We start from the raw sequence: 57,671 nt of genomic DNA, 5'->3' as shown, positions 1-57,671 counted from the left end.
AGTACTCGCTTGGCAACATCTTCAGGTGTATCTCCCTCTCCCTCGGTGATGTGTAAATCGGCTTGAGAGTAAAGTGGTGTTCGTTGTTCGAGGAGCGATCGCATTACGCTACGCCATAATCTGTATACTGACGCTTGTATGGAGCTTGCAAACCCAAGACAATATCCTCTCGTGGTACTCCCATTATCAATAATTCCTCTGCCGGATTGCGATCGGTTAAGTTCTGTTGCAGCCAGATTTTGCCATCTTTAATATCAAAATGCATTACGCATCGATAAATACGATTAAATCCTTGCCAACCAACATTCATCCATTGATAATGATTGCGTTCTGTGTCTAAAATGAGTTGGACTTCGACATCATTATCCGAGACATCATCACTGGCATAGTTCGTCAACAATGTTTTAACATACTCTTGATATTTTGTTAGTTTATCCACTGTACAATCACCTCATCTACTGGATTGTAAACAATTAATAGCACCTGATACTGTTTGATCGCAGTTTGAGTAAACTCCAGTTGAAAAAATGTTTGGTACGTATCCAATGGAACTGCTAAGTATAATACTCGCTCTAGTTCATATCCCGCTAATGCTAGACGGTAACTAAGGAATTGTCCCAAAGCGGAGTAAAAATCTGTAATTGCCGAGGGGTTTAAAAAGCTTTTGATTTCAATTGCTATTTTTTCATTTCCCTTTTCTGCGGCAATTATTTTCTCTGCGCCTAAATCAATTTGGAAGTTGACTTCCCCAAATCTAAATTTTAATGGGTCGCTCGTAATTATCCATTGTTCTTTTTGCAAAGCTTTTTTAACTGATTCATGAAAAATATCTTTTGCAGACACAGTTAAATCAATCTTCCCCATTAATGAGAAACAGGTTTTTTCAGCACACTAGGAATTGCCTCAAGTACTTGCTTGGCAACATCTTCAGGTGTATCTCCCTCTCGCTCGGTGATGTGCAAATCGGCTTGAGAGTAAAGTGGTGTTCGTTGTTCGAGGAGCGATCGCAACTTATCTTTAGGATCGGCATCTTGCAGCAGTGGTCTTGTGGTATCCTCAGCTAAACGGCTGTAAATTATCTCCACTGGCGTATTTAGCCACACTATCAAACCGTGGTGCAAGTAACTCCAATTTTCTCGCCGCAATACAATGCCCCCACCAGTTGCTATAGTCAACTTTGTAAAAGCACAAACTTGTGAAAGTACGTCGCTTTCTAACTGACGAAACCCAGCTTCACCAACTTGTGCAAATAACTGATTGATAGATTTACCTGTTGCTCGGGCAATTACATCATCGGTATCTACAAACCTATAACCCAGTTCTTTTGCTAGTAAGCGCCCTACTGTTGTCTTACCAACGCCCATAATACCAATTAAGTACAGGTTGACTCCTTTTAATAAGCTGCTCACCAGTTGCTTCGCTCCAATTATAAGTTTTGAGTGCTGAGTCACAGTTTTAAATTATAAACTCAATGATATTCGTGAAGAACTGCTTTTCATTCTTGGGTTAAAGGCATTACTTAAGGTTTTAGGTAAAAGGTGGGCTGGTAAGTAACAATAAGTTTAGAAAATATGGGCAATGAAATTCGCCCAAAATCTCAAAATAATAATATTACCTCTCCCTAACCCTCACGCCACTTGCTTGGCTGTCGGCAAAGCCGCCCAACGCAGTGGCTCCCATTGGAAAGGGGAGGGAACTGTATTTCTAGTTTCTCCCCAATAAAGGGCTACGGTGTACACACAAGTCAGAAAAACTTCATTCACCAAAGATTTGCGGTGAAGCAGCGCTCTTGGTAGGGTTTCCCGGAGCAGGCGACTGCTGTTAGCGCAGCCTCTTCGACGCAGGAGCGTCACCCGTACCTTTCGGGATATTGGCTACGCGTAGCGTCTTTGATAGGAGAAGGGTGCGTTACGCTGGCGTGACAAAGCTAAATTGTTGCAATCATGGCGGTGCCTGCGGTAAATGCTCGCCAACGCATTTGTTATTTCGGCGGACTCATTTGTTATTTCGGCGGACTCATTTGTTATTTTGGCGAACTCATTTGTTATTTTGGCGAACTCATTTGTTGTTTTGGCGAACTCATTTGTTATTTTGGCGAACTCATTTGTTATTTCGGTGAACTCATTTGTTATTTTGGCGAACTCATTTGTTATTTCGGTGAACTCATTTGTTATTTTGGCGTCTCCATAACGCACCCTACGAAACAACTAGAAGAGTTGAAACCTATGCTGGTCATACTTGTGTGTACACCGTAGCCAATAAAGGGGGGGATTAAGGGGGTAATTCAACTTGTGTGTACACCGTAGCTCCTAAGAGGAGAGAGGCTTTGAATCTTACTCTCTTTCCAGCAACAAAAGTTTTTCCCCTTCCCTCTCCTCGTAGGCTATCCATTACCCAGATCTTTCTCAACATTTGTGAGAGTATTCACTCATGTTTTTTCTAACCCTTATGATTTCGTCGTTAATTCTCAATAAAAACGTAATTTTATCGAGAATAATAAGGGTACATTTGTCAAGGATACCTACTTATCAGTATCCAAGATGCTTATCAAACCAGGGTTTCAAGATTGTTAAGAAAGATGTGACTAATGCATAGCCTCGTAGGAGAGGGTTGGGTATTAGGTCTCTATTGGACTCAACTGATAAATCGCACCTTTAGCACCCTATTCAACTCAGAGATTAAGGTAAAATTATAAATAAAAGTATTAAGAATTTTAAAGAAACTAATCAATGTCCAGCATTTTTCTTGACAAAAGTAATTCTCATGTCGTCGTTATCGGTGCGGGAATAGGTGGCCTGACTGCTGGGGCATTATTAGCTCATAGAGGTTACAGTGTCTTAATTTTGGATCAAGCCCTTGTACCAGGAGGCTGTGCTTCGACCTTTAAACGCCAGGGATTTACCTTTGATGTGGGAGCAACTCAGGTGGCGGGGTTGGAACCAGGGGGAATTCATTACCGCATTTTCTCAGAATTGTCAATAGATTTGCCACAAGCAACGTCTTGCGATCCTGCTTGTGCGGTGTATTTACCAGGGGAAACCACACCCATCAACGTTTGGCGCAACCAAGAGAAATGGCAACAGGAACGACAAAAACAATTTCCTGGTAGCGAACCGTTTTGGCAGTTGATGGCAACTTTATTTAATGCCAGTTGGAAATTTCAAGGAAACGACCCGGTACTACCGCCGCGTAATTTATGGGATTTGTGGCAGCTAACTCAGGCGGTGCGTCCCAGTACATTAATTACCGTACCCTTCACCTTGTTTACGGTAGGAGATGCTTTACGGTTATGTGGATTGGGAAATGACCGACGACTGAGAACTTTTTTAGATTTGCAACTAAAGCTATACTCCCAGGTGGATGCAGAAGAAACAGCATTACTTTACGCAGCAACAGCATTGAGTGTATCCCAACTGCCCCAAGGATTGTTTCACCTCCAGGGAAGTATGCAAGTATTAAGCGATCGCTTGGTACAATCCCTAGAGAAAGATGGCGGCAAACTATTGATGCGCCACACAGTAGAAGAAATCAAAGTAGAAAACGGTAAAGCCAGTGCTGTTGTTATTAGAAATCAGAAAACTGGCAAAGTTTGGACAGAAGCAGCCGACCACATAGTTAGCAACGTCACCGTGCAAAATTTGGTGCAGTTGTTGGGAGAACAAGTGCCATCTGGTTATAAAAACCGGGTGGAAAAACTGCCTCAAGCATCGGGTGCTTTTGTGGTTTATTTGGGTGTAGATGCCAGTGCGATTCCGCCTGGATGCCCTCCCCACCTGCAATTTCTGTACGATGCTGATGGTCCTATTGGCGAGAATAATTCCCTATTTGTTTCCGTCAGTCATCCTGGAGATGGTCGCGCCCCGGAGGGGAAAGCGACAATTATTGCTTCTTCATTTGTCGATCCTGCACCGTGGTGGCAGACTGATGATTATGAAGGACTAAAACAAAAGTTTACCCTGCAAGCGATCGCTCGTCTTGCTGAATACTTTTATCTCAAACCAGAAACTATTATTTATCAAGAAGCGGCAACACCACGCACCTTTGCTCATTTCACAGCCCGCGATCGCGGTATAGTTGGTGGTATTGGTCAAAGAATACCCACTTTTGGCCCCTTTGGGTTCGCCAATCGTACACCAATTCAGAATTTGTGGTTAGTTGGTGACTCTACCCATCCAGGGGAAGGTACCGCTGGAGTGAGTTATTCGGCGCTGACAGTAGTTAGGCAGATTGAAGCCTAAAGATTAGATCAGCTTGTGCTATCCAGGCTTACGTGCTGCGAATATCAAAAACAGAGGAATACGTTTTCGTCGCTCATAGGTTTGCACGTCTTGAAAGTGTTCGCGTTGCGGACACGCTTCACGCAAATTCTCAATGATAAATCCAGCTGCATTGAGGAGATGAAAATAGTCTTCCACCGTGCGGTGATACTTTTGCACCGTGCCGCCGAGCCAATCCGTAACTCGCAGTCCGGTCGTAAAATAGTTATCGACAATCCAATCTTGGCGGAGCGTCCCAGAAGTCCATCCAGCGTCAGAAGAAGTGATTACAGGATGCTCGACCGAAAAAACAAAGAGTCCCGCAGGTGTGAGTGTGTGGAATATTTGGATGCAAATTGGTGCTAAATCAGCGACATAATGCAGGGAGAGTCGCGCAATAACTAGATCAAATGTTGCGTGCGGATACATCCAGTTCTCAATCGTTTGCTCAATGATCTGACCATCCGTGTTAGCAAGTGTCTTGTTTGCGATCGCAGCCATCTTGTGTGATCCTTCGATACCAGTATAGCTCGCTGCGCCGCCATCAAGGAGTTCTCGCCCAACTGCCGCATCGCCACACCCCAAATCGAGGATACGTTTACCAGTAATGGGTCGAATGAGATCCATCATCACTGGCTTTTCAAGGGTATCGTTCGGTGTATCTATACGTTGACGATGGCGTATGTATGTTGCAAAAACTGCCTCATCATCATAGAAATTTGGGCCTGTCTGTTCCATACGTGCTGTTCCTTTGCAGTACGCTGATGACATCATTGGCATATTAGCAGATCAAGAATCAATAGAGATTAGTACGGGGAGCAATTTAACTGTAATTGAAAACTCTACCTTGATTTAAAGGTAAGTCATACTTATAACCGATGCCAAATAGGACGCAAAACTGATGAAATAAAGTTAGTGTTGCAAATTTGGAGTAATGACAGACAGCGTTTTAATTCTTGGAGGACGAGGGCGGATTGGTAGCAGTGTTGCCGAGGATCTAGTTACCCATACGCAAGCTCAAATTACGATTACTGGACGTTCTGCGGAGTATGGGAAGGCTGTGAACTTGTCTTCGGGGGGACAAGTACAGTTTTTGGTATTGGACTTGGCAGAAGTTGACAAGCTGCGAGATGCGATCGCAAACTCTAACTTAGTTATTCATTGTGCCGGACCATTTCACTATCGAGATACTAATGTTCTCGATACCTGTATAGCTGAAGGCGTTAATTATCTAGATGTTAGTGACCACCGTTCTTATACCAGCAAAGCTCTTAAATATCATGAAAAAGCTGTTGCTGCTGGCGTAACAGCTATTATTAATACTGGTATTTTTCCTGGTATTTCTAACAGCATGGTACGCCAGGGAGTTGAACAATTCGAGCAACCAGAAAAGATCCATTTAAGTTATTTGGTTTCGGGTTCTGGTGGTGCTGGGATTACAGTAATGCGGACAACTTTTCTAGGGTTACAGTATCCTTTTGAGGCTTGGGTAGATGGAAAGTGGGAAACAGTCAAGCCTTACAGTGAAAGGGAAGTAGTTGAGTTTCCATCTCCATATAGACGTAGCGGAGTTTACTGGTTTGATATGCCAGAAACCTTTACACTGCCTCATGCATTTCCATCAGTGAAAACTGTAATTACTAAGTTTGGCTCTGTTCCAGATTTTTATAATCATTTAACTTGGATTGCGGCACACGTTTTCCCCAAATGGTTAATGCAGCGTCGTTACATGATTGAATTTCTGTCTCATGTCAGCCATTCGATGACAGATGTCACTAATAATTTTAGTGGAATTGGAGTAGCTGTTCGTTCTGAGGTTACAGGGCAGAAAAATGGTGAAACAGCCGTTTTTTGTTCAACTGTAGTGCATGAAAATACAGCTGTGGCTTCTGGTTGTGGCACAGGTAGTATTGCCCAATTATTGCTAGAAGGTAAACTCAAAAAACCGGGAGTTTTTCCTGTAGAAGAAGCATTACCAACAAATTTATTTGAAGAGGTAATGCAAAGCCGAAAAATTAAAATTAATCATAGTTGGTCATAAATAGCTATTGATAATAAAGTAAAAAAGCTATTAATCGAGAACTGAGTTCTGGACGATATATTTAGTAAGCACGACAATTTGGGACTATAGCGATTCTCATTTTGATCAGGTACACGGGTAAGATTACACAACTTTGTGCTACGACTAAATCATTCGCGAACAACGAGATTTCGACTTCTCTAAGAAGTCGAGGATTTAAGTCTTATGAATAAAATTAATATACCTTGAGGTAGAAGATAGAACTGTACCTAAACACTTAGGATGCCTGTGAGCCTAAGATTTTATCTATCTTAATACCTAAAAAGGCTCATAACAAAAGATGAGGAAATTTTTTTCATGCAAAAAATTCTATTAAGTTTAAAACAAGCATTACGTTCAAGCTTTTTGGTTATTGGTTTAATAATTTTCATTAGCTTGTCAGGTTCTTTCATTTTCGTTCAGCAAGATAGTTATGCGACTACTCTTGAAGAATTAAAGCTAATACCACCAGAATATAAACCAAATTCTCAAGAAAAAATTAATCGTGCTAACGAATATGACCCAGGTGTTGGGGTTCAAGAAGAAGAACGAGAAGAAGCTTATGAGGAAACAGTAAAAGATGCAAAAAACCTTAATACTATGGAGAAGGCTTACGAAAGGAATTTGAAGGCTGAGAGAGAACAAAATCCCCCAGAAAGTTTCGGTGAAAAAGCCAAAGAAGTTATTGAAAAGGTAACAGGTAAATAGAAAATAGAAACTAACCTTTAACTCATTCTCAACAAGGGATGCAAAGAAATATTCAAAGCCTCTCTCCAATTTGAAATCAGGTTTAGAAAATTAAATTGTAGAGTGTGTTATACCAAAGGCTAACGCACTATTAATAATTTAAGGTGAGTTCCGCTAAAGCGATAACGCACTCTACAAAAATTGCTTTTACTCAAATTCGTCTATTGTGGTAGGAGGAGTAGTCTTTTTCTTATTAGCAAAATTGCGCTCATACCACTTCATTAATGGAGTTGCACTAATTCCATGCACAATTACTGAAGCGACAATGGTAGTGTAAGTTATCCAAGCAATTTGTTCGGCTGCTTCACCTTTCAAACCATGACCAAAGGCATAAGCTAGATAATATAAAGAACCAACACCGCGAATACCGAACCATCCAAATAACCACCGAGTTGCTGGGTGGAAGGTTCGGCGGCGTGAATCTAGAGGACGTTTACCTATTGTGCTAATCCAAACTCCTAAAGGTCTGACGATCAAGAATAACAAAATTATAACTAACAAAGATTGCCCAGCATAGTTTAGCATTGGTTTCAATAATAATATTGAACCTAATAGTAAAATCGTCCCAACTTCTAGCAGCTTTTCGATTTGCTCAACAAATTCCAATTCTGCTAATGGTTTTTCAGAATCTCCGTAACTGCGTTGAACAACTAAGCCAGCAACAAATACTGCCAGAAATCCATAGCCGTTAACCATTTCTGTTAAGGAATAAGTTAGTAGAATTGTGCTGATAGCAACAAAGTCTGCCATTAACTCATCGGTAGGACGGCGTCTTTGAACTTTTTTTTCAATCCAAACTATAGATTTGGCAACAACAATTCCCATAATAATGCCAACTGTGATCGCCCAAATTAAATCAACCGCAATCCACTGTTTAAACCAGTTACCCCAGTTGTTATCTTTCAAAGCATGAATGCCAAAATAAACGAAGGGAAAAGCTAAAGCATCATTTAACCCACCTTCAGAAGTTAAACCAAATCTCAACTCATCTTGGTCATTTGTACTGGTGAGTTGTACTTCTGATGCTAATACCGGATCGGTAGGTGCGAGAATTGCTCCTAATAAAATTGCTTCTGCCCAATTCATTCCTAAAAACAATTTACCCACAACAGCCAGAGCAAAAATTGAAATTGGCATCAGAAATGCAATCAATCGCACCGTAATATCCCAAACACCCAACTTTAGAGGCCGAACAATTCTTAAGCCGCAGCTAAACACAGAAATAATTACTACAAGTTCTGTTATTTTCTCCAGCAGTTCGGTGTTAAAAACGTCATCTCGACGTAATTGAATCAGCCCTAAGCCATTAGGACCTAGAAAAATACCAACCACTAGGTAGATGATGGCAAAAGAAAGAGGTAAGCGAGTAATCCAACCTGACCCTAAAGTTACCATCAGCAAAAGTAGACCAATCACAAATAGGTCAATAATATAGATATCTACCATATAGCGATTTACATAAATATAAAGTGTTGCTTTGTAAGCTTAGTTGCAATACCTTTGTATTAGAATTTACCTATGGGCAGATTTTCTGGGATTAGGAATTCAGAGACACCACCCAATTGAAGACCAAATTGAAGAATAAAGGAATAGATAAATTTGGCGTTGGCTTTGCGATAGTAGAAATCGCGCTTTGATTATTTGTTAGAAGTCCTTTAACAATCGGATTTAGCACGGGAATATCGCTAAGACACACCTATACGCTTTTAGGAATGGTTTATAAGCCAATATAGTTCAGTTAAGCATTTTTTTCTTCTCTCTGTTTTGCGCCAGTTGCTTCTCCCAAGGGGAGACGCTCTTGCTAGCTTGCTTCCCCGGAGGGGTACAAGTCGGGGAACCCACCCAATGCACGGCTTTCTTAATTTTGAATTTTGTTAGCGCAGCGTTACCGAGTCCGCGTTCGCTTTTAGCGTCTCGTAGAGAGCGTCATTTTGAATTTTGAATGTGTCCTACCTTAAGCCACTTCGTGTCTATGCGTCCTTTGCGGTTTGTTTTTCTTTCTTATCCTTAAACATGGTTTAGCGCATCTTCATACAGAATTGGTATAAGTCCTATAAATGTGGAACAGCTTAATCGTGTCCGATTAAAGACTTATGATTAATACCGCAGAGGGGAGGGATTGTTGGGCTTTCTGCATAGATTCGGGAATATAGCTAATTAACCGGACATGATATATTTCCTACTTTCTGACTCAGATATCGCCCAATTTAGTACAAATATACTATAATGGGTATAGCGTCCACAAAGCCTAGCCAAACGCATAATGGCTCTGTGAAAACCTTCTGGAAGATGGATTCAAGGGTTAGTTCGATGATGAAGCATTATATTCTCAACCTCAATCCGACTGCCAAGCATGAATGGGATCGGTGTATTTTACGTGACCCGCTGACTGCCAAACGCCCAGACATTGCTAAACTAATTGCCGAAGCAGTTGGTGCTGATACAGGTAGTTATTTGGTCAGCGTGAATATTGAAGTTCAAGTTTTGCAGCAAGCGGCAGTACCTCAAGCCGAACAACTCTCGCTTTCATTTCCAGAAGTGAGTGTGCCCTCACAACCACAACTGCGGGAAGCAGCTTGAGCTACAGTGCAGAATTTAGCAGAAATTAATTAGCCTGCATAATGGGACTTAAACATTTTTGAGGAATAAATAAGCCTCAAACCCTTGCGGGGTAAGGGAAATACACCAAATGCCCGAAAACGCCTGAAACCCAGATATATTAACAAACCAAGCAAAACAATGTCAAAACCCTTTGAGATATACGTTTGAGGTCATTTTATCGGTGTTTTTTGCCTAAGTCCCAATAAGCAGGCTTACTTTGTTAGCCGCAGACTTCAGTCTGACGGCTAAATAAGTCATAGGTATATGGGCAGACTTAATCTTAAAAGATAAAATTAATGGTGTTATTCAAAAGACATCTCCAGAAATTAATGACAATCTAGATTCATTTTTACTCTTATGTCTAAAGCTAATTTGAAAACTTAAAAAATTGGCTGATATAATGATGAATGAGGTTTAGATTTCAAATTTATCGATAGTTTATTTGAACTTGATTATCGTTAAAATTTAGGAAAATGACTGGAAATAATTACAGGACTTACGCAACTGGCACAAGCAGTGGTACCAGTTGCGTAAGTCCTGACTCATTCTCGCCATTTCAATACTTATGTACTAGTGATTGACGATCGCACTGTGCCAGTTGCGTAAGTCCTGATAAAAGTAAAAATGAAATTGTAAAGAACTGTGAGAATATTCTCTATGTAGAGAAATGATGTGTTATCAGGCAGTATTCTTGAGGTGTTGCGTTCTAATAATGTCCTATGTTTTTTCGTTGCTTATGGTTTACTCTGCTTTCTTTGTTTTCTTTTGCTTTAATGAAACAGCAAAGTTTTGCTGAAGTTAATGAATTAGATGAAAATGGTTTTGAAATTAGAAATGGTGTAATAGTTGAAGGTTACAGGGATAATGGAATCAGAAGATCAGCAATTTATTTCTTTTTAAATAATCCGTTGAATGTTAATTCTTCAGTAGATTACAATACTATTGATGGAACAGCTAGAGCAGGAATAGATTACCAGCAAATTTCTGGTAAATTTCAGCTTCCTGCTAGAACTACGATGAGTGAATATATTAAGATTTTAACCATAGATAATAATCAAATTGAATTTGATGATTTTTTGAATCCAAAAAGCTTTACAGTTAAATTTTCCAATCCTGTTGGTTTTGGTTCTATAAATCCTGATACATCTACATTTGAAGTAACAGACTACCTTACTACACCTAAATCTAATACGCTACCAGATGGAGTTGAAGGATTAGTCTTAGAAAATACTGGCAATATTAACGGTAATGGAAATAACGGAAATAACCACATAATTGGTAATAGTCAAAATAATATACTTTCCGGCAAGGAAGGAAACGATTTTTTAGAAGGAAGCCAAGGTCAAGATAAACTTTTTGGTGATGGTGGTAGAGATGGATTGGATGGTGGTGCTGGTGATGATACACTTTACGGAGGAGATGGACCAGATGATTTTCTTATTACCAACGGTTTTGGAACTGATAAAATCCTTGATTTTAAGCCTTTTCAATTGGATCGGATAATTTTATATAAGATACCTAGTGCTAACTTTGAGCAACTAGGAGAATCTAAAAACCTACGTACTATTATTAAATATAAAAATGAAGTCTTGGCTATAGTTTATGGAGTACCAAAAGAATCCGTCATGAGTCTGACAAGGATAGAACCTAATCAAGAGACTTATATTAAGCTTAATTTTGAACTATTCGGTGATGTCCGTACTCGGTGATGCTATTTTCTTTGAATTTTTACTATTTAAGTTTAACATGAACTGAAATGAAAATCTTATAAGCAGTTTTAAAAAAATGTTCAAGAAGTCCGTTGCGTAAGTCCTGAATTAGTGGAAAATAATTGCCATACCTGCACTTCAGATATCACTTTTTCTCGCCTAATTATTTACATTTAGACTATAATATATATATAGCGTCCACCAAGCTGAGTTAAGTGTAAAACTGCTCTGTGACAGCCTTTTGGTAAATGGATTCAAGGGTTGGTCTTATACTTAAACACTACATTATTGACCTTAGAGGAAAATTATTAAATGATGCAACTGAGTCATTATCCAGGTGCGATCGCACAAGCTGCTCAACGGGCTAATGAAATAGACTCTCAGTTGATGGCAGTGCAGCACCAAGTTAACCGATTTGAAGGCAATGCAGACCGCACCGCTGCTTTTGAGATGGATTTGAAAAATGATGCTCAACGCAAGGCTCGCCGCTTTGAGGTGCTGCTTGTAAATCAGGAATATCAGAAGGCAATAGACACTCAGATTCGATTAACTGTCGATAAAGCAAATGCCATCGCTCATTTGGAATATCTGCGTAACCAGTTTAGTGTAGCTAAGTTGGAAGCAAGATTAGCGATCGCTCAACAACTCTCTGATTTTGAATCTCGTGAATTAGTTGGTTTATAGTCACACCCATCAACTTCTAAATTTAACTCCTGATCTTTACGCACATCTGTCAAATCTCTTGCTTGGTAACTATCCTGCCTCGGAATCAACTCCGAGGCTAAGTCAAAGTATTAGGTTGCAGTTATGTATACAGGGGTGTTGTATCAGTATAGAGTCTAACCGAAGTTATTAAGCCTGTTTCGTGGCGATCGGTGATAGCTACCGCCCTAACTGTTATGACCTTTTCATCATTGCGTTTATAATGATTTAAGGCTTCAAGGACAAAAGACGATTCGGTGCCGTAGATATTCAGTAACTCGTGAGTCAAGGTATCGAAAGTAATCCAGTACTCAGAAAGACTCTGTAAAATGGCAGCCTTACCCTGAATAGGAGGATTATTGTTAGATTGCATAACACAATCATTTGCTAGAAATGTGCCGTAAACTTCTATATTTTTAGTATCAATAGCCTGCAAGTAGGTGAGATACCACTTGTAGGTCTTAGGTGATAGCTGGTTAATTGTAAGCCTGTCAGTTTTCATGAGTTACTTATCCTTGCCACCTAACGAATTAATCGGATTATCTCACGAGCAACTCATAACACTTAAACTTTGGAGTTTAGATTACATATTCATGAAGTTCTTAACTAATTACTATTAAATTTACTTACTAATAATTTAGCAATGTAATCATTAATTACTGTCATATCAAAACGCCGACTAGCACTAATTCTGGCATTATTGGCTATAGTTGCAGTTATTTCCGTCTCTTGTAAACAAGTGCTAATTACTTGTGCAAGTTCTTGGGGTTCTCCTGGCGTAACGAGAAAACCATTAAGTCCATGTTCTACTAATTCCATTGCACCTCCAGCTTTTGCTGCAACTACAGGTTTTTCACATAGCATCGCCTCTACAATCACTCTACCAAAGGGTTCTGGTGAAGTAGAGGTATGTGCCACCAAATTACAAACTGCCATTAACTGGGGAATATCAGAACGAAATCCTAAAAATTTGACGCGGTTTTCTAGCCCCAGTTCACTAACTTGTTGGTGTAACTTTTTGACATAATCTTGTTCGCCAAACAGTGCATCACCCACTAAAATTGCTGTCACCTCTGGCGGACATTTAGCAAGGGCATCAATTAAAATATGCTGCCCTTTCCAAGGTGCAAGACGGCTAAAGTGTCCGACAACAAATTTCCCTTCTAATCCTAACTGTTGCTGTAATTTATTAATGTCAGATTCATCAGTTTGATAAATTTTTGGATTAAAGCCGTTATAAACAATTTCGATGATATCTGGGCGTCCTCCTGCTTGTACGAAGGCTGTTTGACTAGCTTGAGAATTAGCAATTACTAATGATGCAAAACGATTAGCTAAGTTAACAGCAACGCGAAGATTAGTTTGACTAAAATGCTCTTTGGAAAGAATATCATGTAAATGATAAACTAAAGGGCGACGACTGAAAAAACTTGCCAATGCTCCGACAACTAATGCTTTTTGGGTATTGGCATAGATTAAATCATATTCACGTGCTTTTTTAACTACCTTATTAATCAAAGGTATAAGCTGACCAAGACTCTTGAATCCTTGTACCAAACTGCTTTCTTTGCGAACTTGAATGACTTGAGTTGTGAAAACTTCTACTGGGATATGATTTTGCTGTAGTAAATGTTTAAATGAGCCATCTGCAAATAAACCTACTAAAGCGCGATCGCCATAAGGTTTAGCAATATCTATTAAACATAATTCCGCACCGCCTGGTTTACCGCTTTGGTCTAGAAAAAAAATTCTCATTAAACCTCTATTTTATCTAATTTGACTTACGTAGCACTCTTACTATCTATTACAATCACTTGTTTAATTTAATAAAACATGCCGTACTTGTTGAGCAATTTGATTCCAGTCATAGTGTGTGCTGGCGTAATAGCGACAGGCCGATCGTGAAGGTATGAGGATATTTCCCAATAATACTTGTTTTAATTTTTCAGCAATGTCTGAGGCTTCTGTTGAAGTCGTAATTAAATCGGGTGAAAATTCTGATAAAATTTCTGGCATTCCCCCAACTGGAGTACATAAAACAGGAGTACCACAGGCTAGAGATTCAACTATTACTAATCCAAATCCTTCAAAGGATTGACTAGGCATAATAGTTAATTCAGCAGCTTGATAAGCTGTAGGTAATTGCTCATCAGGTAGAAAACCTAAAAATTTAACGTTGTCATCTAGTCCTAATTCTGTAGTCTGTTGTTGTAGTGCAGCTTGGATATGACCACGACCTGCGATCGCTAGCCAAACATCTGGTATTCTGGGCTTAATTATAGCTAGAGCTTGCAATAATTTGTCAACTCCCGTTCGATGTACTAGGCGGCGTGATGTAAATATAATCCGGCGATTACTAGGCCAGCCTAGCTTTGCACAAGCCTCCTGGGGTGATAAATTTGGTTGAAACCAATTAATATCAACTCCACCGGGAATAACATTAATTTTACTCCACGGTACTTGGTATTTATCATGCAAAATTTTTCCAAAAGCTTTGCTCAAAACAATGAAGCGATCGCAGCGATTATAAGTGTTTTGTTCTATTAACCAGTGTTTAATTAAAAGACTAAGATTTTTGTTAACAACTTCCTGCTGACTCTCAGAAGCCCAAGGCCCATGAAAATTAAAAGTAACTGGTACTCCCTTTGGTAAAATATCTAAAATCGGAAAGCTGTATAATGCAAAGTGCAAATTAATAGCATCTGGTTTACTCGTTCTTGTTTTCTGAAAATTAGTGCGAATTGCCCATAATCTTTGCCAAATAGCACTATCCACAGAAGCCAAATTAGTTAGTTTAATCGGTGAATTTAGTTCAGTTTCAGGTAAACCGACTCCACATAATTCAATTTGATCTTGATTTGCAGCTAATTTATGAGTTAGTTCATAAATATACCTTTCTAGTCCTCCAGGACTTTTGGGAAACCAACCTAATCCAAGGGTGAGAATAGATGCAGATGATGAAGCAAAATTTTCTGGTTGATTTTCCACTGATGTATCTCCTATAAATATATTAAAACAGGCGCACACTTGTACGCTTTTACATCTGTATCCAAACCTGAATCAATAGAATTTGTAAATACACATTACCAATAAGAATTTTTATATAGAAAACCAATTTATAAACTATTTATATATCAACGTCAATAAGTAATTAAAACTGTGTTTTTATTAACTAGACAACACAGAGATAGATATATATAATACTTTCAAATTCAGAAAGGTGAATGCTATATAGGTAGAGATAAAAGCCACTACAAAGTAATAAATATAGAACGTTTTTGTATTAATGCTTACAATTTTAAGTTAAAACTTAAGTAAATATTGATACTTTCAATAATGTTTTAAATACAGCAGATTGCAACAGGCGTGAGGTACAGATTATCGTAAGTGCATAACATTATTGTGCCCTTACCCGTGTACTTCATTAGACCTCTTGCAAAAATCCTTGAATCACCCCTCCCCAACCCTCCCCTTGTCAAGGGGAGGGGGCAAGATTTCAAGTTTCCCCCAATATATCGGGGGGATAAAGGGGGGTCTATTCGACTTATGCAAGAGGTCTATTTACCTGAAATACGCTCTATACTAACTGAAATTTTAAAGAAGAAGGTGAGCTTTGTAAAGCTTATGTAAAATAGTTTGCTATTTATATATTACTTTTTAATCACTTTATTCAAAGTAAAATCTCAGCCAACTTTGAAAGCAAGAGTAATTGGGGTAATAAATAATGCTAACGCTTAGTACTTGTTTCGTGCGCTGATTGGTAGAGAACTAAGGCGTTTTCACGTAAAATTGCTACAGAAATGGCCTCAGCTTCAGCTACGGTAATGTCAGAATCTGTAATTGCTTGCTCTAGCACTTCCCCTAAAACCTGGCGACCCCACTTTGCACCCAAGTAGTACAATTCTGGAATTGAGTGAGCATCAGAAGAATACATTAACTTAGTAGTGGGAGCTAATTCTAACATCTGCCTGATTGTTTCCCGCATTCCAGATACACTTAAAAATGGTATTGCCAAACCGAAATCTAGATAAACTTGGGGATATACAGAAGCTAAATAACCAGCCTGCTGCATATAAGGATATGAAGCGTGTAGCAATACTATTGGTACACAGCGGTACTGTGGTAACTCTAGTAAATATCGCAGATTTAGGGGATTAGCCAATCGTAAATCCAAGCTGGGATCGCCATAGCCAGTATGAAATTGCACTGGTAAGCGGTATTTTGCTGCTATTAATAATGCCTGTTGTAACAAAAAATCAATCAGCGGTTTATCTGTCAGTCGCAGAGGTTGATTGTGCAGTTGTTGCTTGAGGTTGTTAAAGTGAGCCGCCGCTACCTCGTCAGCTACCGATTGAATATCCAAACCACTCCGGTAACAGGCAATACTTTTAAAAGCTACTACTCCCAGCGGTGGGGGATCAAGCTCACTATTGAATCTGGCTAGGAAAGTAGCAAAATCAGGAGATTGCGGAATTAGCTGTTCTGCTAATAGTTCTAATCTCAGAATTCGTCGCACAGAAATAAACCTTTCATGCCACGACAGAGGTAGGATAGTTCTGGGCTGCAAACCATCATCTAAGTAAATCGCCTCTAGGTTAGCAGCCTGAAAATAAATCTGCGTTAGTTCTTCTAATCCTAGACTTTCCCGCCGTGCCAAAATTGCTGTTTCTTCAGCTTCGCAGTTCAATAAAGCGGCAATATCGCGCAAGCTACGCCGATAAAAGAACGTATGACGGGCATGGTAGTTGATGATTTCAGGATCATAGCCTTCAGTAAAGGCAGCCGCATAAGGAGACTGGGCAGCTACTTCTGGTTTTAAGATGTTGTGGGCATGTTGGTCAATTAAGGGAATATCAGCCAGATTCATCTTTAGTGAGGAGTAAGGAGTAAGGATTGGAGAATGGTGGAAAGACCACTTTCATAACTTGGCAGTCTTGCTAATATTTCTCTAGTAATGTTTTCACTTCTGCGGTTAATTCCCAATCTTTCATTCCTTGCCACTCTGCTTGACGCACTGCTAAGAAAGCTTTGGCTAACTGGGGATTTAAAGCTGTTAACAGGATATCGTCTTGCTGGAGGTGAGCGATCGCTTGCCCCAAATTATTTGGTAATAAGTCTATTTCCTTAGCACTGCGTTCTTCAATTGATAAATATCCGGGGTCCTGATTTACTGGGTTTGGTGGTGTGAGACTACGCTGTACACCATCAAGTCCGGCTGCAATTACTGATCCTATTGCTAAGTAAGGATTAGCTGAAGCATCTACAGTTTTTAATTCCAAGTGGCTGGGACAGCCCAAACCAGGGTCACTAGGGACTCTAACGGCTGCCTCCCGATTATCTAATCCCCAACAACGGAAAGCACCACTCCAACTGTTAGGAAGAATGCGGCGGTAAGAATTAGTACTTGGGGTGGTTAGTGCCATCAGTGCCGGAAGATGACACAGAATACCAGCGATAAATTGTAATGCCACCTCAGAAAGACCATAGATACTCTCAGGATCGGGTAATAGGTTTTTTTCGCTATCCCAAAGGCTCAGATGGATATGACAACCACTACCAGCTGCATCCGGGAAGATTTTGGGTAAAAATGAAGCGGTAAGGTTGTGACGGTAGGCGATCGCTCTGACAGTTTCTCGAAAAGCAATTTGCCAGTCAGCTGCTTGTAAAGCATCGGTATAGCGCATGGAAATTTCCTGCTGACCTGGGCCTGATTCAGGATAATACTGTTCCACAGGTATACCTTGGGCAATAAGTGCATCAGCGATCTCATCAATTACTTCACGGTTGAGATCCATTGCCTGAGTTGAAGCAAAAACTGTAGAGTCAGCCGGAATGATGCCATCAGGTGTTTGCCGCAGTAAGTAAAACTCATTTTCAAAGGCTGCTTGTACTTCCCAACCAGTTGATTTAGCTGCCGCAATCATCCGCTTCAAGAAATTTCGCGGGCATAACCCCCAAGCAGCACCATCTAATAACATATTGCCCATGACACGAGCATGACCAGGACTATAAGGTAAAGGCTTGAGACTAGACCAATCTGGGACTAAGCGAACTTCACCTACTGGCCCTAAATTTGTTTCTGGCACAACTGCATCATACATTACGGGAATTCCCTGCTGCCCTACAGAAATCCCTACTCCATCTTCAAAGTAGTGAGCTAACATTCCCAGATGCACAGCTTTGCCACGGATAATGTTAGCATTATCGCACCAAAGAACTCGTACAAATTTAACACCAGCTTCTTCAAGATATTTTTGTATTTTTTGAAAGTTATTTTTTTTAGTCATTGCTAGTTATTTTTATCTTTACTCGATTTATTTTCTCATAAAAGTTATGGTAGAGCAGTATTTGATGCTGTATCCATACATAGCCCGTATTTTAGCAACTTCAAAATAGTTAGATTTTTTGCGGATTTCAAAAACAGTGACTGTATATAAATAATTAAAAGCTTAAAAAATAATATATGAAAAATAAATTACTGATGCAGTTACTAAAACTCCGTAATTATCTCAATCAGTATATCAAAAAATTATTTAATACTAGATATTTACAAAGAAGTAAAACTTTCCAGTTTTTACTCAGTCTGACTGTTGGAGTCCTCGTTACTACCCTTGGAGTTACAACAGACTGGGCGACAACTGGAACACGCACGCTGCTTACACACAAAATATCATCGATAAGTAATACTATTGGCAGTAAAAATCTGCGAGTACAAAACAATACCGAAATACACAAAATATCATCGATAAGTAATACTATTAGCATTGAAAATCTGCGAGTACAAAACAATATTGAAACACCCACGTTTAACGACAAAACATCGTCGAAAATTAATACTATTGGCAGTAAAAATTTGCTAGTAGAAAACAATACTGAAACACCCACGCCTAACTACAAAACATCGTGGATAGGTAATACTATTGGCAGTGGAAACCTGCGGGTACAAAACAATATTGAGGCAATGTATGTTGCTCCTGATGGCACAGTTTATACCAATAGCCATTGGGATGAGGCAGGAATGGAAGCAGCCATATATAAAGATAGCAAGGTTATTGGTGTCCTTGGGGATAATCACGGCTGGAGTCGCGGTGGTGGCAAAGCTGTAACAGCAAATAGTAAATATGTTTACATTGCCATGACTCAAGGTTCGAGGGATAAGACAAATGAAGATTACCCACCAGAAGGAACAACTTGGTATAGTGTTAGACGCTATGACTTGTCAGGAAAACCTGCACCATTTCCTAATGGGCGTGGCTGGGATAAAAGTATGTTGATTACCAGTACTAAAAGTGAAGTCACTGGATTAGCAACTGTGGGAAGCGAGTTGTATATGAGTGATTCTGCTGCTAACCAGATTCGTGTTTATGATACTGATACAATGAAGGAACTCCGCAGCTTTACCTTTGCTAATCCGGGAGCAATAACTATTGATCCACAAAAAAATCTGTGGATTATTCAAAGCAAAAATGGTAGTAAACCTGCAAAAATTTTACATTATTCCCAAAGTGGAAAGCAATTGTCCCAACAGATTGCAGATATCGTCGAACCAACAGCGATCGCTATTAATCATCAAGGTAAGCTGTTAGTAGCAGAAAATGGCCCACGTCAGCAAATGTTGACTTATGATATCAAAGATCGGCCAGTGCAGGTGGGTAGTTTTGGTTCTAAAGGCGGTATTTATGCAGGAGTTCCTGGTGAAGTTCGAGATTTGAAACTTTACGGACTTACCGGAGTTGGTACAGATGCTTCAGGCAATATTTATATAAATAGTAATGGTTTCAACAAATCAGGAACAGATTTGCGAAAATTTTCGCCATCGGGAAAACTAATGTGGCGATCGCTGGGATTGATATTTGTCGATAATGCAGATGCTGATCCTAAAACTGATGGTGTAGATTTGTTCACCAAACAAGAACACTATCTGATGGATTATAGTCAGGCTGCTGGTAAGCAATGGACTTATAAAGCCTACACCTTAAATGCTTTCAAATATCCTCAAGATCCACGTCTGCATACATCGCCAGATGGAACCTTTGTTCGCCGCATCCAAGGGAAGCCGTTTTTGTTCCTCACAGATATGTATAACAGCTTTCTGCAAATATATCGTTTTAATTCCGCCACAGATGGTAAAGTCGCCATACCCGCCGGAATGTTTGTTGGTACTAATAGCGCAGATAAACCATTTATCACCGGAAATTGGCCACCGCATCAACCAGAAAAAGGGGAATGGATCTGGCGCGATCGCAACGGCAATGGCAAATTTGAAAAGAACGAATACGATCGCAACAAAGATTATCCTTATCTCGGCGGTTGGTGGGTAGACAGCAAAGGAGATGTTTGGAAAGCTTTGCGAACAGAAGATGGTATTCGACATTATCCTTTACAGGGAATAGATTCTAAAGGCAACCCCATCTACAGCTATAGTTCGATGGAAAAGCAAACTACTCCCAAAATATTTAACGACTTGCGGCGGATCGAATATTTTCCTGAAACAGATAGTATGTATTTGTCAGGTTTTACGATAGATCGCCCTGCATTTAGTGACGATGCTGGAGTTGCTGGATCTGAGATTGCTCGTTTTGACAATTGGAGTAAAGGAAATCGTACTCCCAAATGGCGGATTGTAATTCCCTACGACAGCACCGGTAAGCGTGAAGTGTCTACAGCAGCAATCAGTGTGGCGGGAGACTATGTATTTGCCGTCACAGTCAAAACCGCAGAGGTATATGTCTACAATGCCAAGACGGGAGCGCAAGTACAAAAGTTAAAACCAGGCCCAGAAGTTGGCAGCGAAAGTGGCTGGATTGATATACCCTACGGTATTCGTGCTTTTCGGCGTTCCAATGGTGAACATTTGGTATTTGTGGAAGAAAATTGGAAAGGAAAAGTAATTATGTATCGGCTGGCGGGGTGAGTATTTACAGCAATTACGACATAATATCATCTCCACATAATTATACCAATTTGAAAAAAGAATGCGACAAATAGACCACTTGTAGAGACGCGATTCATCGCGTCTTTACCGAAAGATGTGTTGCAATCATTAATTGAATTGGTATTAGTTATGATTCCCCTAATTATTACACCCCTCCCCGCTTGCGGGGCTACGGTGTACACAATCGCACATTTAGTATCAATTACTTTGTTATTTCCTATTTAGCCTTTACCCGCACCTGCTTCACCATTGTAATCAAAGTTTGATGGGCATCTTCCGCATCTACTAAAACATGATCGAATTGAATGCGAACTGGTACAGCTTCCCCATTTACTTGCGCTGTTAAATCCATACCCTGTGCATCAATTGACAGCATTTCGGCTGCTATGGCATCTGTTACACCACCAAAAGCTTTAGCATAAATAACTACAGCATCAGCATGATCGTCATTCATGTGCTTGCAGATGCGCGAACTAATTTCAGCAGAGAAATCATTAGACATTGTGAACTTAAAAGTGATGAATATGGCAAGAGCCTAAATTATCGGCTAAATAGTTCAAATTAGCAGAAAAAGCTAGTCTTACGCCATCATTATTATAAGTTATATCTGAAAAACAATTGTCATTGTATATATTTGATAAGTTAAGTTTATTACTCGTACAATAATTAAATTAAAATAACTATTATCCAGTATTTTTACCTTTCATTGCGGAAAGCAGACAGCGTAAACTGTAGCAGGAGTATTAGCCAAAACTATTGCAGCTAAGAGACAATGAGCGAAACTAGCCCCAGACGAATTGTAATTGGGGATGTGCATGGACACTATGAAGGTTTAATGACATTGTTGGAGGCGATCGCCCCCACCTCAGAAGATCGAGTCTATTTTCTGGGAGACTTAATTGATCGCGGACCTCATAGTGCACAAGTAGTCAATTTTGTCAAGCAAAATAATTACTCATGTTTGTTGGGAAATCATGAGCAGATGTTACTAAGCATTCTCACCAATGAAAGGACTTCCTCCTCGACAATGCAAGCATGGCTGTTTGGTGGAGGGCAAGCTACCGTGGCCAGTTACCAAGAAGCTCCAATTCCTGATGACCATCTGGATTGGTTAAAAGCTTTGCCTACATACATTGACTTGGGGGATATTTGGTTAACTCATGCTGGTGTTGACCCTTGCAAGTCGGTGATAGAACAAACTGCCGATGAACTGTGCTGGATACGAGAGGAATTTCACAGCATTGAAAAACCCTACTTTCCAGATAAACAAATTATCATCGGTCACACCATTACCTTTACCCTGCCGGGTGTTTCTCCTGGGAAACTGGCACAAGGAAAGGGATGGCTAGACATAGATACTGGCGCTTATCATCCTCGGAGTGGCTGGTTGACTGGACTAGATGTCACAAATCAGTTGGTTTATCAAGTTAATATCTTTAAAAATTATATCCGTATACTGCCTTTAGAAGAGGTTGTAAGTACGGTTGATCCAGCCAAAATTAAAGTCGCTCGCCGCAATCAGAATTGAGCAATATTTGAAATGAGGGGGAGTGGGAGAAATTAATTCAAAATTCAAAATTCAAGAACCTTTGCCTCCTGCCTCCTGCCTCTTCTTTCCTCAAGACCTTGCCAATGGTCGAATATTAGCTTTATAACTAGCTTTATCCAAGCCATCTTTTCGATTACTAGGTTGAGAGTTAATTGCCTGTCTGAGGGCTTCAATGCGATCGCTAGTTCCGGGGTGTGTACTCAAAAATGTTGGAGTAGAACCACCCTTTTTCAGCAGCTTTTGCATAAAAGAGACCATTGCTGACTGGGCATAACCAGTACGTGTCAAAGTTCGTAGTCCTCTTTGATCCGCTTCAAATTCGTTTTTACGACTGCGTGGTAAGTCTCGCGCTAACTGTACGCCAATTTGCACTGCGGTACTTCGATCTAAGCCAGCCGCCGTTAATAGACCACTTTCGAGGGCTTTTTGCTGCATCTGCTTGACTACGTGTTTCCCACCAATATGACCAATTTCATGGGCGAGTACACTTGCCAGTTCCGCTTCATTATCTGCGGTTTTCAGCAAACCTGTGTGGACATATACATAGCCGCCCAAGGTGGCAAAAGCGTTAATAGAGTCATCCTGAACTACCTGAAACGTATAGGGGAGATCGGGGCGATCGCTATTCGCTGCTAAACGCCGACCAACTCGTTCTACATAACGATTCACTTCGGGATTGCGGTAAAGTCGGACTTGACTGCCGACCAATTCCTGATTAATCTGCTTACCAAGATCAACTTCTTGATTAGAGGATATATTAGAAAGCTGAAATGCCTGAACTCCTTGGAGTAGAAGAGGCAAGAAATCTAAAGTTCTTCCAGGCAAGGGTGTACTCAGGCACAGACTCAGGGCGACTACCACTGAAATTAGGGGATAAAACCAGCGACGCCGCCATACACGGTAATTTGCAGTAAAACCTTTCCAATTGAACATAATACGCTTTGAAGATTATTTCGGGAAAACATAAAATGAGGGGACAAATTATGAGACGGATTTAGAGTATTCTAAGTTGCATTCTTAACTCAAGACCAAAGGAGTTGTCATACAGATAATCTTGACGCAAATCTACCGAATTGCGGGAGGCTAGGGATTCTCTCCAGAGATAGGCTTAAACACTAGATTTTACTTTCCAGGCGCGTCAGTATTAACAGGTAAAATTTTGAGGGTTATACCAATTTGAAAAAAGAATGTGACAGATACATACGGACATACCTTTGTTCTGTCTGGCTTTCTTAATTTTGAATGCAAGAATTTTGAATTGGTATTAGCTGCCGTTCCTCGGAAATTACGAACTCGTGATAAACTGTCGCATAATTGCAACCCCGAATACTTTGAGTTATTACCAAATAGGGAAAATTGCCGTTACCATCGAAAAATCTCTTGCTACAATCCATTACTTCGCTATTACCTTGGAAAACTTTTTATGGCTATTTTAGATTCAAAAGGTCGCTTGTTTGGCAAAATCAATCTTCTAGATTTAGGTGCGGCGCTGGTAATTCTGCTAGTTATCTTTGGCATCTTTGTCTTTCCTGGCACTTCTGGTTCTGTTGCCCAAGTCGGTGCAAAAACAGTACCCATAGAAGTAGACTTAATAGTTCGTGGTTTGAATGTACGTGATCCAGGAAAACTAATTGATAATGGGTTAAAAAAAGGTGAAAAAACCAATGTGATTATCCGCAATCAACCATACGGACAGATTGAAATTAAATCTATTCAACAGCTACCTAGAACAGTCAATGTTTTCCAACCGGATGGCAGTGTTAAAGAACTGCCAGATCCCAAGAGCAACAATTATAGTACAGATTTTCTTTTGACTTTAGATGGTAAAGCCCAAGTTACTGAAAGCGGGCCAGTTTTGGGTAACAGTAAAGTTAAAATTGGAATGCCATTTGAGTTAGAAGGATTTAACTACGACTTCAATGCAACTGTCATTGATATCAGATTGAAAGACAAGTAGTATTGTCACTTTTGTTGATAATATTTTCTCTAGCAATCTTATTAAACATCTGGTGAAAAGGAATGTAGAGACACGTTAGCACAGCAGGGCAAAGCCCAGTTCAATTTCGCGTCTCTACGACTCATGTTAATTAAGCAAAGGCAAAAATTTGCGAATTAACCCGATTGTTACTGCTGGCAATTCCAACTGTGGTGTTAATCCGACATTTTCCAACTGTTGAAAAAATCGGATTGCTTGAGGATTGATTTCAGCAAGGCGGCGACCAATTGAGGGGCCTGTAAATTCTGATTTTTGTCCCCAAATAATGGCACTGGGAGTGGTTAATTGTTGAATGTAAAGGGATAAATCAAAGCACAAATCGCCACGAACAAAGGATAGTGCTGCATACTCAGCATTAGGCTGTTGGGCGGATTGTAGATAAGCATCTACAATTTCTTCGTAGACTCGATTGGATTGAGCAAATTGCCTTTGTTCTAAGAAGCCGCGAATGCCGCCACTAGTAGCAACTCCAGTGTTGTAAAGTAAACGATCAACAATGGGAGCGCTAACTAACTGAGCAAAAAAACTACGGGAATAGTCTTCGCCAAAATCGGAAAGTCCGGCGGGGGTGGTAAGAATTAAAGACTTGAATAAATCAGGACGATCTGCTGCTACCCGAATTGTAAATCCTGCTGTCAAAGAAGAAGCGATCGCTGTTACTGGCCCAGTACAAGTCTGCTCGAAAAACTCCCGAATCGTGGTCAAATAATCTTCAATCTTGTAACTCCGTGTTGGATGTTCAGACCTACCCCAACCGAGCAAATCTGGCGCAATGACCCGATATTCAGCCGCAAAAGCCGGATAAACTTTCGACCACTCATAAGCTGAAGATCCACCACCAAAGCCGTGCAGGAATACCAAAGTTTCCCGATCGTCTTTGGCAGTTCCATCATCCTGCCAAGGTGCTCCAGTAGCAGTGTAATATACCATCCTACCTAGTGAGGTATCTATAGAACGTTGTTCAAATCCTAGTGGTTGAAACATAAGTATTTTTTTTGTTGACTGTAGTGATTCGTTGGCACAAGTAAGACACGATATCTGGGACGCAAGCACAGGAAAAGAAGATTTGATAATTTATCCGCCTCCGCTTTAGTCACCTTAGATGTTTACCGCACTCAGTGTTGAGTAAATTAAAAAGCACTCAATATCTGTGTACTTAGTAAAAACAACGTCTTTTGTAGGCAGTTTTTTTAACTCAGCACTCTTCATGTGTCTAGTTCAAACTCCCCACTCATTGTTATTATCAGCGAATCAATCATTCCAAGACTTCTCGCTAGCGTCAGATTAAGTAGATATAAAATTACTGGATTACTTGTAAAGATTTGGTGCTTTTTTTCATAATCATCAAGGAAATTAACGTTGAAACTACTGTTTTATAAGGGTTTTTCATGATAGCGAGGATCGCTTTAGCGTCAATCCAACATAAGTTTTTATGGTAGTCTATCAAAAAACCCATAAATAATTTTGAGCGTCAACACGTTAACAATAGTTAAAACGCTTATTTTAATAAGCTGTTAATTCTACTTAATATATGTAGAAAAAATAGCTTTTAATGTATAAATAATCTAATTATATCTAAGTAATGGTAAGGCGGGATGTCATGGTAGAGCAGGCTACTCTTCAATCAAATAAACTACCAACGATTGAAGACGCTAAATTTGCGCTTGACAACTTTAATATAGAAAACGAAATAAAAGCTTCAGCTAGGCGGGGTCAGGTCGAGCCAGTTCTTGATGCTACCAGACTTACTGTACCTACTTGTATTTGTTTAGACTTAGAGGACTTAAAGTGTTTTGAAGCAGTAGAGCGCCAATATGAACGTTGGGGAGTCATTTTTCACAATTCTCTAGCAATACAGCCATCAAATCCAGCATTTCCAACCTATTCAGGGCTAATAGTCTTAATGGGAGCGCCCAAGAGCGGATTTTTAGAAGCTAGTTTCTTGCGTCCAGTTAATTCGGTTAGTGCCTTTGTCACTAGTTCGCAACGGCTAGTACTTTCTGCCTACGATCGCGATCGGCAACTACTCGCTCAAACTGCACTACCAGGCTCTAATCTTGCCAATTCCGACTCGCCAATTTCCCCCAATACCTTATTATCTATAAATGTGAATAACATTTACAGCGTTACTTTTTGTACTTTTGATGGTCAATTCACCCTTGATAACTTTCGTTTTTGTCTTTAACTAAAACTTACGTACAAAATGCCCTTGCTCTGAGCAATTGAAAATGGTATCTTATTTGCGCTGTGCTGTATTAGTCTACTATCCGTCTATAAAACCGGGCATTTTGTGATTTGAGCCTTCATTCTTTCTTCATCCATAATAAAACTTATACAATAGGTAATTTCGTAATCAAGTAGGTAAACACTGTGGCACAGGCTTCGTCTTCTTGGCAGCAATTGATCAACCAAATCCCCAACTGGAACTGGTCGCTTCCAAAATTCAAGACAAAGAGAGCCATAAAGCAGCAAACATTTAAACGTTTCTTTGGCCCTGGGGGCTTTCTTGGGTTCCTGACAATTATCATTGCCATGTTGTTGTGGAACTGGAAACTGCTACTGGCTCTTTTTATCGGCATTGGAGTAATGGTATTGGTTTACTCAATGCAGAAGTGGGACTGGCAATTGCGCTGGTCTAAAATACGTAATTTCTTAAATAGTTCAAATCGTCGGTTAGTTTTAGCAGTCATCAGTGGTGGTATTGCTACTGTCAGCACTTACATGGCAGCGGCAATATGGATTGACTCTCACAGTCACTGGATTGCTGCTGGTGCGATTTTACAAGGTGTGGGAACCTTGTTAACTTTAATTTTATTGGTATGGCAAATTGTCAACTTCTATGAAAATCGAGAAGAAGACCACCTTGATCGCTTGTTGGTGAATTTAACAGAAAAAGATCCATTGAAGCGGTTGATTGCTCTAGGTCAACTAACTAAATTCATCAGCCGTAAGCGAGTTGATTCTTCAATGCAGCAAGATATTGTCCAATGCTTGCAACTCCTACTCAGTCGAGAAGAAGAAGTTGTAGTGCGAGAGGCAGCTTTTAAGAGTTTACAAGCCTGCGATCGCCTACAAGTGTTACCCTCCAAAACAGCAACAATTTTCACACCGATATCAGCAAAAATCAAGCACCACGTTTATTAGTTATTTGTCTTTTGTCCTTTGTCCTTGGTTAAATGATGATTCCTAATTAATGCCCAATGCCCAACACTTATTTTCGAAACAACCTTCCATTACGAACTTGCACTACCGGATGATTCCACCGCTGTACCAATTTTTCATCGTGGGTGGTAACAATTACTGTAGCCCCAAAGGAATTTAACTTCTGGAGAATCTGGATTACTTGCCAGGAATTATCTGGATCGAGATTTCCAGTCGGTTCATCCGCCAACAGTAGGGGTGGTGTACCAACGATCGCACGGGCAATACTCACCCGTTGCTGTTCTCCTCCAGAGAGTTGATCTGGAAAACAGTCAGCTTTACTTAGCAAACCTACCAGCTTTAAAGTTGGTTCTAAACGTCGTTGAATTTCTTTACGGGTATACCCTTGAGCTTGCAGCACAAAAGTGACATTTTCTGCTACTGTTCGTTGGGTAATGAGTTTGTAGTCTTGAAACACAATACCAATTCGTCGCCGCAATAATGACAAGCGATCGCCCCGCAAATCCGCTACATTACATTCATCAACAATTACTTCTCCCTGTGTAGGTAATTCTTGGCCATACAGCAGTTTCAAAAGCGTTGATTTACCAGAACCACTTGGTCCCGTGATAAACAGAAATTCTCCCTTTTTTACCTCAAGGTTTGCATTCAATAAAGCCTGAGTGCCGTTAGCATAAGTCTTGGTTACAGATTGCAATTGTACTTTTGTAGTAGTATTTCTACTGTGCTGTTGAGTTTCATAGTGCTCTCCATGAACGGATTTATCTGTCTTAACTTGAGTTGTTAATACTGGCATTGTTAAATTTTCCTCATACCCACAACCAAACAGTTTGCCTGCTTAAATGTGATATTCTCCCCAAAATAAGGATTCCCAGGTTTTGCCTGGAAATTTAAAATTCAACAAAGAAAATTTAAAATTTTTTTAAGACTTTTATACTAACCAAGTAATAACACTCGAAATTCAGAACTCAGAACTCAGAACGGGCTAAACGCCCCGCTACCGCTAACGGCACTCAGCACTTTTAACTAATTGCACCCCTTGCTGTCAAGCGATAAACAAACGCTTTCACAGCAAACGCTGGCAAAGCCAACATCCGCCGCCAGCGCCAAGGTTCTTGATAAAGGCGATACAACCATTCCAAATTATTATTTCCTAACCAGGCGGGAGCGCGAGTTTTAGTTCCTGACCAAATATCAAAACTGCCACCAACGCCAATCCAAATTGCTTGGGGACACAAATGGCGGTTTTCGGCAATCCATAACTCTTGACGCGGCACTCCTAAACCGACAAAAATCACTTGTGGCTGCAATTGAGCCAGAGTTTGTCGTAATTGTGCTTCTTCTTCTAGGGAATGGTAGCCTGAATGAGTGCCGACTATACTTAAATCTGGAATTTGCTGCTGCCAAAAATCTGCTGCATTTGCAGCTACTCCTGGCGCTCCTCCATAGAAAAATATCTTTGTCTTTGTCTTTGTCTTTTGTTGCGCAAGGGCTTGCAAAAGTTTTTCTGCTAATTCAATTCCTGGAAAACGCTGCACTTTTTGCCATAACAGCCATCGTAAATACAGAACAACCCCAGCTCCATCTGGAATCACGAGTTCAGCATTTTTAATCACTTGAGCTAATAATTGATTTCGCTCTGCCTGCATAGTCATTTCTGCATTGAGCGTTACGACATGAGTTCCTCTGCCTGTGTGCAGGCATTCTAACAACCAGCCTGGATAGTCAGCCATCACATGAACTGGTATTCCCAACACTGAAAATGCTTGATTGCCTTTAGACATAGCCTATTCTTAAGTAATACTCACACCATATTTTGCATGAATGTTAAGTTTATCAAATTTTTTTATATTAGAACTTAGGCAAAAGAAATTCCCCTTTGCCCTGCAACGAGAGAAAGCATAATTAAACTAAATAGACATAAGAGTGAACAAGAATGGATATACGTAGTGCTGCTAGGTATATATAAGTGTTTTAGATGATACATAAGTAAATTGGTGTGAATATTTATCGTTGGGATGAGGCAGGAGGCAGGAGGTAAGAGGGTTTTAGTCTATTTAATTTTTCTTGACATAGTTTTGTTTTTTCACACCGTTCTACTTAACCCTCTTTTGTTACTCTCGGAAAACAATAATCTCAGCCAAATTCTGAGACTTGGATTTAATCGGGGTTTGAGGCTTTACTTTCTAACAGAAACTAAAATTTATAGATAAAAAGTAGAAATTAAAGCTCCGTAACCGTTTGAGCGATTAGATTCTCCCAAAGTGACAAAAGAGGGTTAATTAATTTCACTCCTCTGTCTATTAATTTTGGGCGCTTGTGCTTGGGCTGAACCAGTCAACTTTGATTGTTAAAGTGTAATATTCACTCAGTATAAAACGCTCAAATCGCAACTCTGGTTCCGGGAATAGAAGCCTCCACTATACTGCTTGCAGTTAGTGTGGGAGTATGTCACAAAACTCGACTTTATGGTTATAGTGTAACGGGCTGAAGTTGGCTATGAGTAAAATTCGTATCGCTCTGATTGAAGATCATGATCTAACTCGTGTGGGTATTCGTACAGCACTACAGCAAAAAAATGAAATTGAAGTTGTAGGTGAAGCTGCTAATGCTGTTGAGGGGCTAAAAATGTTAAAAATGCTACAACCAGATATTGCCATTATAGATATTGGTTTACCAGATAAGGATGGCATTGAATTAACACGGGAGGTAAAATCTACTACTATTGCACAGCAGCTACTTACAAAAGTATTAATTTTGACGCTGCGGGATAATAAAGAAGCGGTGTTGGCAGCTTTTGCTGCTGGTGCAGACTCTTACTGTATGAAAGATATCAAATTCGATAATTTGCTGGAAGCGGTGCGAGTAACTTACAATGGCAACGCCTGGATCGATCCAGCGATCGCTCGGATTGTATTACAACAAGCGCAACAAAATCCCCAAAAGTTAGAATCGGCTTTGGTCGATTCCAAGATTATTGCTCCTGACCCAGATTCTTTTGAGAATTTGGAAGAAATTCAACCTTACACCCTGACAGAAAGGGAATTGGAAGTGTTACAGTTGATTGTCGAAGGTTGTAGTAATGCAGTAATTGCGGAAAGACTTTACATCACAGTTGGCACTGTTAAAACTCACGTTCGCAATATTTTGAATAAGCTATGTGCCGATGACCGTACTCAAGCAGCAGTCCGCGCCTTGCGTTCTGGGTTAGTTGGATAAATTTAATTTTGGTGTGGCTCAATTGAGGATAATCAAGGGAAACTCACAACTTTGAGAAAGTTATATTTTCAAAGTGAATGGCTTCTCTGATTTTCTCTTGTTTATTAGGTGGGATAAACATCATACTATCTCGCCATTCAAATATGTGAAAACAAAAGTCAAATATGGCTGAGATCGGGACGGACAAACTCAAGCTCATGGTGGTAGATGATGAGCCAGATAACCTAGATTTACTCTACCGCACTTTTAGGCGAGATTTTCAAGTATATAAAGCCAATCATGCCTTTGGTGCTCTGGAAATCTTAGATCAATTTGGCGAAATGGCGGTAATTATTTCTGACCAAAGAATGCCAGAAATGAATGGGACTGAATTTTTTAGTCGCACTGTAGAACGCTTTCCAGACACAATTCGGATTTTGTTAACTGGTTTTACTGATGTCGAAGATTTGGTAGATGCGATTAACTCCGGTCAGGTATTCAAGTACATTACCAAACCCTGGAATCCAGAACGGCTGAGAAGCTTAGTTGAGCAAGCTACTGATACATATCGCCTAGTTAAGAAGCGCACCCAAGAGTTACGTCGGGCCCTACGGCGAGAATCTTTGTTTAATGCGGTAACAACAGCAATTCGGGAATCTTTAGACTACGGTAGTATGCTGCAAAAAATTGTCGCAACTATTGGAGAAACATTTGAAGCTACCAGTTGCTTGCTCAAACCAGTAGAGGGCGATCGCCTCACACAAGACGAGTTTTTCTACCGCGATCCGAAATCTGATGTATTAGATTGCTTTTTCGACTCCAGTGATTTAATAGAAAAGGTGCTGGAAACCCGTCATTATCAACTTGCTCAAGATATATATAACGGTAATCCTGGTCATCACCTAGTTGTGCCACTTAGCTACCATCAGCATCTATTGGCTGTGCTAACTCTCCACCAATGGGGACGCGATCGCCCTTGGGAAGACGAAGACATCCAACTAATTGCAGGTGTTGCTGAACAAGCAGCCTTAGCCCTCTCCCAAGCAAAACTCTACCAACGCCTCCAAGAAAAGCAACAGCAGATTCACACTGAGTTAGAGGTGGCTCGCCAAATTCAATACAACCTGCTACGCCAAAGTTTACCTGACATCAAAGGTGTGAAGGTACAAGCTTGCTGCTATCCGGCGCGAGAAGTCGGAGGCGATTTTTTTGAAGTTTTTGTCCATCCCAAAGGCGACTTGTGGTTGGCAGTGGGTGATGTTTCTGGCAAGGGCGTCCCAGCAGCTTTATTTATGGCTAGTATTATTTCCGTTTTGCGCCGAGAATTATCTCAAGAGACACCAGCAGAGCCGAATGTGGTCATGCAGAACCTCAACCACGCTCTCAGTGAAGATTTAATTAGCAACAATTATTTTGTCACTCTTGTGTTAGCTTGTTATACCCCTAGCACTAAGGAACTGGTTTACACTAATGCCGGTCATATTTATCCAATATTATGGTCGCGTTGCTCAACTTTAGCTGAAAATCCCAATTACTTGAAAGTTCGTAGCGTTCCTTTAGGGATTTTGCCCAAGTGGCAGGCACAGTCTGGTCGCTTGGTTCTAGCTGCTGGAGACACATTGTTACTCGCTAGCGATGGAATTACAGAAGCAATGGTATCAAATAATCATGATTCAACAGGAAAAATTGAGGCTGGGGTTGAGTCAGTGAACCGTTCGATGCTGAATCAAGATGGTCTTTGTCAACTCTTACAACAAGAGCAACAACCACTTTCTCTTAACCATTTACTAGCTCGCATCCAGGCAGATAATCACGTTCAAGAAGACGATCAAACTATACTTTCACTGGAGATTTTGTAAGTCATGAAAAGTGAGCTTCATGTACCAAGCGACTTGAATTTTCTGAATATTGTTGAAAACTGGTTGTTGGGATGTTTGAAAATTCAGCTAGGAGAATCTGTGGATTGGTCGCGACAATCAAGTCGTTTGAGACTGGCTTTAGTGGAAGCCTACTCTAATGCAGTCCGTCATGCTCACAAGGAGCAACCAAATTTACCAATCTTACTGCGTTTAGAAGTGAAAGACCGGGATTTTGCCCTAGAAATTTGGGACTACGGCGAAGGCTTTGATATGTCTAACTACTACGCTCCAAATCCGATGGAAAAGCAAGAAGGTGGTTATGGTTGGCTGATTATGAATCGTCTCATGGATAAAGTAGATTACAAGTTGCAGGTTAATGGTGCCAACTGTCTGAAGTTAGAAGCTACTTTACCCGAATTAGTCCAATAGATAAAAGTTATACCAATTCAAAATTCAAAATGACGCTCGCGGACTCGCTAACGCTGCGCTAACAAAATTCAAAATTAAGAAAGCCAGACATAACAAAGGTTTGGAACTTTGCCCTTTGTAGTTATTTACTACTTACTTTTCACGACGTAAAGAAAGTAACTCTTTGGGGGAAGCTAAAAGTTTGATTCTAGTATATAGAATTTGCCGTTGTTGGTTGAGAATAAATAGCCACAAGACATTGACACTACACCACGAAGTCTGTGCTTTGCCTGTTACCTGGACTTGGATATCACCATTTTCTAAAGTCTCGGCTATTCCTGTGTTTGGGTAAGCTTTGATGTTTTGACCTTCTTGTTTTAAGTAGGCTGCGATCGCATCTGTCCCCACAATATCAGATTCAAATGGCGGACGCATCACACCATCTATCGCAAATAAGGCAGCAGTTGCCTCAAAATCTCCTGCATTTAAGGTTTCAAAATAATTCAGTACGCTTGCTTCTGTAATTCCCTCAATCTGGAATTCTTCAAACTGCGCTGGCGATATAAATTCAGCAGAGGTCATAAAATTACCTATATTATGCTATCTGAATATAATTTCAATACAAAAAGAGGTAAAAAAAAAGCTGCTGTTGAGATAGATTGCTACATATTAATAAATCTTCCTGACGATAGAAGTTTTGAGATACTAAGCAACTTAATACAGGCTATATATAAGTTAAGTAACAAATCTTAATTAAAGATATTAGCTAGATAATGTATAATTAAAACGCCTTTATTTAGGCAAAATCCAGATAAAAAATGAATCAGTATTCCGTAACGAGCAGCAGTCTGGTGAAAGAAAAAGCCAGCGAGTTAGGCTTTCACAAAGTTGGAATTACTGCTGTAGATCGGGTAAATCCCACAGAAGCGCAGAGGTTGCAAGCATGGATTGAACTAGGTTATCACGCTGATATGAAATGGATGGCTAATCCAAAGCGTCAGGATATCCGCTTAGTGATGCCAGAGGTGCGATCGCTAGTGTGTGTGGCCCTGAATTACTACACACCACATCAACGTCCTGAAAGTGAGGAATACGCCAAAATTTCCCGTTATGGTTGGGGAAGGGATTATCACAAGGTGATGCATAAAAAACTCAAGCAGCTATCTATATGGCTAAAATCACTTGATGCAAGCGTATTAGCTCTTTATTATGCAGACACTGGCCCGGTGCCAGATAAAGTGTTGGCTCAACTTGCCGGAATTGGTTGGATTGCCAAGAATGGTAATGTGATTACACGGGAATATGGCTCTTGGGTATTTTTGGGAGAAGTGTTGACCAATTTAGAATTAGAAAGCGATCGCCCACACACAGAACACTGTGGTAGCTGTACTCGTTGTCTTCAGGCTTGTCCCACAGGTGCAATTACTCAGCCTTTTGTTGTCGATGCTAATCGTTGCATTGCTTATCATACAATTGAAAATCGTGAAAAGGAATTGCCAGAGGCGATCACACCTCATTTGCAAGGTTGGGTTGCTGGTTGTGATATTTGCCAAGATGTTTGTCCTTGGAATCAACGTTTTGCTCAAACAACTGATATTGCAGAGTTTCAGCCTTATCCTGGGAATATTGCTCCCCACCTGTTAGAATTAGCCCAAATCTCAGATCAAGAGTGGGATAAACGTTTTCCAGCATCTGCCTTGCGGCGGATTAAGCCAGAAATGTTACGACGCAATGCCCTAGCTAATCTTGACGCATTCAGGCATAAGAATGATCCAGAAAGTAATTATTTTTGATTTTGATGGCACAATTGCTGATACAGTAGATGCCCTTGTAAGTATTGCTAATCGTTTAGCTGGAGACTTTGGTTATAGACAAATAAGCCCAGAACAATTAGCCTTCCTTAAGAACTTAACATCTAGAGAAATCATTAAGTACTCAGGAGTTTCTTTATTTAAGATACCTTTTCTGGTTAAAAAAGTTAAAGGGGAATTAAAAAACAAAATCCCAGAATTAAAGCCAATTCCGGGAATTAAGGAAGCATTAGCAGAACTCCAAAATCAAGGATATAAACTGGGTATTATCACCTCTAATTCCAAAGAAAATGTTACACAATTCCTGACAATCAATGATTTAAATCACCTATTTGATTTTATCTACTCAGGAATTACAATTTTTGGCAAAACAACTATTATAAATAATGTCTTGAGGCAAAAGCAGCTCAAACCTCAAGAAGTTATTTATGTTGGAGATGAAACTAGAGATATAGAAGCATCAAAAAAAGCAAATATCCAAGTGATTGCAGTCACTTGGGGCTTTAACTCACCGGAAGTACTAGCCAAGCAAAATCCAGATTACTTAATTCAGCAACCTAGCGAACTACTAGAATTGATGAATAGTCGTTAATTAATAAATAGTCAAAAGTCTATTGACAATCTATCAAAACAGTAGAGTGGGCAATGTCTACCAATGTCGATAATTTCAATTATCTTATTTTGTGACATTACCCATTATACAAAATAGTAAGATATCTGGGGAAACTAATTTTGCCGTTCTCCCTTTTCCAAAGCTTCTTCTACTAAATCATCACTGACATCAGTTACAACTTCAGTCTGAGAATTACTAACTTCTTTTGCTGACTCTATAAAATCATTAGGATTGCCAGTTGACTGAGTTTGAGTTTTTGTCTGTTGTGGCTGAGAGGTTTTCTGATTAGGTGCAGTGGCAGTTTCGGCTGCTGTTGCACCTTTACCTGTGCGATCAACTTCACTCACGCTGAATTTTTGTGCAGCTGCATAATCAGAATCATAATCCACCGTTGGCACTTTTTCCTCACCACTAGCTATGCTTTCGGCAGCTAACTGTGCATCCTGACTGGAATCTTCGGCTTCATTTAAATTGGGCTTTACTTCTTTTTCAGCCATAATTAAAACCTTAGGTAAATTTTTTATTGCTTATCTTAAACAATCATAGCAAAGCAATTCGCTACTTTATTGCTTCCTATAGAGAGACTTTTACCTCTATTAAAAGGTAGATTAAAGCTGGAATTTCCAATAAATTTAACTCCTTCTATCGATAGTAGAATCTAATTGTCAAACTCTGGTAGCAATTAGTTTGGCCTATTAAATAATTTTGGAGACAAAAATAATGACTGCAAGTTACGACAAAAATATTTCTCAAGCTCAGAGTAATGAAACTCAAAAATTGGTGGATGCGTTTAACGCCTTAGATACCGATGCTAAATTAGCCTGGTTCTATTTTGCTTATAAAAAAATGGGTGATTCGATCACACCAGCTGCTCCCGCTGCGGCCGAACCAGAGTTAGCACCACTTCTGCTAGGAGATTATTTTAAATTATCCAATGAGGAGCAACTAGAAATTATGCGGGATATTGTTAACCGCAAAGACACAGAATATTCTCATGCTTATGGGGCGATAAAAGAAAATAATCAACTGTTAGTTTGGTATGCTTGGGCAGTAGCTATGGGAGATACAGTGGTTGGAATGCCAGCTAGCTACCAGCCAAGTAAGGCAATTAACGATCTGCTTTCCGAAATTGAAGGACTTGATTTTGAGGAGCAAATGTCAGTGTTTCGGACAATAGCTGGTGAAGTAGGTTACACCGATATTAAGCCGATCGCAACGCAAGCAGAAACAGGGAAAACCTCAAGTTTGTAATCAGCTTTGGTGACTAAAAGTCGCTCCTACACAAATTAAAGTCCGCACAGGCGGACTTTAATAACCTATGAGACAGCTAACTGACTCAAGTCGGCTGGAGTGAGGTTGGAGTGTACTACTTGACCATCACGGAACCAAACGATGCGATGAGTTTGACGAGCGACTTCTGGTTCATGTGTCACCACCACAACTGTGATTCCACTGGCATTGAGTTCGCCAAAAATATCTAAAACTTCTTGGGTTGTGCGCGAATCAAGTGCACCTGTGGGTTCATCGGCGAGAAGTACTACGGGACGATTGACGATTGCGCGTGCGATCGCCACTCTTTGTTGTTGTCCACCAGATAGTTGAGTTGGTTTGTTGTTGAGGCGATTTGCTAAACCTACTCGCGTCAAGGCAACTGTTGCGCGATCGCTTCTTTCTTTCGGATTCACATTAGCATAGACCATTGGTAACATCACATTTTCTAATGCTGTGAGTTGGGGTAATAAATGAAATTGTTGGAAGACAAAACCCAGCTTTTTGTTACGGATGTGTGCCAAGGATTTATCATCCATTTGCGCCACATCAATATTATCTAAGTAATAATGTCCGCCTGTGGGTCGGTCTAGACAGCCGATAATGTTCATAGCGGTGGATTTACCTGAACCAGACGGCCCCATAATTGAACAATATTCGCCCTCGTGGATAGTCAAATTCACATCGTTAAGTGCTTTAACTTCAGTTTCGCCACTGCCATATATTTTAAAGATATTCTCCAAACGAATAATTGTTGATTTAGGAACGGGATTAGGAAGTAGAGAATCGGTAATTGAAATAGTGTTTGCCATAAAGCAATACCTTTGCCAAAATAAGAGCCTAGAAAAATTTTGGCTTGCACTGGCAAAATTACCTATACATAAGCGTTTCGCCTAAAAGGTAGTTTGTCATCTCAAACCCTTATACTGTGCTCAATACGTTAAAAAACCTTGTGGTCAACCTTAAAGGAATTTTTGGAACTTATTGTTTTTGCCAAACCTCACAGAACAGCAAGTTAATAGTGAAAGCGTCATCAACTCACCCTCGTAAATTGGCGAAGGTATTGTTAATGCGGAGGTATATAGATGAGTATAACTGCTGAGGAGTTGTTGCAGCGATATGCTGCTGGGGAGAGAGATTTTGCTGGAGTCAGTCTGAGGAAAATTGTATTGGTTAATGCTAATTTGAGAGGAATCAACCTGTCCAATGCTGACTTGAGTTTTGCTAATTTGATTGCTATCAAGTTGACTGATGCCAATCTGAGCCAAGCCGATTTCACCGGAGCCAATCTTACTGGAGCCAGATTGGACAGAAGTAATTTGCAAGGGGTTTCCTTTGAATGTGATGCTGTAGGGGCTATTTTCGACCAAGCTGATTTGCGAAGAGCTGGAATGTATAGAGCCCTTTAATTCTGTTTTTCATCTCCTCAAATGAACATGGTAGGGTTCATGGATTCTTTCTTGACGAGATTTTTTACATTGTTTGGCTAGACCCAAATCATCTGCTATACGCCGTAAAAAATTAATTAAGGAATCATTGCTACCTTAATTACTTTACGCGCCTTCATCTCAGAAAATACCTGTTCTAAATCTTTTAATGGTCGTTGTTCGCTAATAAGTAATTCAAAGGGAATTTTGCGACTAGCTATGAGTGCAAGGGCCGAGCGCACATACTCTGGTGTATTATGAAACACGCCTTTGATCGTAAGTTCGTTATAGTGTACCTGTTCAGTACTGACGGTAATGCTGGTATCTCGTGGACATCCACCGAATAAGTTGACTGTTGCACCAGGACGAGCACAGGCGATCGCAGTTTCCCAAACACTTGGGACACCAGTGGCTTCAATTACTACATCTGCACCCCATCCTTGGGTAAGTTCTTTCACTACACTGGGAATTTCTGGAATTTGATGATAATTAAAAGTTTGGGTTGCACCCAATTTCTGACCAATTTCTAGTCTATGGTTATTACCTCCCCACAGTAAAACCTTAGCTTTCTCGCTCAACGCCGCCACAAACATCAACCCGATCGCTCCATCTCCTAAGACAACTACTTTATCTTGAGACTTAATATTTGAACGCGCTACACCATGTAACACACAAGCTAAAGGTTCTGTCATCGCTGCCAATTCCCACGGCAATTCATCGGGAATCTGCAACAAATTATGCTCAACGATCGGTGCAGGAATTTTTAGGTATTGGGCAAAAGTCCCATTATTCCATGTCAAATTTGGACATAGGGAATATTCTTGGCGTTGACAAAAAAAACATTTTATGCATGGGGCAGAATTATTAGCAACAACGCGATCGCCTACTTGCCAATTTGTCACCCCTGCACCCACAGCAACAATTCGCCCAGCCGCTTCGTGACCAAACAGCGTTGGTGGTATTAGCATCCTGGCATGACCACCACGCCGCCAGACTTTCAAATCTGTACCACAAGTTGTTGCTGCCCCTACTTTGATCGCGACTTCCCCAGCCGCTGGAGTAGGGTCAGGAACTTGCTCTAGGCGTAAATCTTCTTGACTATAAAGTAACGCTGCTAACAAAACTTTAAACCTATCAATTAGCTCAATCCGATTTTACCAGTCGGGGCTTATTGATAGGTCTAAACTAAATCAGTATTGATTTTTAGTAGATTTTATATATTGAAAAACTAACTATTCACCGCTGGCTGAGGAACCACTCCGGTGTTTCGGGTTTCCACATTAGGCAGGCGAGTTGTAGTTAATAGCGGTACTTCTTGTCGGCACGACAGGCAAAACCAATATAGTTCACCATGACGGGCATGACGCAGAAGGGAACCAGCGCAGCATGGGCAGGTGTTAGCTCTCGTACTCATACCAATATTCTCCTTAAAAAATTGTTGTTTTAAGCTGATTAAAAAAGCAGTTGATTAAAACTGAATGTTAGCTGCATGAATGCGGCCATTCGATTCTATGCGGTCTTTAATAATTTGTCTGTAAATAGCTTCATATCCGTTAACCATTTGGCTAACACTAAAGTTGTTTTCTACGTGTTTTCTACAGGTTTGACGATTGAGTTCCAAAGCTAATGGAATCATTGCTGCTATTTCTGCATGGCTATTGCAGATAAAACCTGTTTCACCGTGGGCAATAACTTCAGGTACAGAACCTAAATTTATGGCAATCACTGGCGTACCAGTTGCCATTGATTCAATCATTACTAACCCAAAAGGTTCTTGCCAGCTAATGGGGAAAAGAGTTATGGCAGCATTGCCCAAAAGTTCAGTTTTTTCAGTGTGGTTAATTTCACCGAGATATTCAATTTGCTGACCATCTATGTGGGGGACAATCTCTTGTTCAAAAAACTCAGAGTATACTGCATCAACCTTTCCTGCCATCTTCAAGCGCCAACCACTCTGTTTAGCAATGGCGATCGCATGTTGCGGGCCTTTATCTGGCGAAAAACGACCTAAAAATGCTAAGTATGGAGGTTCTAACGGTTGGGCTACAAATGGATAATCTGCTAGCTCAATTCCGTTATAAACAGTGCCAACATAATTAAGATCGATTTGACGCTGCGAGTTACTAATGCTGATGTATGGTTGCTTTTGGTAGTAGCTATATGCGTGACGGTTGTCAGTTGTAAAATTATTGTGCAGGGTATGGACTGTAGAAGTTACTGTTATCAAACTCGCTAAAGGTAATGCCGACATTCCTACATGAGAATGGATAATATCAAATTGGGCAGCATGTTGGTAAACTTGGCTTAGTTCTAACATTTCATACACTGCATACTCTTTCACGTTTGGGTCTAAGCGCAATGCACGTGGATAAACTGCTTCTAAATGAGCCAAAGTTTGAGAATCGCCAGAGGCAAATAAAGTTACCTCATGACCGCGACGAACAAGTTCATCAGTCAAGCGACTCACTACCAGTTCGATTCCTCCATAACTAGGAGGTGGAACCCTTTCCCATAAGGGGGCAACTTGAGCGATTTTCATAAATTTTTCTGGTTCAGTCTATGAAATTGTCCTCAATATAATGAGTGACATCATTATTTTATGAGTAAAGAGCATTTGTACTTACTCTTTTGACATTTAAATTAACCTAACAGGCTAATAAAAGCGCAATAACGATTAACCGTACCGGAAATTTTCTACCGACAAATTTAACGGACGATCGGCAAAAGTCTACTCTGAGCTACACTTATAACCTATAGCTAATCTATTAGTTGTTGCATCTGTCTTGGGGATCATAAAGAGGTAGAATGTTTTGTAGCAGAACTTACAAAATTGAATACTTTGTAGCTGAAACCACTAAAATGTTTAATGGGATCAAGTCATTAAAGCTTCATTTAAAGGTAATTGGGAAATATAACAGAAATTATAAATATTAAGTAATTGTACAATAATTACATAATTTGTAATTAGTAATTTACAAAAATCCTGATAATTAACTAATGAAAATCGCCACTTGGAACGTCAACTCAATTCGCACTCGCCTTGAACAGGTTATCGATTGGCTAACCCTAAATCCCGTTGATGTTCTCTGCTTGCAAGAAACCAAAGTTGTGGATGCTGAATTTCCGCGATCGCCTTTTGAGCAGTTAGGCTATAACCTTTATATATCAGGACAAAAATCTTATAACGGTGTAGCCTTGATTAGCCGCCAGCAACTCCTCAATGTCAGTAGCGGGCTGAGGGCGATTTTACCAGATTTACATCACGAATGGGACGAGCAAAAGCGCGTGATTACAGGTGTAATTGATGGTGTTCGGATTGTAAACTTATATATTCCTAATGGCGCAGCTGTAGGAACTGAGAAATATGAATACAAACTGCGTTGGTTAACAGCGCTACACGAGTATTTGCGATTGCTGGTGTTGTCAGAATCTGCAATTTGTGTTTGCGGCGACTTCAACATTGCCTTAGAAGATAAGGATATTCACGAGCAAGTGAGTACAGAAAATCACATTATGGCAACAGAAACAGAGCGCCAAGCCTTACGGGATATTTTGAAATTGGGATTTGCTGATGCTTTTCGCAAATTCACCACAGAAGGTGGAAATTATAGCTGGTGGGATTATCGTTCCGCCGCTTTCCGTCGTAACTTAGGTTGGCGAATTGACTATCACTATCTCACGCCCATTCTGTATGAGCGTGCGACAAGTTGCAGCATTGATATTGCACCCAGAAAGTTAACTCAACCTAGTGACCATGTGCCAGTTATTGTGGAATTTTGAATAAGGATTGGGGCATTGGGCATTGGGCATGGGGCATTGGCTCCCCAATGCGTTGGGTGGCTTTACCAACTTAAAACAACTGGCGTCATTGGGCATTGGGAAAAACTTGCTGCAACTTCTCTATACTCTTTTATCCCTTATCTTCATACCCCATATCCCATGCCCTATGCCCAATCCCCAAATAATCAATTTAACGGCTTATATATATCCTCAGAACTAGGATTAAGATAAGGACGCTGCAAATCTATTAGATGCCGCGCAAAGTGTTGGTCAATCGTCCTCATCCGTTCCTCCATTGCATTTTTACCTTTTTGCCAAGCTTCCAGTAAAGCATTAGCGACAATTTGGCAACGGTTCATCCCAAAACTTTCTTGTGCTGCAAATTTTTGGGTTGGTTCTTCGGCTAAACCTAACCCTGGGGCTAAAAATTTGGTAAACAAAGGAATTTCGGGCTGGAAATGAAATTGATTTTTGATATAAACAGTCTGAAGGATTGCGCGGATTGCTGGATAGTCAGGGAGTTCAAAGTAAAGTAGCCCCGAATCATAGCGTCCATATGCACAAGGGTTGTGGAGAACCTGAAAGCTAAAGGGAATCGAGGCTGCATTTAGTTGCAGCGTCAAGCTTTCCATGAGAGCGATCGCACCAGATGCCGTAAAGTTAAAGTAGATTCGCCCTGCTCCTAAATCGGCGTCTGGGTTACTCTGCCGTTCTTGTCCGACATTGCTAACTGCTAGGTAACAGCTGTTTTGCAGTCGATTTTTAGGCATCCAGATTGCTACCATATCACCCACTTTGGTAGATTTCTTACTGGATTGTAGATGGCAATCTGGCTCAACATAAAGTGTTAAACTGCCTTTAGTCACCGCGATAGTCCCATCAGGTTCTTTGCGTAACACCTGCCATCGAGGGTCAAAGTAACCTATGCCGTGATTACTGGCGTGCAGTTGTTCGTAAAAGTCCCAGTCAATCTCCAAAATAGAATTATCTGCTAAATTATGCTTTTGCGGGCGATTAATATTATCAGTATTGACTGCTAAAATACTTTGCAGGGAGCCATTGTAATAGATTCCATAGAGAAAATTTCGTAGTAGGAGAGTAAGATACTTCTGTTGTAAATCTACGGAATTTTGCTGAAATCTATCGGCTATTTTAGTCGGCAGAGTGAAGGGTTGATAATTAGGATGGTAAATACAAAAATTGGACTCAATCTGGATATTCTGAGCAATATCAAATAGAGAATTTAGTGATTGATTGATAGAGGAATTTAGCATTAATCCATTCAAAAATCAAATTTTAAAAAATAGAATTCAGAAGTCAGAATTTAGAATTTAATTCTGTGTGAATTGTGCAGTAGCGCGGTTTTAATTTTTGGTATTAACAACCACGTAGCTGAGTTTTTTCGTAATAAATCCGAAGTAACTGCTGTTCCTTTACAGGCTGAGGAAATTTATGAATCTTTGCCATAGAATTCATGATTTCTGTCTCTGATATTCCAAAGATGCTCAGTACAGCTTGTTCTGGCATTACAAGTAAACTTTTAGCTACTTGCAGCATACAGATTTCAGCATTATTAAAGTGTTTTTGGCACGTAATCATATCTTGAATTTGATGAATTAGTGCCAGCCCCGCAAACTGGATAGCCCGCGAAATAAAGTCATTGCAGTATTCCAAAATCATCGGGAAAGCATTTATATAAGCCCTAATTAAGGCAATAATTGAAGGTTGTAAAATCTCTAACGGTGTTAATGCCAAATGTAGAGATTCTTCTAGCTCAATGGTGGGGTCTACAACCAGACTCTTAAGCCAAATTCCTAAATAGCTTGCCAGTAAAGTTCCTAAATCAAAGGCTGGGTCTCCCCAAGAACAAGCTTCCCAGTCAATTAGTCGTACAAGACAATTGTCTAGTTGTTGCCATCTGGAATGAACCAAAATATTGTTCAATTTCAGGTCGTTATGAGTTAAGCAGCAAGGATTCCAGCTATATGCCAAATCTGCGATCGCAGATGACAAACTCTCGTATTGTTGATAGAGAACATAGAATTTCAGTGCATCTGTGGGAACAGTCCCAAAAATCTCCGGCCCAATTGACCCTACCCCTTGAGCTGGATTGTAAAACCCATAGCGAAACTCTCCTTGGGGAGCAGTTGCCATAAAATCCCGATATTCTCGGCGGTTGTAGGTAGCGCGATGCAGTCCCGCCAAAGTTGTGCCGATGGCAGAGGCAATTTCTTGTGGAAAAATCTCATTATTGTGGTAGAATGTCGCAAGTTCTAAATATTCACTCAAGTAGCTACGGACGAGAATCGAATTTTCTTCGTCAAAATGCACTACCAATGGCGCGTGGTTTACCGCCGTAGGCATTGCTGAAGTATTACCTAGAACTGGAAACTGTTGTAGCAACTGGTGAAACAGCCACTCCTGAAACAATTCATGAGGCGCACCGTCATTGTTGTTAACCTTACGTTCTTGTTTTAGGAGCAGTTGGCGGTTATCTGCTAAAGTCACTAGTAAATTGAAATTGTTCTGACTACTTTTTGGCAACTCAGATTTGTCTGATGGGCCATCTTCTGAGCTACATATACCCGCGTCTTGCAGATACTGGATAACGTTATGAGAAGACAGTGATAATACCATGTATTATTTCCTACTTCATTAAATTACTTAAACTTATCGTGTCAAATTTGCTTGATCTTAAGAGTTTTCAGTAGATAGGAACTAATGCAAGAAAAGAGATGTGAATAACAATAAAGATTTCTACAATCTACTAATATCCCATATTTGGGAGAAAAACCTGCCAAAATGGCACCAAGTCCTTTGCAATTCCTTTAAAATTTGCTCCAAGATACCTTGACATCTTTACACTTTATCAGCATAGTTACTTAGATACATCTACAGTAAGTTTTGTGGTAGAGCCTTTTTTTGGTGGCAAAGAAGCATCCCCAGCAAAAAACTGATTGGCAGCAGAAGTTATTTGATATTTAGTAGTTATCCTCAAAGCAGCGAAGAATTTTAGTAATCCTTCGCGGTACGAAGCACGCGATTCAATACTATTACTTTTATTTATCATCACAAAGCCAAAAAAACCGGAGTTTTTCGGCAATTAATAATTATTTTTTGATTTAATTTTCAGAATTGATGTCTGGAATGCTGATTATCACGTTATTTTTGTCACCTACAAATTGTAGATGACTATGGGCGATCGCAAACAAAGCTACATGAGTGCATCTTATGAAACTGTACTTTAACCAAGGTGCAAAATTGCCTTAGCCAGGGGTAACAAGTCACGGTAATATAAATGTACTAATAGAATCAAAGCAGGGTAAAGATGCCATACCAAAAAAAACAGGAGGGTAGTTATTGCCTAGAGACTAATGCTACTTAAAACCACAAATTGATGCACCATCACCGCCAATGCCAGCATACCCAAAATCATCATTAATCCCGCAGGCATAAACTTGCGTGTTTTTGCCAATCGAAATGCAAAGAAAACTACTAAAACAGCAGTAACTAACACTGCTAAAATCGCACCCCAGGTTTGTCCTTGGAGTTGAAAGTAAGCGGCAAATATTAGTAATAAACCGCTAATGCTACCACTTAAGAGTGAAACTCTACTTGTAGCTTGAATATAGCCAATAATACCACCAACAATTGCTAATATACCGTAGGCAAAAGCAGCAACTATACCTAAATTCATTGTTAAAACCTATGTAGACTTTGACTTTACTGCCAGGGTCAGCAGACAATTTACCATAGCTATTTAGCTATACCACATAGTTGATTGATGGATAATCTAGCGATACCAATGGCAAGTACTTCCTTATATGCAAAGGTTCAATATCTCCAGCGCCAAGCAGCCTCACTCTTACTGTACCAGTCTGTTCTCCAAGGGGAAGTCGGAATGGCATTTTTGGAACTGTTGCAAGCTATACGTTACACTAACACCGATGCACAGGGTTGTCTCCAAGCGTACGGCAGTTACTTCCACGCTTTAGCTGCTAGAAATCAAAACTGGGAAGACTATTTAATTACTCAACTTCTCTTCTGTGAGAATCCCTTTACAAGACTGGCGGGAGTGCGAGAATTTGAAGATTTGCCGCCAGCTTTAGTAGCAGCAGTTCAGCATGATTTACAAATATTGCAAAGTCTCTATGAATGTAGCAGCGCTTCTTTGAGCGAGTGGGTACAAGACGTAGCTTATATGCCGATTTCACCAATAGTGTGGTATAAAGAGCAAGAATTGGTAGCGGTAGAGACAAAGTTCGCTACATATTTACAAGAGTTAGATAATTGGGGTGATGCTGTAGAAGAGTTAGCAGCTTATTATCGGCAATGTGGCTCTGGTTTATTTGCAGAATATCGCGCTTTACGCTGGCAATCTGGGCAGTTTATCGGTATCCGCTATTCTGACCCGGTTAAACTGAATGCGCTTGTCGGTTACGAATCTCAAAAAGATGCTTTGCTGAAAAATACAGAGTTTTTATTATCAGGAGAGATGGCACTGCATGTATTACTTTACGGTAGTCGCGGTTCTGGCAAATCTTCTTTAGTGAAATCTTTGTTGAATGAATATAGCAATCGCAGCCTCCGTTTATTAGAAGTGGCAAAATCTGATTTAAAAGACTTACCAAAAATTGTGGAAAGTTTACGGGGTGTATCACAAAAATTTATTATCTTTGTAGATGATCTTTCATTTGAAGAAGATGATGATGCCTTTAAAGCCCTCAAGGTAGTTTTAGAAGGTAATTTAACAGCGCGGCCTCAAAATGTAGTGGTGTATGCTACTTCCAATCGCCGCCACTTGATTCGGGAGTTTTTTGTGGATAGACCTACCCCCAAGGATAACGAGGAAATCCATGCCTGGGATACGATGCAAGAGAAGCTTTCGTTTAGCGATCGCTTTGGTTTAACCTTGACTTTTGAACCAGCCAATCAGAAAACTTATTTAAAAATTGTACAACATCTAGTGACACAAGCTGAAATTAATATTACCCAAGAAGATTTGGAATTTCAGGCATTACAATGGGCAACTCGTCATAATGGTCGTTCTGGACGTACAGCACGGCAGTTTGTTGATTTTTTAAAAGCCGATTTAACACTTTTTAATACAGGTAACAATACATCCAATACGTAGTATGAAATTTTATTGATGATTGTACTTTTTTATGATTTACACAATAATGTTATGCACTAGTAAGTAAAATTAGATATTTGAGAACGATTACGATCCTAAAGTTAATAAAAATGCTTTGTTTCACTAAACCAATTAATTAAGTATTTTATATATGTAAATAATTTTGAATTAATAATTACTATGAAAGCTACTTATTCAGATAATTTAACTACGCTAAAAACCAGCAATATGCAATCAGTAACGATCAGCAATCGATTTATACTAGTAATAGTTGCCTTTAGTGTGAGTTTTGGTCTTAGCCTTGTTCCAAGTTGGGATTTTAATAAAGCCTTTCTCACAGGTGTAATTACTGCCGTTACTATCCATACAACAGCATTATTCATAGACAAGCGACGCAGAAATTATGAAATGTTTGTTTTAGGTTCTCTCCGCAAACGAATTAAAGATATGGAGGGATTAAAGGCTCGTGTTGTCAGAGAAATAAATCAAATTGAAGAACATCATAATCTACTCTATACTGAATCGCAACAGTTGCAAAATCAAGTCATAGAAAGCCGTAGTCAAAGAGATAGTCTACATCGAGAATTAAGAACATTTGCAGGACAAAAGAAGCAATTAGAAACAGAAGTTAACAGCTTGCAATCTGAAATTAATAATTTGCAGAACAATCAAACTGAATTGAACAATGCTTTTTCTATCCTCACAGCAGAGAAGCGCCGTTTAGAGTCAAATTGTAATGTATCTCGTGCTGAAATCACCCAATTACAAAGTCAAATTTCCGAGCTACAACACGAAAAACAAGAAGTTGAAAGTAATTTAACTCTTTTAGGCAGACTCAAACCCCAATTAGAAGAAAAATTATACGAACTACGAATTGCAATTCAAGAACTAGAAGTTGAGATAAACCAAAACAATCAATTGCTTGTAGCAACGAAAACCGAAAGAGAAAATATCCAAGCTATCCTGAATTCTTCACAAACCCAACTAGCAGAACACAAAGCCGAATTACAGCAATTACAAGGACAAGTTTCATTATTGCAACAAGAACGAGACTCATTACAAAATCAAATATGGGAATTACTACAACAAGTAGAAACATTCAGTCCACAGCCTTTGTCTAATAATTCCCAAGAAGGTAATATTGAGTTATTTCCATTTTCGGAAATAATTGAATCTTCAGATGTCATTGATACTTTGAAAGTTGAGACATCAGAAAACATATCTGAAGAATGGATTAATTTTCTCGCAAACCTTCCAGGACATGAGTTACAAGTATTAAAAGCTATAGTTGAACAAGATAATCCCAATAATACTATTAAAAAAATTGCCGAAGCAAATATCACCATGCCAAATTTATTAATCGATTCTATAAATAAACAGGCAAATGATACTATTGGGGAATTAATAATTGATTCAAATTTGGAAAGTCCAAAAGTTTATCAGGAGCATATAACAGATGTCAAAAAAATGATTGTGATGTATGAAGGCCTCATGGCCAGACATACTTCGTCAAATTAAATTGTTATTGCCGTCGTAAGATTTAGTAATAAGGTGATGTACCTTACCTACTTACTGCGTGCTTCTGCGTTTAGAATAAAGTGAAGTGTAATACATGGCAAAGCTCAAAATCTCGAAGAAAATCTCCACTGCTTTAATCAATTCCCTTGGTGCGGGGGTAGTACCAAGAGTGGGAGTTGAATATATCGCAGTAGGTCGAGAAAAAGAACTAAAAAGCCTATTACAAAATCTCGATGATATTGCAGAAGGTGTCGCAGCATTTCGCTTCATAATTGGTAACTACGGTTCAGGGAAAAGTTTTTTACTGCAACTAATTCGCAATCGAGCGATGGAGCAAGGTTTTGTAGTAGCTGATGCTGATTTATCTTCTGAACGTCGATTAGCTGGAAGCAACAATGAAGGTGTAGCCACCTATCGAGAATTAATGAGCCACCTAGCTACAAAAACTCGTCCTGATGGTGGTGCTTTAGTCTCTATTTTAGAAGGATGGATTAATAAAATTCAACAAGAAGTGGTTAAAGAAACTGAAATGCGTCCGAATGACGATGGTTTTGATGACCAAGTTGAATCAAAAATTAGGGAAGTAGTTCAGTATATTGAAGATTTAGTTCACGGTTTTGATTTTGGTAGCGTGATTATCGCTTATTGGCGTGGCTACCGATTGGATGATGATAATTTAAAAAATGCAGCGATGCGCTGGTTAAGGGGAGAATTTACTACTAAAGTTGAAGCGAAAGCAGCTTTAGGAGTACGGATAATTATTGATGATGATAGTTGGTATGACTATATAAAACTATTTGCGAAGTTTGTGGCTGAGATTGGCTATAAAGGACTGTTAATCTTAGTTGATGAAGCCGTACATTTATATCAAATATCTACCACCGTTACACGAGAAAAGAATTATAATCGACTCCTGGCAATGTTTAACGATACTATGCAGTGTAAAGCAGAATATCTTGGCATTGTTGTTGGTGGAACAACTAAATTTCTAGAAGACCCAAAACGGGGACTTTTTGCAGACCAAGCTTGGCAAAGACGCACAAAAGAAAGCCGTTTTATTGCCCAAGCTAATGTTCAGGAAAATTTAGGGCCAGTGATTCGGCTAAATCCATTGAGTGAAGCAGAAATATTGACGCTTTTGCAACGTTTAGCTGAGATTCATGCACTCAATTTTAGCTATGAACAAACTTTGACAAATCGTGAGTTGAAGGAGTTTGTGCAAGAAATTATTAATCGCTTGGGTGCAGAAGCATTACTTACACCAGGGGAGATTGTGCGAGATTTTATGAGTGTGTTAAATATTCTTCACCAAAATCCAGGAATTGCGTTTGCTGAATTAATTCATGGCTCTAAATTTAAACCGACTGCTGTGGGTAAAGATGCAGATGTGGATGAGGATGATGCCGCCGAATTTAGTTTGTAGTTAATAATCAAGACATTGAGCCTAGAACATTATTTAAATCTTCAGTTTTATGTGACACTTCGCAAAGTTTGTAAACTCCTCCAGATTTAACTTGAGAGGGTCAACATGATTAAACTCTGGTGACTCATATCGTCATCTGTGTGATGCCATTTCAAGGACTAATGAGTAAATCTCTAACATAAGTCGAAATCTCTCATCAAATTCATCTTTTTTCAGGATTGATTAAAATAGCTTTTGGTTGATTAGCATTAAATAGAGAAGCAGACAACAGAATAATCGGTTTGTTTGTTTGGTTTTCTCCATAATGAACTATTCCGACAGATTCAACTAAAGAATCTCCAACTGTAAGCTGTATAGTTCTCCCTTTTTTAAGAATCAATACTGTGCCGTTAGCTTTCGTTACTTTAGCTTCTCCTTCCACAACAGTAAAAGTTAAAGTTCCCGCTTCTACTCGTCCAATCTGCATTCCCGGATGAGTATGAGTAGGGAGTTTTGCTCTTGGTGCGATGGTATAGCGTACAAGTTCAAGAATCTGCTTTTGATCTTGAGTAGGATAACCACTCGCTAAAACTTCACGGGTAACAGATTGAGTGTAAGTATTGGCTGAGGAGATTTCTTGACTTTTAACAACTACACTGCCAAAAGCTAGGATAGCTAAAGGGAGAATCAAAGACAGTTTTCTCATATTAAAAGTTTTTTGTTTGGGCAATACCTTTAATTAAATCATTTTGTGTTTCGTTTGTCTAATTACTTAACTTGCCAGTACTATTCAGATAATTTTTTGAGGCATTTTGAACCTCATCTGTCCTTTTTGGATTAAGTTAAATGTACTTTTCGTCTGCTATTTTGAGACAGTTTTTGAAGACATATTTAAAAACTATTTCATCTTTATCAAGATTACTAACAAAACATCGAATTAATTAAAGCAAGGTTTAATCGCGATCGCACCAACAAAATCATTCACTAATACCTTTTGGAAACAACCGATTCAAGTCTAATAATGCATCTTCAAATCCAGGAATTACCACTGACTGATTCGATAAAGAAATCTGCTTGCTAAGATAGCTAAACTTATTTTGAGCATTTTGATATGGCTGGCTGTGGCGCTCAAGTTGACTATCTGGTAAATTCACAATCCAGTAATGAGAAATTCCGGCTTCTGCATACAAAGACAGCTTGGTTGTTTGATCGTAATCTAAAGTTTTATCCGAAATTTCAATCACTAACAAAATATCTTCGGGATAGGGGTGATGAGCAAGGTAATTTTCATCTCTTCCTCTTGCAATGACAACATCCGGCTCAGGCTCACTCTGATTAGGAAGGGTGATCGGATCTTGTCCACGGATGACTGCTCGATCGCCTAGAAGCCGATCCAATTGACGGCACAGGATAGAACTACAAACTGTATGAGGTGTTCCCTTTGCTGTCATTTGAATCAGTTCCCCTCGAATTAATTCAATATGATTGGCCTCTGTGAGAAATCCGAGTTCAATCAATCGATGGTATTCAGCGATCGTAAATCGCTTAGGTGTCACAATATTCATGAGACATCCTTACTAATGACACTGAATTCTACTTTTACTTGTACATTAACAGAGATTACAGCAATTTTCAGGTAAATAGACCATGCAGTAGGGGTATAGCATTGCTTATTGGTGTCAACTTAAGGTGAAAGCGAGTAAGCGAAGCGTTAACCTTGGCAGTTAAAACTTCATTAACGGAGTAAAAAAACTCGTCTAATCACTTAACTTGTCAGCGCTATTGAGATAATTTTTTGAGTATATTTTGAACTTCATCTGCTCTTTCTGGATTAAGTTCAATGTACCTTTCAGCCGCTATTTTGAGATATTTTTTGAATATCTCTTGAGAAACTATTATTTCATCTTTATCCAGAAAGCAAAAGCGAACTCCTTCAAACATATCATCCTCATCTTCGCAAGGAAATTCACACATGGCATATTCACTACCATAACCAGTACCTTCAAGAAGATAATTTAATGCATCAGGGAAAGAGATACCCACTATTGCATTAAAGTATGACTTAACTATCCAAAGTGGATCGGTTGTATAGTCTACGCCGTCAAATAATTCTTTGAGCATAAAAAATAAGATGCGTTTTCCCTGAAGATTAAACTGGCTGCGTTGTTTACCGCCGTAGGCATTGCAATGCCTCAAATTGCTGCCAACAAAGGTACAATGCACGCGGTACATGAAAACATCCTTTCCATTTGCCGCCTTTGAGGTTCAACAATACTTCTCCACGACGATTGAGATAGCCAAACCATTCACCGTATTCTGAATCAGCAAAGTGTGACCAGGCGTAATCGTGCATCTTTTGATACCATTCCCAACACACCTCACGCCCTGTCAGCCGATAGCCCATTGCTAATGCAACCAAAGACTCTAGATGAACCCACCACAGCTTTTGATCCCATTCCAATTGTTGTGGGGGATGACCATCTGCATCCATAAAGTAATACAATCCGCCGTATTCGGTATCCCAAGCAAAATTCAAGATGTTTAGCACCACATCAACGGCTTGGTTAATAGTTTTGGTATCGTTTTGGCGACGCGCGATGTCCATGATAAACCACATCGCTTCGATACCGTGACCTGGATTAATCAGTCTTCCCTCAAAAGAATCTATGTGGGAACCTTCAGGGGCAACGTTTTCGTACATTAGTCCCCGTTCTGGGTCGAGAAAATCGCTCATCACTTCGCGGACTGTCTCAGCTAGGACATTCTGTAGTGTTTCTTTTGGCAGCAACGATTCCATTTCTAGAGTCAGGTTGGCTAAAATCATCGGTACAGCCAATGATTTCATCGGGCGTGTGCCAGGATAGGTCTTATTATATTTGCCTTTTGGGTTATCTTTACGGCGTAATACGTTGTTGTAAGCTTGCATCGCTACATCCTTTGCCCATTCTTCGCCGCCAGCGAGTGCATATTGACTAAATGCCATCGCCGCAAAGCAATCAGAAAAGATATTGTAAGGGTGAACCAATGGTTTCCCTTCACGGGTGAGGGCAAAGTACCAGTTACCATCGCTATCTCTGCCATGTTGGGCAAGAAAATTAGCGCCGTTGCTGGCAACTTTCAACCAGTTTTCGCGCTTTTCTAGCTGGTTGTAAAGCATAGAAAAAGTCCACACCTGGCGGTTTTGCAGCCAGATGAATTTGTCTGTATCATAAATTTTGCCTTTACGATCAAGGCAGGTGAAATAGCCGCCTTGCTGCCAATCAAGAGAATATTTTTCCCAAAAGGGGAGTACGTCATTGAGGAGGGCGTTTTTGTAAAGTTCAGCGTAGGCATAGCCCGCCGGAGGCATCGCTTGAAAATTATACTCCATAAATTTCCTCCCCTTTTGTACCAAAACCAACAGCTTAACAGTTATCATATTTTGACTCGAACATCGAGCGTAGGTAGGCGTAGCCCGTCGTAGACATCGCGTCAGTCTTTTACAAGATTTAGTCAGCAGCAAGTATACTTCTATCTTGTATCTTGCAGCATTTTCAATAACTGTAGGGTAGTTTTTTAGATATGAGGTTGTTATGAGTCAGATTGAACGAGTTGCGATCGTTGGAGGAAACCACGGTAATGAGTTAACAGGAGTACATTTAGTCAAAAAGTTTCAGCAATATCCTAATTTAATTAACAGGGCAAGTTTTGAAACTCTGGCATTACTTGGTAATCTCAAAGCTATTGAAGAAGGCAAACGATACATTGACAAGGATTTAAATCGTTGTTTTACTAATCAAGGCTTACAAAATACCCAACTCTCAAGTTATGAAGATACACGGGCAAAAGCAATTCAACAGATATTGCAACCACAAAATCAGCCTTTTGTAGATGTAATTATTGATTTGCACAGCACAACTGCCAATATGGGCTTAAGTCTGATTTTTTGTGATCTGCATCCTTTATTGCTTCGATTAGGTGCTTATTTAAGTTATATAAATCCTTTAGTGAAAGTCTGTATTAACCAGGAATCAAAAGAAAATGGTTTTCTCCGTTCTTTGTGTGAATTGGGTTTTGTTATAGAAGTTGGGGCTGTAGCTCAAAATGTTTTAAACAGTGAATTATTTCAGGAAACAGAACAGCTTATTTATGCAGTTTTAGATTATTTTGAAGAGTGCAACCAGGGGAATGTTCCGCAGACAAGCAACCACCTTACACTTTATAAATACATTAAGACTATCGATTATCCGAGAAGCGAATGCGGAGAAATTCAAGCCATGATTCACCCCCAGCTTCAGTTTAGGGATTATAAACCTTTGCATCCAGGCGATCCAATGTTTCTGACTTTTGAAGGAAAAGATATTTTCTATGAGGGTGAGTCTACTGTTTATCCTATTTTTATTAATGAAGCAGCTTACTATGAAAAAGGAATTGCAATGTATTTAAGTCAAAAGCAGGAAGAAATAGTTTAATTTGTTCGTCCTTCTAACCAAGACTGCAAATCAGCCAAAGTAGTAAAATTGTTCTTTAGTTATTTTTATGATAATTAATAGTAAAATGCCATATTTTTATTCTTTAACAATTTTAACTGATTGACAAAATGTGCTTTATTTTAACCTCTTACCGATGGTCTTGATCTCGTTTTTCATACTGATTTCACGCAATACGCTGTGGGAGGGCACAGCTAACTATACACTCCTACAAAGGACTTTAAGAAAGGAAACGATATAACCCTAAGTGAGTAGGGTAAAATGTTGGATATATTTATTAACCTCGTTGAAAACCCTTTGCTGGCTTTTGTTGCCCCTTACCCTTGGGCTTAGATTTGTTAACTTCTCCTAAAGCTTCCTGAAATAAGTTATGCAAATGTATGGGTACACTGGCAATGTCTGGCAAGTCTGGCTCAATAGGTTTGTAGAATTCTTGCAAAAGTGCATCCAAGTCACTTTCAAGCCTAAACTCTGGACGTTGTAAAAATGTTTGCAACACATTTTCTAATTGAGTTGGATACTGTTGCGCTAATCGATGCCAAATAAAAGCATTAATACTTTTATCTTCAAGGTAGTAGCGAATTAATTTTTCTGCCCCTTGCACACTTTGCCAGTCCTCTGCTGATAAAATTGCTTGTACTTTACTGTATGTTGGTAAAAACATTTGTCCCCAACGGGGATGAGAAAGAGCCGTTACCTGTTCTGCTTTCTTGAGTTCAGCAGGCAAATCAACCTTTGGCATAACCATTTTGCTCTTGCTGCTTTTGCTGTTAAACATCTCAGAGACTACGTTGGAATCTGCACCAAATTCTTGTGCGGCTGCTTTTATTTCATCGTCGCCAATTCCAGCTGCTTCTGCTACTTCCGCAAGAGATTTAGAAGTATCAATTCCTGCGGCTGCAAAGGTTTTTTCCGTAATTACTTCTTGAAATTCCGCTATTTTTTTATTAAGCTGGTATCCAGGTAGTGTGATTTCATCAGTGCCAAAAAAGTCCACAAACTGCTGATGATATTTTTCTACTGACTGCCAAGCTTCTTCTAGCAAGTCTGGAGCATCGCTGTAAAGATTACTTTTATAGTTTTCTTTGAAATTACCAATTGCTACGGCAAGTTTTGGTTTACCTAATTTACCCATTATTGTGTAGGAACCAGAAAACATCCAGAAGCTATCAGTAACGGGAGAAATGCGAGTTAGTAAGATTTCTCCGACTTTCAAGCGAGATATTGCCTGTAATGTTTGAGTATTGTTTGGCTTGACAATGTAGCGTTTATCTGTCAACCAGTTTGTCAATTCAAAGCCATCAGGTAAAATATCAGTGATGGCAAATAAGCCAATAAAACTATGATGCCAACTGTTTATCAGGCTGCAATCGCTTTCTGCTAAATCTGGATGGCTTTCGATAAACAACTCTAATGGAGACTTATCACCGACTTTCCCGGCTGTCAAAAAGCTATCGATGGTTAAGTCTTGCTGTGTACTGTCACCACTTCCACGACGCAACTGTTCTGCGGCATAAGTTTCCAGTGCTTGTGCCAGTTCGCCTTCAGCATCAAGGACAAAATCAACTAAGGCTTGTTTTAATTCGTGCGATCGTTCTAATATGGCATCCACAAGTTAATCTCTCGGTGCAACAGATGTAAATTATAGCCTTTGAGAGAATTTCAGCATCTAGCTATTGCTAGATTTATGGAGATGCACACTTAGCAGAATAGGTTTGATCGTACAGGCATACTACAGCCTATATCTGGCACAGCCAGGTTATTGGGATTAAATCCTTGGCGAAATCGGCGCGAACTAGCGTAACAGATTGGGGTGATGTTTGAACCGACATTCCGCAGGTTAGCTCAACATAATAGATAATATCTCTGACAGGCGATCTAAAAATCGCTACGGCAATTAGCTGGTTTCTGCCACGAACTATGAAGCGTGTTTGTAGGCGTATAAGCTGTTAGTACAATCTCTCCTTTTGCATTTCTCACCCACCCTTGCGCTTCCACAATCGGCGCTGGTGTCGGGTTAGTTGCCTGAGTAGAAATATCTGTACTAACGAGGTTTTCACCCCTTGGGTCGAGAGTTACCCAATCTGCCAGAACTGCATTAGGAGAAAGAAGGTCATAGGGATTGCGGGGTAAACCGCCACGTCCAGTGATTGTAAAACTGCTTTTATTTTGTGCTGTGCGCCCTTGACAGACTTGCGACACTTGAGTATCAACTGGTACGGCTGGTAAGTTAATTAATAATCCTCGATAGGGGTCAACATCAAGCGTGTTGATTTCTACAGTGCCGCTTAAATTAGGTTTTATTTGGGAAATTGCTGTAATATCATTTGTCATAAGGTGACGCGTGTCTGAATCAGTAGGGCGCAACCTTTTAAGGTCTTTGCTAGTTAGTGACGCAATTCCAAAAATCTTAGTAGCGTTGATTGTGACTGTTCCCCCTTTACCATTGTAGGCATTGGCGGTGATGTCGCTGTTTTCATTTGGTTTAGCGACGATGAAGCCATCAGGGACATTGATGGTGATATAACCTCCGTTTCCACCAGCCCCTTTAGTGCCTGCTGAAGTAGAAATTTCACTTTTGCGGCGCAGTAGCAATAAGTCCTGCAAGTTCAGCGTAATATTGCCACCATCACCGGAGTTAGCTTGCCCAATGAGTCTACCTTGATTATCCAATTTGATAGAATGAGCAGTGATTTCCAAATCACCTGCCTTTTTTGTGCCTTGACTGCTCACATTTATGTCACCTTTTAAGACATTTAATTCTTCAGCCTTTACTATGATGCTTCCCCCATTTCCAGTAGACTCACCAGAAGTGGAAGCTGAAATTCTTGCTCCATTTTGAACAATCAATTGCCCAGTTTCAATCCTTAACTCTCCGGCATTTCCAGCGCCTTGTGTTATGGTAAGCAAGCCACTGGGATTATTTTCTGGCGAAGTTCCAATCAGTTGGATAGAGTCCCTTGCATTGACAAACAAAGTTCCTCCCCCTCCAATAGATTCTTTATAAGTGGAAGCTGAAACCTGCGCCCCATCTTGAATAATCAACTGCCCAGTTTCAATCTTCAAT

General features: G+C 39.8%; 54 protein-coding genes and 2 pseudogenes (1 of these 56 running past the window's edge). 23 read left to right on the top strand and 33 right to left on the bottom strand.

Annotated elements, in window-relative coordinates:
* The 5 genes and pseudogenes from V7K56_RS20370 to V7K56_RS20350 form a co-directional block, all read right to left on the bottom strand.
* Positions 1-104, bottom strand: a pseudogene (locus tag V7K56_RS20370) (shikimate kinase) (its annotated part extends 43 nt beyond the left edge of the window); the annotation flags it as partial.
* A complete protein-coding gene (locus V7K56_RS20365) occupies positions 104-439 on the bottom strand; it encodes a XisI protein (RefSeq protein WP_334912983.1) in 336 nt (111 codons plus the stop codon). The gene V7K56_RS20365 and the pseudogene V7K56_RS20370, both read right to left, overlap by 1 nt.
* Complete coding sequence (locus V7K56_RS20360; RefSeq protein ID WP_334912981.1) at positions 427-843, bottom strand: XisH family protein; 417 nt, start codon at positions 841-843, stop codon at positions 427-429. Before V7K56_RS20360 ends, V7K56_RS20365 begins: the two co-directional genes overlap by 13 nt.
* A 20-nt stretch (positions 844-863) precedes the next feature.
* Positions 864-1,409 (bottom strand): shikimate kinase, encoded by a 546-nt coding sequence (locus V7K56_RS20355; RefSeq protein WP_334912979.1) that lies wholly within the window; start codon positions 1,407-1,409, stop codon positions 864-866.
* Between the two features lie 219 nt (positions 1,410-1,628).
* The gene (locus V7K56_RS20350; protein WP_334912978.1) at positions 1,629-1,853 is read right to left on the bottom strand and encodes a hypothetical protein; all 225 of its coding nucleotides are present in this window, start codon (positions 1,851-1,853) and stop codon (positions 1,629-1,631) included.
* Between the two features lie 876 nt (positions 1,854-2,729).
* On the opposite strand from V7K56_RS20350, the gene crtD reads away from it, so the two are divergent.
* Positions 2,730-4,238 carry a C-3',4' desaturase CrtD gene (crtD, locus tag V7K56_RS20345; RefSeq protein WP_334912977.1) on the top strand — a complete coding sequence of 503 codons (1,509 nt, stop codon included), beginning with the start codon at positions 2,730-2,732 and terminating at the stop codon, positions 4,236-4,238.
* An 18-nt stretch (positions 4,239-4,256) separates the two neighbouring features.
* Here the strand turns inward: crtD and V7K56_RS20340 are convergent, their stop codons facing one another.
* The gene (locus tag V7K56_RS20340; RefSeq protein ID WP_334912975.1) at positions 4,257-4,994 is read right to left on the bottom strand and encodes a class I SAM-dependent DNA methyltransferase; all 738 of its coding nucleotides are present in this window, start codon (positions 4,992-4,994) and stop codon (positions 4,257-4,259) included.
* 196 nt (positions 4,995-5,190) lie between these two features.
* On the opposite strand from V7K56_RS20340, the gene V7K56_RS20335 reads away from it, so the two are divergent.
* Positions 5,191-6,297, top strand: a complete 1,107-nt coding sequence (locus V7K56_RS20335) for a saccharopine dehydrogenase family protein (protein ID WP_334912973.1) — start codon at positions 5,191-5,193, stop codon at positions 6,295-6,297.
* 336 nt (positions 6,298-6,633) lie between these two features.
* Positions 6,634-7,023 (top strand): hypothetical protein, encoded by a 390-nt coding sequence (locus V7K56_RS20330; RefSeq protein WP_334912971.1) that lies wholly within the window; start codon positions 6,634-6,636, stop codon positions 7,021-7,023.
* Positions 7,024-7,209: 186 nt separating this feature from the next.
* On the opposite strand, the gene V7K56_RS20325 is transcribed toward V7K56_RS20330, so the two are convergent.
* Positions 7,210-8,508: a cation:proton antiporter gene (locus V7K56_RS20325; RefSeq protein WP_334912969.1), complete on the bottom strand. Its 1,299-nt coding sequence runs from the start codon at positions 8,506-8,508 to the stop codon at positions 7,210-7,212.
* A gap of 864 nt (positions 8,509-9,372) precedes the next feature.
* Between V7K56_RS20325 and V7K56_RS20320 the strand changes: the two genes are divergently transcribed.
* The 3 genes from V7K56_RS20320 to V7K56_RS20310 all read left to right on the top strand — a co-directional run bounded on the left by V7K56_RS20320 (position 9,373) and on the right by V7K56_RS20310 (position 12,056).
* Entirely contained in the window at positions 9,373-9,642 is a 270-nt protein-coding gene (locus V7K56_RS20320; protein ID WP_069069307.1) for a hypothetical protein, read from the top strand.
* Between the two features lie 740 nt (positions 9,643-10,382).
* The gene (locus tag V7K56_RS20315; protein WP_334912967.1) at positions 10,383-11,372 is read left to right on the top strand and encodes a Calx-beta domain-containing protein; all 990 of its coding nucleotides are present in this window, start codon (positions 10,383-10,385) and stop codon (positions 11,370-11,372) included.
* Between the two features lie 312 nt (positions 11,373-11,684).
* Positions 11,685-12,056 (top strand): hypothetical protein, encoded by a 372-nt coding sequence (locus tag V7K56_RS20310; protein WP_322698346.1) that lies wholly within the window; start codon positions 11,685-11,687, stop codon positions 12,054-12,056.
* A gap of 121 nt (positions 12,057-12,177) precedes the next feature.
* On the opposite strand, the gene V7K56_RS20305 is transcribed toward V7K56_RS20310, so the two are convergent.
* The 5 genes from V7K56_RS20305 to V7K56_RS20285 all read right to left on the bottom strand — a co-directional run bounded on the left by V7K56_RS20305 (position 12,178) and on the right by V7K56_RS20285 (position 18,361).
* A complete protein-coding gene (locus tag V7K56_RS20305) occupies positions 12,178-12,576 on the bottom strand; it encodes a nuclear transport factor 2 family protein (protein WP_334912964.1) in 399 nt (132 codons plus the stop codon).
* A gap of 104 nt (positions 12,577-12,680) precedes the next feature.
* A complete protein-coding gene (locus tag V7K56_RS20300; protein ID WP_334912962.1) occupies positions 12,681-13,829 on the bottom strand; it encodes a glycosyltransferase in 1,149 nt (382 codons plus the stop codon).
* Positions 13,830-13,892: 63 nt separating this feature from the next.
* On the bottom strand, positions 13,893-15,062 hold the full coding sequence (locus tag V7K56_RS20295; protein ID WP_334912960.1) for a glycosyltransferase family 4 protein: 1,170 nt from the start codon (positions 15,060-15,062) through the stop codon (positions 13,893-13,895).
* A gap of 739 nt (positions 15,063-15,801) precedes the next feature.
* A complete protein-coding gene (locus V7K56_RS20290; protein WP_334912958.1) occupies positions 15,802-16,941 on the bottom strand; it encodes an amidohydrolase family protein in 1,140 nt (379 codons plus the stop codon).
* Between the two features lie 70 nt (positions 16,942-17,011).
* Complete coding sequence (locus V7K56_RS20285; RefSeq protein WP_334912956.1) at positions 17,012-18,361, bottom strand: glutamine synthetase family protein; 1,350 nt, start codon at positions 18,359-18,361, stop codon at positions 17,012-17,014.
* A 176-nt stretch (positions 18,362-18,537) separates the two neighbouring features.
* Here V7K56_RS20285 and V7K56_RS20280 point away from each other — a divergent pair, with 176 nt between their 5' ends.
* Positions 18,538-20,988, top strand: a complete 2,451-nt coding sequence (locus V7K56_RS20280; protein WP_334912954.1) for a hypothetical protein — start codon at positions 18,538-18,540, stop codon at positions 20,986-20,988.
* Positions 20,989-21,226: 238 nt separating this feature from the next.
* Here the strand turns inward: V7K56_RS20280 and V7K56_RS20275 are convergent, their stop codons facing one another.
* The gene (locus V7K56_RS20275; RefSeq protein ID WP_334912952.1) at positions 21,227-21,511 is read right to left on the bottom strand and encodes a DUF2470 domain-containing protein; all 285 of its coding nucleotides are present in this window, start codon (positions 21,509-21,511) and stop codon (positions 21,227-21,229) included.
* 270 nt (positions 21,512-21,781) lie between these two features.
* On the opposite strand from V7K56_RS20275, the gene V7K56_RS20270 reads away from it, so the two are divergent.
* Positions 21,782-22,537, top strand: coding sequence for a metallophosphoesterase family protein (locus V7K56_RS20270; RefSeq protein ID WP_334912950.1), 756 nt, complete (start codon positions 21,782-21,784; stop codon positions 22,535-22,537).
* A 90-nt stretch (positions 22,538-22,627) separates the two neighbouring features.
* On the opposite strand, the gene V7K56_RS20265 is transcribed toward V7K56_RS20270, so the two are convergent.
* Positions 22,628-23,491, bottom strand: coding sequence for a M48 family metallopeptidase (locus V7K56_RS20265; RefSeq protein ID WP_334912948.1), 864 nt, complete (start codon positions 23,489-23,491; stop codon positions 22,628-22,630).
* Between the two features lie 490 nt (positions 23,492-23,981).
* Between V7K56_RS20265 and V7K56_RS20260 the strand changes: the two genes are divergently transcribed.
* The gene (locus tag V7K56_RS20260) at positions 23,982-24,515 is read left to right on the top strand and encodes a DUF4330 domain-containing protein (protein WP_334912946.1); all 534 of its coding nucleotides are present in this window, start codon (positions 23,982-23,984) and stop codon (positions 24,513-24,515) included.
* A gap of 126 nt (positions 24,516-24,641) precedes the next feature.
* Here V7K56_RS20260 and V7K56_RS20255 read toward each other — a convergent pair whose 3' ends face one another.
* Positions 24,642-25,538, bottom strand: coding sequence for an alpha/beta fold hydrolase (locus V7K56_RS20255; protein WP_334912944.1), 897 nt, complete (start codon positions 25,536-25,538; stop codon positions 24,642-24,644).
* Between the two features lie 616 nt (positions 25,539-26,154).
* On the opposite strand from V7K56_RS20255, the gene V7K56_RS20250 reads away from it, so the two are divergent.
* Together V7K56_RS20250 and V7K56_RS20245 are read left to right on the top strand one after the other, a co-directional pair.
* Positions 26,155-26,739, top strand: coding sequence for a hypothetical protein (locus V7K56_RS20250; RefSeq protein ID WP_334912942.1), 585 nt, complete (start codon positions 26,155-26,157; stop codon positions 26,737-26,739).
* Between the two features lie 185 nt (positions 26,740-26,924).
* Complete coding sequence (locus tag V7K56_RS20245) at positions 26,925-27,698, top strand: armadillo-type fold-containing protein (protein ID WP_334912940.1); 774 nt, start codon at positions 26,925-26,927, stop codon at positions 27,696-27,698.
* A gap of 67 nt (positions 27,699-27,765) precedes the next feature.
* On the opposite strand, the gene ftsE is transcribed toward V7K56_RS20245, so the two are convergent.
* Together ftsE and V7K56_RS20235 are read right to left on the bottom strand one after the other, a co-directional pair.
* Positions 27,766-28,512 carry a cell division ATP-binding protein FtsE gene (gene ftsE / locus V7K56_RS20240; RefSeq protein ID WP_334912938.1) on the bottom strand — a complete coding sequence of 249 codons (747 nt, stop codon included), beginning with the start codon at positions 28,510-28,512 and terminating at the stop codon, positions 27,766-27,768.
* A gap of 226 nt (positions 28,513-28,738) precedes the next feature.
* Entirely contained in the window at positions 28,739-29,500 is a 762-nt protein-coding gene (locus tag V7K56_RS20235; protein WP_334912936.1) for a WecB/TagA/CpsF family glycosyltransferase, read from the bottom strand.
* Between the two features lie 715 nt (positions 29,501-30,215).
* Here V7K56_RS20235 and V7K56_RS20230 point away from each other — a divergent pair.
* The 3 genes from V7K56_RS20230 (at position 30,216) to V7K56_RS20220 (ending at position 33,202) form a co-directional block, all read left to right on the top strand.
* Positions 30,216-30,935 (top strand): response regulator transcription factor, encoded by a 720-nt coding sequence (locus V7K56_RS20230; RefSeq protein WP_334912933.1) that lies wholly within the window; start codon positions 30,216-30,218, stop codon positions 30,933-30,935.
* Positions 30,936-31,099: 164 nt separating this feature from the next.
* A complete protein-coding gene (locus V7K56_RS20225; protein ID WP_334912931.1) occupies positions 31,100-32,773 on the top strand; it encodes a SpoIIE family protein phosphatase in 1,674 nt (557 codons plus the stop codon).
* A 3-nt stretch (positions 32,774-32,776) separates the two neighbouring features.
* Complete coding sequence (locus V7K56_RS20220) at positions 32,777-33,202, top strand: ATP-binding protein (protein WP_334912929.1); 426 nt, start codon at positions 32,777-32,779, stop codon at positions 33,200-33,202.
* Positions 33,203-33,334: 132 nt separating this feature from the next.
* Here V7K56_RS20220 and V7K56_RS20215 read toward each other — a convergent pair whose 3' ends face one another.
* Positions 33,335-33,763, bottom strand: coding sequence for a ketosteroid isomerase family protein (locus tag V7K56_RS20215; RefSeq protein ID WP_334912927.1), 429 nt, complete (start codon positions 33,761-33,763; stop codon positions 33,335-33,337).
* A gap of 236 nt (positions 33,764-33,999) precedes the next feature.
* Between V7K56_RS20215 and queG the strand changes: the two genes are divergently transcribed.
* Complete coding sequence (gene queG / locus V7K56_RS20210; protein ID WP_334912925.1) at positions 34,000-34,974, top strand: tRNA epoxyqueuosine(34) reductase QueG; 975 nt, start codon at positions 34,000-34,002, stop codon at positions 34,972-34,974.
* Positions 34,949-35,584 carry an HAD-IA family hydrolase gene (locus tag V7K56_RS20205; RefSeq protein WP_334912923.1) on the top strand — a complete coding sequence of 212 codons (636 nt, stop codon included), beginning with the start codon at positions 34,949-34,951 and terminating at the stop codon, positions 35,582-35,584. The genes queG and V7K56_RS20205 overlap by 26 nt, the downstream gene beginning before the upstream one ends.
* Positions 35,585-35,718: 134 nt before the next feature.
* On the opposite strand, the gene V7K56_RS20200 is transcribed toward V7K56_RS20205, so the two are convergent.
* Complete coding sequence (locus V7K56_RS20200; RefSeq protein WP_334912921.1) at positions 35,719-36,102, bottom strand: hypothetical protein; 384 nt, start codon at positions 36,100-36,102, stop codon at positions 35,719-35,721.
* 223 nt (positions 36,103-36,325) lie between these two features.
* On the opposite strand from V7K56_RS20200, the gene V7K56_RS20195 reads away from it, so the two are divergent.
* The gene (locus V7K56_RS20195) at positions 36,326-36,856 is read left to right on the top strand and encodes an orange carotenoid protein N-terminal domain-containing protein (protein WP_334912919.1); all 531 of its coding nucleotides are present in this window, start codon (positions 36,326-36,328) and stop codon (positions 36,854-36,856) included.
* A gap of 65 nt (positions 36,857-36,921) precedes the next feature.
* On the opposite strand, the gene V7K56_RS20190 is transcribed toward V7K56_RS20195, so the two are convergent.
* Entirely contained in the window at positions 36,922-37,686 is a 765-nt protein-coding gene (locus V7K56_RS20190; RefSeq protein WP_334912917.1) for an ABC transporter ATP-binding protein, read from the bottom strand.
* Between the two features lie 273 nt (positions 37,687-37,959).
* Here V7K56_RS20190 and V7K56_RS20185 point away from each other — a divergent pair, with 273 nt between their 5' ends.
* On the top strand, positions 37,960-38,283 hold the full coding sequence (locus V7K56_RS20185) for a pentapeptide repeat-containing protein (RefSeq protein ID WP_334912915.1): 324 nt from the start codon (positions 37,960-37,962) through the stop codon (positions 38,281-38,283).
* Positions 38,284-38,399: 116 nt separating this feature from the next.
* Here the strand turns inward: V7K56_RS20185 and V7K56_RS20180 are convergent, their stop codons facing one another.
* From V7K56_RS20180 to V7K56_RS20170, 3 genes are all read right to left on the bottom strand, one after another.
* Positions 38,400-39,422 (bottom strand): zinc-dependent alcohol dehydrogenase, encoded by a 1,023-nt coding sequence (locus V7K56_RS20180; protein WP_334912913.1) that lies wholly within the window; start codon positions 39,420-39,422, stop codon positions 38,400-38,402.
* Between the two features lie 107 nt (positions 39,423-39,529).
* A complete protein-coding gene (locus V7K56_RS20175) occupies positions 39,530-39,715 on the bottom strand; it encodes a hypothetical protein (RefSeq protein ID WP_334912911.1) in 186 nt (61 codons plus the stop codon).
* Between the two features lie 54 nt (positions 39,716-39,769).
* A complete protein-coding gene (locus tag V7K56_RS20170; protein WP_334912909.1) occupies positions 39,770-40,840 on the bottom strand; it encodes a glycosyltransferase family 4 protein in 1,071 nt (356 codons plus the stop codon).
* A gap of 458 nt (positions 40,841-41,298) precedes the next feature.
* Here V7K56_RS20170 and xth point away from each other — a divergent pair, with 458 nt between their 5' ends.
* A complete protein-coding gene (xth, locus tag V7K56_RS20165; RefSeq protein ID WP_334912907.1) occupies positions 41,299-42,081 on the top strand; it encodes an exodeoxyribonuclease III in 783 nt (260 codons plus the stop codon).
* A gap of 185 nt (positions 42,082-42,266) precedes the next feature.
* Here xth and V7K56_RS20160 read toward each other — a convergent pair whose 3' ends face one another.
* From V7K56_RS20160 to V7K56_RS20145, 4 genes are all read right to left on the bottom strand, one after another.
* Positions 42,267-43,355 carry a T3SS effector HopA1 family protein gene (locus V7K56_RS20160; protein WP_334912905.1) on the bottom strand — a complete coding sequence of 363 codons (1,089 nt, stop codon included), beginning with the start codon at positions 43,353-43,355 and terminating at the stop codon, positions 42,267-42,269.
* A gap of 103 nt (positions 43,356-43,458) precedes the next feature.
* The gene (locus V7K56_RS20155) at positions 43,459-44,718 is read right to left on the bottom strand and encodes a phosphotransferase family protein (RefSeq protein ID WP_334912903.1); all 1,260 of its coding nucleotides are present in this window, start codon (positions 44,716-44,718) and stop codon (positions 43,459-43,461) included.
* Positions 44,719-44,959: 241 nt separating this feature from the next.
* A complete protein-coding gene (locus V7K56_RS20150) occupies positions 44,960-45,151 on the bottom strand; it encodes a hypothetical protein (protein ID WP_334912901.1) in 192 nt (63 codons plus the stop codon).
* 294 nt (positions 45,152-45,445) lie between these two features.
* Positions 45,446-45,778 (bottom strand): TMEM14 family protein, encoded by a 333-nt coding sequence (locus tag V7K56_RS20145; RefSeq protein ID WP_334912899.1) that lies wholly within the window; start codon positions 45,776-45,778, stop codon positions 45,446-45,448.
* 87 nt (positions 45,779-45,865) lie between these two features.
* Between V7K56_RS20145 and V7K56_RS20140 the strand changes: the two genes are divergently transcribed.
* The 3 genes from V7K56_RS20140 (at position 45,866) to V7K56_RS20130 (ending at position 50,156) form a co-directional block, all read left to right on the top strand.
* On the top strand, positions 45,866-47,215 hold the full coding sequence (locus tag V7K56_RS20140; RefSeq protein WP_334912897.1) for an ATP-binding protein: 1,350 nt from the start codon (positions 45,866-45,868) through the stop codon (positions 47,213-47,215).
* A 228-nt stretch (positions 47,216-47,443) separates the two neighbouring features.
* Positions 47,444-48,733, top strand: a complete 1,290-nt coding sequence (locus V7K56_RS20135; RefSeq protein WP_334912895.1) for a tellurite resistance TerB C-terminal domain-containing protein — start codon at positions 47,444-47,446, stop codon at positions 48,731-48,733.
* A gap of 94 nt (positions 48,734-48,827) precedes the next feature.
* Positions 48,828-50,156, top strand: coding sequence for an ATP-binding protein (locus V7K56_RS20130; protein WP_334912893.1), 1,329 nt, complete (start codon positions 48,828-48,830; stop codon positions 50,154-50,156).
* 202 nt (positions 50,157-50,358) lie between these two features.
* Here V7K56_RS20130 and V7K56_RS20125 read toward each other — a convergent pair whose 3' ends face one another.
* The 4 genes from V7K56_RS20125 to V7K56_RS20110 all read right to left on the bottom strand — a co-directional run bounded on the left by V7K56_RS20125 (position 50,359) and on the right by V7K56_RS20110 (position 53,505).
* Entirely contained in the window at positions 50,359-50,841 is a 483-nt protein-coding gene (locus tag V7K56_RS20125; RefSeq protein WP_334912891.1) for a cupin domain-containing protein, read from the bottom strand.
* A gap of 271 nt (positions 50,842-51,112) precedes the next feature.
* Positions 51,113-51,700: a Uma2 family endonuclease gene (locus V7K56_RS20120; RefSeq protein WP_334912889.1), complete on the bottom strand. Its 588-nt coding sequence runs from the start codon at positions 51,698-51,700 to the stop codon at positions 51,113-51,115.
* 214 nt (positions 51,701-51,914) lie between these two features.
* Complete coding sequence (gene cdiI / locus V7K56_RS20115) at positions 51,915-52,256, bottom strand: ribonuclease toxin immunity protein CdiI (protein WP_334912887.1); 342 nt, start codon at positions 52,254-52,256, stop codon at positions 51,915-51,917.
* 46 nt (positions 52,257-52,302) lie between these two features.
* A complete protein-coding gene (locus tag V7K56_RS20110) occupies positions 52,303-53,505 on the bottom strand; it encodes an AGE family epimerase/isomerase (protein ID WP_334912885.1) in 1,203 nt (400 codons plus the stop codon).
* A gap of 202 nt (positions 53,506-53,707) precedes the next feature.
* Between V7K56_RS20110 and V7K56_RS20105 the strand changes: the two genes are divergently transcribed.
* Complete coding sequence (locus tag V7K56_RS20105) at positions 53,708-54,586, top strand: aspartoacylase (protein ID WP_334912883.1); 879 nt, start codon at positions 53,708-53,710, stop codon at positions 54,584-54,586.
* Positions 54,587-54,881: 295 nt separating this feature from the next.
* On the opposite strand, the gene V7K56_RS20100 is transcribed toward V7K56_RS20105, so the two are convergent.
* Positions 54,882-56,216, bottom strand: coding sequence for a hypothetical protein (locus V7K56_RS20100; RefSeq protein ID WP_334912881.1), 1,335 nt, complete (start codon positions 56,214-56,216; stop codon positions 54,882-54,884).
* 266 nt (positions 56,217-56,482) lie between these two features.
* Positions 56,483-57,671 (bottom strand): annotated as a pseudogene (locus V7K56_RS20095) (S-layer family protein); the annotation flags it as partial.

It is taken from the genome of Nostoc sp., assembly GCF_036917535.1.
GTDB lineage: Bacteria > Cyanobacteriota > Cyanobacteriia > Cyanobacteriales > Nostocaceae > Nostoc.
The sequence above is the reverse complement of the archived record's forward strand: the minus strand, read 5'-3'. Positions and strand labels throughout refer to the sequence as shown.

What these genes read in the sequence shown, in the direction of transcription:
- crtD (WP_334912977.1), top strand. Translation starts at nt 2,730, where the DNA reads ATGTCCAGCATTTTTCTTGACAAAAGTAATTCTCATGTCGTCGTTATC.
- V7K56_RS20340 (WP_334912975.1), bottom strand. Translation starts at nt 4,994, where the DNA reads ATGGAACAGACAGGCCCAAATTTCTATGATGATGAGGCAGTTTTTGCA.
- V7K56_RS20335 (WP_334912973.1), top strand. Translation starts at nt 5,191, where the DNA reads ATGACAGACAGCGTTTTAATTCTTGGAGGACGAGGGCGGATTGGTAGC.
- V7K56_RS20330 (WP_334912971.1), top strand. Translation starts at nt 6,634, where the DNA reads ATGCAAAAAATTCTATTAAGTTTAAAACAAGCATTACGTTCAAGCTTT.
- V7K56_RS20325 (WP_334912969.1), bottom strand. Translation starts at nt 8,508, where the DNA reads ATGGTAGATATCTATATTATTGACCTATTTGTGATTGGTCTACTTTTG.
- V7K56_RS20320 (WP_069069307.1), top strand. Translation starts at nt 9,373, where the DNA reads ATGATGAAGCATTATATTCTCAACCTCAATCCGACTGCCAAGCATGAA.
- V7K56_RS20315 (WP_334912967.1), top strand. Translation starts at nt 10,383, where the DNA reads ATGTTTTTTCGTTGCTTATGGTTTACTCTGCTTTCTTTGTTTTCTTTT.
- V7K56_RS20310 (WP_322698346.1), top strand. Translation starts at nt 11,685, where the DNA reads ATGATGCAACTGAGTCATTATCCAGGTGCGATCGCACAAGCTGCTCAA.
- V7K56_RS20305 (WP_334912964.1), bottom strand. Translation starts at nt 12,576, where the DNA reads ATGAAAACTGACAGGCTTACAATTAACCAGCTATCACCTAAGACCTAC.
- V7K56_RS20300 (WP_334912962.1), bottom strand. Translation starts at nt 13,829, where the DNA reads ATGAGAATTTTTTTTCTAGACCAAAGCGGTAAACCAGGCGGTGCGGAA.
- V7K56_RS20290 (WP_334912958.1), bottom strand. Translation starts at nt 16,941, where the DNA reads ATGAATCTGGCTGATATTCCCTTAATTGACCAACATGCCCACAACATC.
- V7K56_RS20285 (WP_334912956.1), bottom strand. Translation starts at nt 18,361, where the DNA reads ATGACTAAAAAAAATAACTTTCAAAAAATACAAAAATATCTTGAAGAA.
- V7K56_RS20280 (WP_334912954.1), top strand. Translation starts at nt 18,538, where the DNA reads ATGAAAAATAAATTACTGATGCAGTTACTAAAACTCCGTAATTATCTC.
- V7K56_RS20275 (WP_334912952.1), bottom strand. Translation starts at nt 21,511, where the DNA reads ATGTCTAATGATTTCTCTGCTGAAATTAGTTCGCGCATCTGCAAGCAC.
- V7K56_RS20270 (WP_334912950.1), top strand. Translation starts at nt 21,782, where the DNA reads ATGAGCGAAACTAGCCCCAGACGAATTGTAATTGGGGATGTGCATGGA.
- V7K56_RS20265 (WP_334912948.1), bottom strand. Translation starts at nt 23,491, where the DNA reads ATGTTCAATTGGAAAGGTTTTACTGCAAATTACCGTGTATGGCGGCGT.
- V7K56_RS20260 (WP_334912946.1), top strand. Translation starts at nt 23,982, where the DNA reads ATGGCTATTTTAGATTCAAAAGGTCGCTTGTTTGGCAAAATCAATCTT.
- V7K56_RS20255 (WP_334912944.1), bottom strand. Translation starts at nt 25,538, where the DNA reads ATGTTTCAACCACTAGGATTTGAACAACGTTCTATAGATACCTCACTA.
- V7K56_RS20250 (WP_334912942.1), top strand. Translation starts at nt 26,155, where the DNA reads ATGGTAGAGCAGGCTACTCTTCAATCAAATAAACTACCAACGATTGAA.
- ftsE (WP_334912938.1), bottom strand. Translation starts at nt 28,512, where the DNA reads ATGCCAGTATTAACAACTCAAGTTAAGACAGATAAATCCGTTCATGGA.
- V7K56_RS20235 (WP_334912936.1), bottom strand. Translation starts at nt 29,500, where the DNA reads ATGTCTAAAGGCAATCAAGCATTTTCAGTGTTGGGAATACCAGTTCAT.
- V7K56_RS20230 (WP_334912933.1), top strand. Translation starts at nt 30,216, where the DNA reads ATGAGTAAAATTCGTATCGCTCTGATTGAAGATCATGATCTAACTCGT.
- V7K56_RS20225 (WP_334912931.1), top strand. Translation starts at nt 31,100, where the DNA reads ATGGCTGAGATCGGGACGGACAAACTCAAGCTCATGGTGGTAGATGAT.
- V7K56_RS20220 (WP_334912929.1), top strand. Translation starts at nt 32,777, where the DNA reads ATGAAAAGTGAGCTTCATGTACCAAGCGACTTGAATTTTCTGAATATT.
- V7K56_RS20215 (WP_334912927.1), bottom strand. Translation starts at nt 33,763, where the DNA reads ATGACCTCTGCTGAATTTATATCGCCAGCGCAGTTTGAAGAATTCCAG.
- queG (WP_334912925.1), top strand. Translation starts at nt 34,000, where the DNA reads ATGAATCAGTATTCCGTAACGAGCAGCAGTCTGGTGAAAGAAAAAGCC.
- V7K56_RS20205 (WP_334912923.1), top strand. Translation starts at nt 34,949, where the DNA reads ATGATCCAGAAAGTAATTATTTTTGATTTTGATGGCACAATTGCTGAT.
- V7K56_RS20200 (WP_334912921.1), bottom strand. Translation starts at nt 36,102, where the DNA reads ATGGCTGAAAAAGAAGTAAAGCCCAATTTAAATGAAGCCGAAGATTCC.
- V7K56_RS20195 (WP_334912919.1), top strand. Translation starts at nt 36,326, where the DNA reads ATGACTGCAAGTTACGACAAAAATATTTCTCAAGCTCAGAGTAATGAA.
- V7K56_RS20190 (WP_334912917.1), bottom strand. Translation starts at nt 37,686, where the DNA reads ATGGCAAACACTATTTCAATTACCGATTCTCTACTTCCTAATCCCGTT.
- V7K56_RS20185 (WP_334912915.1), top strand. Translation starts at nt 37,960, where the DNA reads ATGAGTATAACTGCTGAGGAGTTGTTGCAGCGATATGCTGCTGGGGAG.
- V7K56_RS20175 (WP_334912911.1), bottom strand. Translation starts at nt 39,715, where the DNA reads ATGAGTACGAGAGCTAACACCTGCCCATGCTGCGCTGGTTCCCTTCTG.
- V7K56_RS20170 (WP_334912909.1), bottom strand. Translation starts at nt 40,840, where the DNA reads ATGAAAATCGCTCAAGTTGCCCCCTTATGGGAAAGGGTTCCACCTCCT.
- xth (WP_334912907.1), top strand. Translation starts at nt 41,299, where the DNA reads ATGAAAATCGCCACTTGGAACGTCAACTCAATTCGCACTCGCCTTGAA.
- V7K56_RS20160 (WP_334912905.1), bottom strand. Translation starts at nt 43,355, where the DNA reads ATGCTAAATTCCTCTATCAATCAATCACTAAATTCTCTATTTGATATT.
- V7K56_RS20155 (WP_334912903.1), bottom strand. Translation starts at nt 44,718, where the DNA reads ATGGTATTATCACTGTCTTCTCATAACGTTATCCAGTATCTGCAAGAC.
- V7K56_RS20150 (WP_334912901.1), bottom strand. Translation starts at nt 45,151, where the DNA reads ATGATAAATAAAAGTAATAGTATTGAATCGCGTGCTTCGTACCGCGAA.
- V7K56_RS20145 (WP_334912899.1), bottom strand. Translation starts at nt 45,778, where the DNA reads ATGAATTTAGGTATAGTTGCTGCTTTTGCCTACGGTATATTAGCAATT.
- V7K56_RS20140 (WP_334912897.1), top strand. Translation starts at nt 45,866, where the DNA reads ATGGATAATCTAGCGATACCAATGGCAAGTACTTCCTTATATGCAAAG.
- V7K56_RS20135 (WP_334912895.1), top strand. Translation starts at nt 47,444, where the DNA reads ATGCAATCAGTAACGATCAGCAATCGATTTATACTAGTAATAGTTGCC.
- V7K56_RS20130 (WP_334912893.1), top strand. Translation starts at nt 48,828, where the DNA reads ATGGCAAAGCTCAAAATCTCGAAGAAAATCTCCACTGCTTTAATCAAT.
- V7K56_RS20125 (WP_334912891.1), bottom strand. Translation starts at nt 50,841, where the DNA reads ATGAGAAAACTGTCTTTGATTCTCCCTTTAGCTATCCTAGCTTTTGGC.
- V7K56_RS20120 (WP_334912889.1), bottom strand. Translation starts at nt 51,700, where the DNA reads ATGAATATTGTGACACCTAAGCGATTTACGATCGCTGAATACCATCGA.
- cdiI (WP_334912887.1), bottom strand. Translation starts at nt 52,256, where the DNA reads ATGCTCAAAGAATTATTTGACGGCGTAGACTATACAACCGATCCACTT.
- V7K56_RS20110 (WP_334912885.1), bottom strand. Translation starts at nt 53,505, where the DNA reads ATGGAGTATAATTTTCAAGCGATGCCTCCGGCGGGCTATGCCTACGCT.
- V7K56_RS20105 (WP_334912883.1), top strand. Translation starts at nt 53,708, where the DNA reads ATGAGTCAGATTGAACGAGTTGCGATCGTTGGAGGAAACCACGGTAAT.